The sequence below is a fragment of the Pseudomonas sp. 3B-A001-10F genome, assembly GCF_056313565.1.
This window is the reverse complement of record NZ_JBQYFW010000001.1, coordinates 393,252-450,922: the sequence shown is the minus strand read 5'-3', so window position 1 is coordinate 450,922 and position 57,671 is coordinate 393,252. Positions and strand designations below refer to the sequence as shown.

Genomic DNA, 57,671 nt, shown 5'->3' with positions numbered 1-57,671 from the left:
CACGTTGGCGGTGTAAATGGTCGCGGTCAGGCCGAACTCGCTGTCGTTGGCCAAGGCCACGGCATGCGCGCAATCGCGGGCGGTGATGATCGAGGCGACCGGGCCGAACAGTTCCTGTTTGAACGAAGTCATGCGGTCGGTGACATCGGCCAGCACGGTCGGCTCGTAGTAGTTGCCCGGGCCTTCAGACTTGCCGCCGCCGAGCAACAGCGTTGCGCCTTCTTCAAGGGTGTCGCGCACTTGCTGGTCGAGTTCATCACGCAGGTCGAAACGTGCCATCGGGCCGATGTAGGTCTCGGCAGACAGCGGATCACCGACCTTCAACTTGCGCGTGGCCTCGACGAACTTGCGGGTGAACTCTTCAACCACGCCTGCTTCGATGATCAATCGTTTGGCCGCTGCGCAGACCTGACCGGAGTTCTGATAGCGACCGATCACAGCGGCTTGCACGGCTTCATCCAGATCGGCGTCGTTGAGCACGATAAACGGATCGGAACCGCCGAGTTCCAGCACGCATTTCTTCAGCGCGGCACCGGCCTGAGCGCCGATGGCCATGCCGGCACGCACGCTGCCGGTCAGGGTCACGGCGGCGATACGCGAGTCGGCGATGGCAGTGGAAACGCCTTCCGGGGTGACGTTGATCACTTCAAACACGCCATCGGCGAAACCTGCGCGGGTGAAGGCGTCGCGCAGCAGATAGGCGCTGCCCATCACGTTCGGCGCATGTTTGAGCACGTAAGTGTTGCCGGCGATCAGCGCCGGCACGGCACCGCGCAGCACTTGCCAGATCGGGAAGTTCCACGGCATCACTGCGAGGATCGGGCCGAGCGGACGGTATTCGATGCGCGCCTTGCCGCCTTCAACCTGGGTCGGTTCAGCGTCAAGCATGGCCGGGCCATTCTCGGCGTACCACTCGCAGAGCTTGGCGCATTTCTCGATTTCACCACGGGCCTGAGCAATCGGCTTGCCCATTTCCTGGGTGATCATCGTGGCCATGGCTTCGCTGGTTTCACGCAACGCACCAGCCAGGGCGCTCAACAAGCGCGAGCGATCTTGCAGCGGCTTGCGCTTCCACTTGCCAAAGCCATAGGCGGCGCGGGTCAGCGCAGCGTCAAGGGCAGTGGCGGATTCAAATGCGTAGTGACCGATCTGCTCGCCGGTGGCGGGGTTGATCGAGATGGCGTGGGTCTGGCTGGAAATCTGGCTCATGGCATCGTCCTGCATGTTCGTCGGATGGGCCTAGAGTAGGGTGGTGTTTGTTTTCTGGAAACTGAATAATAAAGATCGTTTCTTTCACGATTGGAGAATGACTGTGGATCTGGTGCAGCTGGAAATCTTCAAAGCCGTTGCCGAGCACGGCAGCATCAGCGCCGCCGCCGCGCAGATTCATCGCGTGCCGTCGAACCTGACCACGCGGATCAAGCAGCTTGAGCAGGATCTGGGCGTTGATCTGTTTATCCGTGAGAAAAGCCGTTTGCGCCTGTCGCCGGCCGGGTGGAGTTTCCTTGAATACGCGCGGCGAATTCTCGACCTGGTGCAAGAGGCCCGGGCGACGGTGGCGGGGGAGGAACCGCAGGGCGCGTTTCCGCTAGGCTCACTGGAAAGCACGGCGGCGGTGCGCATTCCCGAACTGCTCGCGGCGTACAACCAATTGCACCCCAAGGTCGATCTCGACCTGTCCACCGGGCCGTCCGGCACGATGATCGACGGCGTGCTGTCCGGGCGTCTGGCTGCAGCTTTTGTCGACGGCCCGGTGCTGCATCCGACGCTGGAAGGTGTGCCGGCATTCGAGGAAGAAATGGTCATCATCGCGCCGCTCAACCACGCGCCCGTCAAGCGCGCGGCGGATGTCAACGGCGAGAATATTTATGCCTTCCGTTCCAACTGTTCCTACCGTCACCACTTTGAAAAATGGTTCAGCACCGACGCCGCCGTACCGGGCAAGATCTTCGAAATGGAGTCCTATCACGGCATGCTCGCCTGTGTCAGTGCAGGCGCCGGGCTGGCCTTGATGCCGCGCAAAATGCTGCAGAGCATGCCCGGCAGCGCGACCGTCAGCGTCTGGCCATTGGCGGCGGATTTTCGCTATCTGACCACGTGGCTGGTATGGCGGCGGGGCACGGTATCGCGCAGTCTGAGCATGTTTGTGCGCTTGCTGGAAGAGCGCGGGGTGGTGCGCGCAGATGCATGATCGCGTCTGCCGCGCACTGGGTTGCCGTTATTGCCCGTCGACGCTGCGCGGCAGATTCAGCGGATTACTCTCGCGCAACACCTCTGGCAACAACTCATCCGGAAACCCTTGATAAGCCACGGGCCGCAAGAAACGCTCGATCGAGGTCATGCCGACCGAAGTGAAGCGGCTGTCCGATGTGGCCGGAAAAGGGCCGCCGTGCACCGTGGCAAAGGTTACTTCCTGTGGATGCGCGAAGGCGTTGACCACGATGCGTCCAGTGCGGCGTTCAAGAATTGGCAGCAGGCGCCGCGCCAATCCCATATCGACACTTTCAAGGTGAATCGCCGCGCTGAGCTGACCTTTGAACGAACGGGCGACGGCCAGCAACTCGGCTTCATCGTTGACAGCAACCAGGAGCGCCGATGGACCAAACACCTCATGAGCCAATGCCGGTTCGCCGAGTAACCGGTGTCCCTCGACTTCCAGCAACGCAGCACGTCCGGCGAATGTGGCATCGGCCGGCGTGCCTGCCGCGATCACCTGCGCGCCGGCACCTTCCATCGCCATTAGACCCTCGACGTAGGCACCATGGATGCCCGGCGTCAGCATTGTCCGCGCCGATGCCTCGCTGACCCGATTGCGCATGGCGTTGCGCAGCTCTTCAAACCCCGCACCGCGGATGGCGATCAGGATCGACGGACACAAACAGGCCTGCCCGACGTTGACCAGCATGCGCTCGATAAAGCCGTCGCCGATTTCGGCGCCGCGTGCCGCCAGCGCCTCGGGCAGGATGAAGGTCGGGTTGACGCTGGTCATTTCGGTGAACACCGGGATCGGCTCGGGGCGCAATTGCGCACGGCGATAGAGCGCCATGCCACCCGGTTCGGAGCCGGTGAAGGTCACGGCTTTGATCAACGGATGATCGACCAGCGCTTCGCCGATGGCATTGCCGCCGCCACGCACCATCGAGAAAACACCTTCGGGCAAGCCATGCGCCTGCACGGCTTTACGAATGGCGAGGGCCTGGATTTCCGAGGCGCCGGGATGCGCGTTGTGTGCCTTGAGAATCACCGGTGCCCCGGACGCGAGTGCCGACGCGGTATCGCCACCTGCCACCGAATAGGAAATCGGGAAGTTGCTCGCGCCGAAAATCGCCACCGGGCCGATGGCGATTTTTTGCAAGCGATGATCCATCCGTGGACGTGGCTGACGCTGGGGTTGCGCCGGGTCGATGGCCAATTGCAGAAAGCGGCCTCGGCGCACCACATCGGCGAACTGGCGGAACTGGATTGCGGCTCTCAAAGCTTCGCCCTCAAGCTGAGCTTCGGGCAGCCCGGTTTCCAGTGCCGCGCGTGCCGCCAGTTCGCTGCGCACCTCATCGAGGTTGTCAGCGACGCTCTCGAGAAACGCGGCACGCTCGGCCAGCGAGGTGTGGCTGTAGTGGTCGAACGCGGCATCGGCGAGTGTTGCAGCCCGATCAACCTGGGCCGCACCGCCGAAAGCGAAGTCCGGTTCTATCCGTTGATCGGTGGCCGGGTTCAGCGCTTTCATCGTGCCTTCGGTGGCGGCAACATCCGCCGCGCCGATCAGCAAATGGCCGGTCAGACTCATTGCGCTTCACCCTGGGCTTTGAGGTTGGCAATCAGTTCGTCGGTGCTGGCAATCACGTGAGCGAATGTCGGGCCGTTGAGTTCGTGAGCGGCGTGCATCATTTCCGCTTTGAAGGCCGCTGTTGCATCGCGGACCAGGGTGACGTGGTAGCCCAGTTCCGAGGCATAGCGCGCGGTGGCTTCGATGCAGGTGTTGGCCAGCAGGCCGACGATGATTACGTGGGTGACGCCTTGCTGCTTCAGGCGAAAATCCAGGTCGGTGTTGGCGAATCCACTGGAACCCCAATGTTCCTGAACCACGATATCGCCATCTTTCGGGGCGAAATCCGGGTGCCATTCGCCGCCCCATTCGCCCCGGGCAAAATGATGCATGTGCATGATTTTGCATTGGGTCGGGGTCGGGTGGTCCCAGGTTTCGTAGTCGCCTTTTTCCCAGCGATGATGGGGTACGATGACCACCGGAATGTTCAGGTCGCGCACCGTGCGGTCGAGTTTGCGCAGGTTGTCGAGCAGGCCGTTCTGCTCGGCCATGGGTTTGATCAAAGGGAAAATCTTGCCACCCTCCGACAGAAAATCGTTGTACGGATCGACCAACAGGTAGGCGGTTCTGTCCAGCGGATAGGGGGTATTCGACATGGCTGCTTGCTCCGGCAATGGAATTATCGATGCACAGGGCTTGTCCCGGCATCGTGTAGATATGATAATCATAGTAACTGTAAAAGAGGCAAGCCCTGATGGCAGTAAACGATAGTCTTCCCGATACGCTGTGCCCGATTTCCCGGGCCGAGACGATCGTCGGCGACCGCTGGACCGTGCTGGTTTTGCGCGAGTTGTTCATGGCCAATCATCGCTATGACGAGATCCAGGCGCAGACCGGCGGTACGCCGCAGATGGTTGCCGCGCGTCTGAAATGCCTGGAAGCGGAGGGGCTGGTTGAGCGCCGGTTGTACAACGAACGGCCGAAACGCTACGAGTACCACCTCACCGCGAAAGGCGAGGCGTTCTACCCGGTAATCATCGCGTTGCGGGCGTGGGGAGAGACCTGGTGCAAATCACCGGAGGAGGGGCTGGCGGTGAACATGACCCACAAAAACTGCAACCACGACGCCGGCCTCGGGCCGCTGTGCGATCACTGTGGCGAACCGTTGCGTCGGCAAGATCTGATCAGCCAGCCACAAGCAGCCTACGCCGCCGAACGGCAGGCGCGGCGTGAGGCGTTCAAAGGCAAATAACCTCGATCACGGCGTGCCGTTGCGACCGTGCAGCACGTAGCCGGGGCGCAGGTTCAAGCGCTCGTAGTAGGCTTTCACCGCAGCAAAATCCGGGTGAGCCAGTGGCGTTTCGAACCAGCGATTCACCGACAGCCCGATGGGAATGTCCGCCAGGGAAAACTGTTCGCCGCTGACGTAGGCGCCGGTCTTCTCCAGTTGCCGGTCGAGGATTGCCATGTTCTTCGACCATTGCTCAATCCCGACCGCCAGTGCGGTGCTGTCCTGATGCTCAGGCGACTGTCGCACCAGCGACAGAAAGGCGTACGACCACGAGCGATTCAGCTCCGACGCTTGCCAGTCGATCCACTGATCAATCCGCGCCCGGGTTTGCGCGTCAGTCGGGTAGAGGTGCGAACCGTCGTAGCGCGACACCAGATAACGAATGATCGTGTTCGATTCCCACAACGTGAAGTCGCCGTCCTGAATCACCGGCACCATGGCACAGGGATTGAGCGCGAGAAACTGCGCATCGTGCGTCGATCTGAATCCCGAACCCCAGTCTTCACGCTCGAAAGGAATCTGCAATTCAGCGCAAGTCCACAGGACTTTGCGCACGTTGATCGATGAGGCTTTACCCAGTATTCGCAGCATTGGATTTCCCTTACCCAATAATCGTCAGGCCTGAAGTAATACCACACCGCAATAGACAAGGCCCGCACTGGGCGGGCCTTGGTTGTTCATCAGGTCAAAATCACAGACTGCTCGCCAGTTTCCCGCCCATCATCCGCCGACGATAGGAGGTGTCCCGATTGGCCAGCCAGAAGTACAGCGGCGAGGTCACCAGCAGCCCCACCAGCCAGGACAGGTCCGCGCCGTTGATGTGCGCCGACACCGGGCCTACGTACAGCGGCGTGTTCATGAACGGGATCTGCACGGCGATGCCGATCGCGTAAGCCAGCAAGGCTTGCGGGTTGTAGCGGCCGTAGATGCCGCCGTCGACCTGGAAGATCGACTGGATGTCGTACTGACCTTTGTGGATCGCGTAGAAGTCGATCAGGTTGATCGCCGTCCATGGCACCAGCACCACCAACAACACCAGCACCATGTCGACGAAGTGGCCGATGAAGTCCTTCGAGGCACCGACGGCGGCAAAGCAGCAGGCCAGCAACACAATGATCGAGATCACCGCGCGGCTCTTGGCGGTGGGGATCCAGCGGTAGGCGAAGGTTTGCACCAGAGTGATCAGCGACAGCACCGCGCCGTAGAGGTTGAGGGCGTTGTGGCTGATCACGCTGAGCAGAAACAGCACCAGCATCAGCGGGCCAATGGAACCGGTGGCGAGCTTCACCGCGTCCATGGTGTCCATGCCGACGGGCGTTGCCAGCACCGCGACGGCACCGAAGATGAACGCCAGGCTCGACCCCAGCGCTGAACCCAGATACGTGGTCCAGAACGTCGACGAGACTTTGACGTCGGCCGGCAAGTAACGCGAATAATCGGACACGTAGGGCGCAAACGCGATCTGCCACAACGCCGCCAACGACACAGTGGCCAGCCAGCCGGACAGGTTGAAGCTGCCGCGAGTGAGGAAATCATCGGTTTGAATGTGGGTAAAGATGTAGCCGAAACCGACAACGATGCCGATCCCCAACACCCACGTGCCGATGCGGTTGAGCACGTGGATAAAGCGGTAGCCGATGATGCCGATGACTCCCGAACCGACTGCGCCGATGACGATGCCGACCGGCACCGGAACGCTGTCGACCACGCCATGCAACGACTTGCCGGCCAGCACGATGTTGGAGGCGAAAAAGCCGATGTACATGACGCCGGCAATCAACACCACCAGCAGCGCGCCGAGCGAGCCGAACTGCGCGCGACTCTGGATCATCTGCGGGATGCCCATCTGCGGGCCTTGCGCCGAGTGCAGCGCCATCAACACGCCGCCGACCAGATGGCCGACGAGAATCGCGACGATGCCCCAGAGCAGATTCAAGTGAAACAACTGCACGCCCAGTGCACCGGTGACGATGGGCAACGGCGCGATATTGCCGCCGAACCAGAGCGTGAACAGATCCCTGACCTTTCCGTGGCGATCTTCGGGGGGCACGTATCCTATCGTGTGTTTTTCAATCAGCGGAGCGGAGGATGCTGTTGGGGTAGCCATGACGAACTCCAAGGCAAGGATGAGTACGTGGACGTACTTCGGCAAGCGCCGGCACGGGCGGCGCATTTCTTGTTGAAGTGATCATGTGCAAAGCGTCGGGATAGATAAATTAGTAAGTTTGTTGCTACAGACCTTAAAAAAAATATGCTTCGGCTGGCGCCTGCGTCCGGTATGTTCAAGCTTGATCGTGCGCCAGGGAAACAGGGCGAACACTCGCGCTCTTCGGGAGACTCACATGGCCGCCTACAACCTGCGCCAGCTCAAATACTTCGTCACCACCGCCGACTGCGGCAGCGTTGCCGAGGCCTCACGCAAGCTCTACATCGCGCAGCCGTCGGTCTCCACCGCGATCAAGCATCTGGAAGAGAGCTTCGGCGTGCAGTTGTTCATCCGCCATCACGCCCAAGGCGTCTCGCTGACGCCCAGTGGCTCGCGGTTCTATCGCAAGGCGCTGGAGTTGCTGCGGGTGGCTCACGAGTTCGAACAAAATGCGCTGGCTGACAATGACGTGGTCGCGGGGCAGATCGATATCGGCTGTTTCGAAACCGTCGCACCACTGTACTTGCCGCGTTTGATCGCCGGCTTCAAGTCGCGCTGGCCGGGGGTGGAAATCCGCATTCGTGATGGCGAACAACAAGAGTTGGTGCAGGCCCTGACCGCCGGCAGCATCGACGTGGCAATGATGTTCGAGCACGACCTGGACAGCACCATCGAAACCACGCCGCTGATGCCACCCCAGCAGCCTTATGCGTTGCTGCCGGCCAGCCACCGCTTTGCGCAACAGGCAAAGGTCTCGCTGGCTGATCTGGTGCTGGAACCGATGATCCTGCTCGACGTGGTGCCGAGCCGCACCTATTTCGTGAGCATCTTCGAAGAGCGCGGGCTGACGCCGAACATCGTCTTCAGCTCACCGTCGATTGAGATGGTGCGCGGTATGGTCGGCAACGGTTTCGGCTTTTCGATTCTGGTGACCAAACCGTTCAGCGACTACACCTACGACGGCCAGCAAGTGGTGTGCGTGCCGCTGGCGGAAAACGTCACCGGTTCGGGATTGTCGGCGGCCTGGCTGCGCCGGGTGCAACTGACCAAACCGGCGCAGTTGTTTGTCGATCATTGCCGCGAAGAACTGGCCCGAGTGCACCCGTGAGGGCGGTCGGGCCGGGGTTCAATCACTGATAAACGCAAGCATGCGCTGAAGCATCTGATCGCACGCCTGCAACTGATCGAGGCTGACAAACTCATCGGGCTTGTGACCCTGATCCATGCTGCCGGGGCCACACACCACGGTGGGAATGCCTACTGCATCAAACAACCCGCCTTCAGTGCCGAAGGCCACGGTGCCGAAATCCGTTGAACCGCAGAACGCAGAGATCAACTCAGCGGCCTGACTTTGCGCATCGGTGGCCAGCCCCGGATACGCGGATAAGGCGCTGAAGCGAATATCACTCTGCGCACTGACCGCGCGCATACGCGGCAGCACTTCGCGCTCGGCGTAGGCTTTCAGTGCTTCGGCGACGAGCGCTGGATCCTGCGAGGGCAGGGCGCGGATCTCGAAATCGAAACGGCAATCGGCGGGCACGATGTTCAAGGCCTTGCCGCCGCTGATCACACCGGTCTGCACCGTGCTGTAGGGCGGGTCGAAGCGCGCATCGTGATGCTCCGGCGCTTTCAGTTGCTGGCCGAGGCGACCCAGTTCGCCGATCAGTTCGGCGGCGTATTCAATCGCGTTGACCCCGAGCGGCGCATAGGCCGAATGGCAAGGATGGCCCTGCACATCGCAGCGCATTGCCAGTTTGCCCTTGTGGCCGAGCACCGGTTTCAATTCGGTCGGTTCGCCGATGATGCACAGCAACGGTTTGATCGGGCGTTGCTGCAAGACCTTGAGCAACGAACGCACGCCGAGGCAGCCGACTTCTTCGTCATAGGACAAGGCAATGTGCACCGGCAGGCGCAACGACGCCTGCACGAGCGCCCGCACCAACGCCAGCACACAGGCGATATAACCCTTCATGTCCGCGGTACCGCGCCCAAACACCTTGCCGTCGCGTTCCGTCAGTTCGAACGGCGGCAGCGTCCACGGCTGACCATCGACCGGCACCACATCGGTATGCCCGGACAGCACGATGCCCGGTTGATCCACCGGACCGATCGTGGCGAACAGGTTGGCTTTGCTGCGCTCATCGTTGTAGATCAGCGCGCAGGGCACGTCGAAACCTTCGAGGTAATCGCGAACGAATTCGATCAGTTGCAAGTTGGATTCACGGCTGGTGGTATCGAACGCCACCAGCGCCTTGAGCAACTCGACGCTGTTCATCGGTCATCACCGGCCACGCCATAGCCCGGCGCCTTGGCCGGATCGAGGGCGCGGTCGATGTAGTCCTGAAGCTGAGGCTCGTAAGCGTTCCAGAGTTTTTGCAACTGACCGATCGGGTCTTCATCAGCCCAGTCGACGCGCAGGTTGACGATCGGCCAGGTCTGCTCGCCGACCACCACAACAGCGGCGGAGTGCACCGGGCCGGCTTCGCCACCGAGCGCTTGTGCGGCGTGCAGGGCTTTGAGCAGACGATCAGCGAGTTGACCTTCGCCGTCCTCGAAGGCGCTGACCATGGCTTCGATCACCGAACGCCCGGCAAGCATGTTGCCGGCGGCGACGCACTGTTCGCCGCTGACGGCGTTGTGCACGCCGAGGGTTTGCGCACCGCTGAAATGTGCGGTCTGGCCGAGGTGGTTGATCGCGGTGATCTGCCGGTACTGACTGTAGCCGTTGCGCGTGAGGACTTTATCCAGCGCATCGTCCGGCGCCAGACCTTGTTCCATCAGCGCGAGGACTTCCGGGCCGAGAGACGGCAGGGTGATGTTCTGGCTCGACACCGCGCCAACACCAGGCAGCAGCCACGGGCAACGGGCGCCTACGGCGATGCTGGAGGAACTGATGGCGACACCGAACTGGCCGGTTTCGGCGCAGCGGGCTGCGATTGAAAAGGTCATCTATTGAACTCCTTGTGTGTCTGGACTGGCCTCTTCGCGAGCAGGCTCACTCCCACATTGAAATACATTCCCCTGTGGGAGCGAGCTTGCTCGCGAAGGCCGCGACTCGGTGTGATGCCTTACGCAGGAATCACCGCAATCACATCAATCTCCATCAACCACTGCGGCTGCCCCAGTGCCGACACCACCAGTCCGGTGGAAATCGGAAACACACCCTTGAGCCACTTGCCGACTTCGCCATACACCGCCTCGCGATAACGTGGGTCGATCAGGTATGTGGTGGTCTTGACGATATGACTCATGTCGCTGCCAGCCTCTTCGAGCAGTTGCTTGACGTTGCGCATGGCCTGTTCTGCCTGCGCGCGCGGATCACCCAGACCGATCAGATTGCCGTCGAAATCAGTGCCGACCTGACCGCGTACATACACGGTGTTGCCGGCGCGCACGGCCTGGCACAGGTCGTTGTCCAGCGTCTGGTTCGGGTAGGTGTCTTTGGTGTTGAACATGCGGATGCGGGTGTGAGTGGGCTGGCTCATGGAAAGCTCCTGAAGAAGGTATGCCCGGCGCAATCGGCGCCGGGGCGTAAAGGGCTGTCAAGCGTCGACGGTGTCGGCGGCTTTGCTGTGGCTGTTCTGGTGCAACTCGGCTTCACGCTGCTCGGCATCCCGATAGTCCAGATACTTGCGCTGGGTGGCGATGTGATCGGCGACATGCTTGGCGTCGTGCCACACGCCCCAGATAAACGACGAACCCCGGCGCGACTGCCACGGCAGACCGAGGAAATACACCCCCGGCTCACTCGACACGCCGCGCTGATGCACAGGCTTGCCCTTGTCATCGAACGCTGCGACCTGCAACCACGAGTAATCCACGGCAAACCCGGTGGCCCAGATGATCGAGGTGACGCCAGCCTCGGCCAGATCCAGATCGGCCAGCGGATTTTTCACGCACTCGGGGTCGGGATAGGTTTCGCGCGCCTCTGGTTCTTCCGGCAGATCGAGGCCGTTGCGCTCGATGTAGGCATCGGCGGCATCGAGCAGCGCCAGATAATTCTCGTCGCCGCGAGTGAGGTTGCCGACCAGGTCCTGCTTGAAAGTCACCACGCCGTTATTGAACGATTCGGTGACGCCGACCAGGGTCATGCCGCGATGGGCCAGACCACGGAAATCGATGGTGCGACCGCCATGGGCGCCGCTGACTGCGATGGTCACGTGCTCACGACCGGGTTTCATCGCCGCTTGATCCCACTCGCCGAGCACGCCGAGCCACCAGCAGAAATCCCGGTTGCGATAAGCGCGAGGCGGGCGGTCGTGAGCGCCGACCGACAGGTAAACCTGCTTGCCGCTACGTTGTAGCTCATCGGCAATTTGCACGCCGGAAGAACCGGCACCGACCACCAGCACTGCGCCTGCCGGCAGTTGCTGCGGGTTGCGATAATCTGCGGAATGGATCTGCAACAGACGTTCGTCTTGCGGGGCAATCGCCGGGATCACCGGTTTCTGAAATGGTCCGGTCGCGGCGACTACGCGGCTGGCTTCGATCACGCCTTCGGACGTCTCGACAGTGAAGCCCGGGCGGCCGACATTGCGCACCACGCTTTTCACCTCAACGCCGGTACGGACCGGTGCATTGAATTTCTTTGCGTAGGCTTCGAAGTAGTCAGCTACACGTTCTTTCGGGGCGAAACCGTCGGGATCGACGTCATCGAATTCCAGGCCGGGGAAGCGGTCGTGCCACGCCGGGCCGTTGGCCACCAGCGAGTCCCAGCGCCCGGTGCGCCAGCGTTCGGCAATGCGATTGCGCTCCAGCACGAGGTGCGGCACACCGAGTTTGCTCAGGTGCTCGCTCATCGCCACGCCCGCTTGGCCGGCACCCACGATCAGCGTGTCTGTTTTTATTATTTCAGGGGTCATCTCTACATCCTTCCTAGCAAGGCAGTGGGATTCGGGCCGCTGTTGGCTTGTCCGTTTGGCTTGAGGTCAGACTAGGGAGAGGGGGGATATCGGTAAAATATTATTAAGCTGGGATGTGAAGATAAAATTCTGATGCAGAGGGGCGAAAGTTTTTAAAAATGCGGGCTTCAGCGCTGGAGGCGGCAAGGGCGGGGGCAAACCTGGTCGCTAAATTTCACGCTTGCTTTCAGTCGCCGCCCCGTGACCGGTGAGGAGTTTTTTCGCCGTCTCGGGCTCATCCGGCAATTGGCCGCTGAGATCCCAGATTTCGAGCATTTTTGCGTATTCGAAAGCGTGGCGCGAGTCGCGCTGTATCCAGCGCTGGAAATCCTGGCGTACAGCCGGCGGACAATTGTCATCGTGCAGACGCATGCACCAATCGGCGGCTTGCACAGAGATGTCTTCGTCCATTGCGTTGAGGTCGGAAGGGGTCATGGAACGAGGGTAACAAAAAAGCCCGTCAAACCGATGCCGACGGACTTTTTAATTTCGAATTTTCAGCGTTTGAGAAACGCTAGCAAATCCTCATTCAATGCCTGTGCATGGGTCACCGCAAAGCCGTGCGGTGCCCCGGCGTAAACCTTCAACTCGGCGCCTTTGATTTGTGCGGCCGCTTGTTTGCCGGTGGTTTCGAACGGCACGATCTGGTCGCCGTCGCCATGAATCACCAGCGTCGGCACGTCGATCTTGGCCATGTCCGGGCGGAAGTCGGTTTCCGAGAACGCCGTGACGCAATCCACGGTGCCTTTGAGCGAGGCCATCAGAGCGATATTCAGCGTTTGCGTGAGCACGCCGTCGGAGACTTTCTGGCCTTGATTGGTGCCATAGAACGGCGCGGCGAAATCGGCGATGAACTGCGCACGATCCTGCAGCAGGCCGGCCTTGATGCCGTCAAACACTGAAGTATCGACGCCTTGCGGGAAGTCGGCTTTCTTGCCGAACAGCGGTGTCACTGCGCCCAACAACACCAGACCGGCAACGCGCTCGCTGCCATGCCGGGCGATGTAGCGGCTGACGTCGCCGCCGCCCATGGAAAAGCCCACCAGCGTCACGTCACGCAGGTCCAAATGGTTGATCAGCTGCGCGATGTCATCGGCGAAGGTGTCGTAGTCATATCCGGTCCACGGCTGATCGGAACGGCCGAAACCGCGACGATCAAAGGCAATGGTGCGATAGCCACGGCTGCTCAGGTATTCCATCTGGTATTCCCACATGTCGGCATCCAGCGGCCAGCCGTGGCTGAACAGCACAGGTTTACCGCTGCCCCAATCCTTGTAGTAAATCTCGGTACCGTCTTGCGTGGTGAAGGTGCTCATGGAAACTCCTGCGTCAGGGATCGCGAGTGATGCCGAAATGGCGACATTCACTATCAACGCAAAGCGATCCGGCTACTTGTATGCAGGTGCTGGTTTTAGGTCGGCTCGGTCGTGGATCCGCGCCAGAGTTGTATGATGCAACTCAAGGCCGCCCGGTCGCCCACTGAATCGAGGGAGTACGTTTACGTGAAACGCAAAAGTCTGCAGGGCAATGCCTGCCCGGTTGCCCGCACGCTGGATCTGATCGGTGACTGGTGGTCGTTGTTGATCATTCGTGATGCGCTGGATGGCATCCGGCGTTTCAATGATTTCCAGAAGAGTCTGGATATCGCCAAAAACATGCTCAGCGCGCGCCTCAAGGGGCTGGTGGAGCAGGGGATTTTGCAAGCGCTGCCAGCCGCCGACGGCGGCGCTTATAAGGAATACGTGCTGACTGAGCGCGGTAAAGCCTTGCAGACCGTGATCGTCGCGCTGTCGCAGTGGGGCGGTGAATTCATGTACGCGCCGGGTGAGCCGGGTTCGGTGATGGTCGATGCGAAGAATCGTCAGCCGATTCGCAAGCTGGCGTTGACCTCGGCCGATGGTCGCCTGCTTGCACCCGATGACGTCGCGACGCGACTGGGTGTTGAGCACTGACGAACAAAGGTTTGACGTCAAAATGATGGCCAACTAATATCGCGCCGCTATTCTGATGTCATCCTTGGCGCCAGTCCTTAATCGAGAAACTTCGTCCGTGAATAAACGCGCATTACTGCCTCTGGCTGTGATTTTCACGCTTGTAGGCTGCCATTCCACTGTTCGGGATTCCTCCCCGAGCCTGCTCAAAGACGGTGTTCAGTTGGGCCAGAACACCGTTGCCACGGATGACCAGCACGCCAAGGTCATCATGAAGGCCACGGGTGGTACCAATCCGGTGGAGTTTTCCATCCGGCGTGCGGATGACCCTGACCGTCGCATGGAGGTGCTTGGCACCGTCGTCGATTCAGGTCGGGGCCATGTTTTCGGCTGGATCGCCAAGCTCAATGAAGTGGCCAACAGCGCCACGGTCAAGCGCTTCCCACAAGTGGAGGCACAAGCGGATGCCGACAAGCCCTTTGAAATTTCGGGGTATTCGAACAGCCGGGTTACGGGAGGTATTTATACCTGTGGGCCGCTGACCACTGTTTTCACTCCCGAGCGTGGCAAGGTCTACCAGGTGGAGTTCCAGTTCAGCGGTGAGCATTGCGAACAGCATGTTTATGACGTTACTCAGCCCCGGCAGCGCACGCTCGTAAAGAGTTGAGTCGGCACGCACAGCGCACTGAATTTATCGAAAAAAAGGAAATACTCTGTGAAACGGAATCTCTCCCTGGCACTTATCATTCTGGCCGCCACATTGTCTGGCTGCGCCACTAATAAGCCGGTCGTTGACCCATCGCTGGTCGGTTCATGGAAAGGTCAGCGCGACGAAAACGGCAAATGCCAGTTCATGTCCTGGAAAAACCAGTTCAACGCCGACGGTACTTTCTCCATAACCTTTTTCCGCGACGCCAAGCAGACACAGAAGGTGCAAACCGAGCATGGCACCTGGACAGCTACCAATGGCAAGAGTGTGCTGAGAACCAATGGCGTCGCTGCGCCTGATGTTTACACCTACAAGCTTACTGATGCTGACACGGTGCATTACGTCAATGTGGAGAAAGGTCCTTCGGCGGATTGCCAGGAAGATTATGCCTTTGATGAGCACCGTATTCGCGGGTAAGCCAGTCAGAAGCATCGCGGGGCTGCAACGGCCCCGTTTGTTCAATTCTTGATACAAACCCGACAAAAGGTTTAAACGATAGTTTGACGTCAAAATGATGGCCATCTAATATCGCGCCACTATTTTGATGTCACTTTCGTATCGAGGGATCGAACATGTCCTCACCCGCCCTCGTGGCGAGGTTGTGCGTAGCGTTGCTGTGCCTGTCTCCACTCCAGATTGCCGTTGCCGCCCCTACACCCGGCGACACCGACCTCATCCGTGATCGCCAGAACCGCCTGCTCGAAGAGCAGCAGCGGCGCCTTGAAGAACTCAAGGATCTGCCCGGCAAAGATGCCAGACCTGCGCAACCGGCAGCTCCCACCGATACCCGCTGCTTCCCGATCAAAGACATCGAGCTCAAGGGCGCCGACAGCCTTTCCGAGCGCGACAAGACTCGCCTGCTCAAACCCTACATCGGCGAATGCTTGGGCGTACCTCAGCTCAACGAACTGCTAAAGGTCATCACCGATCACTACATCGAGAAAGGCCTGGTCACCAGCCGCGCCTACTTGCCGCAGCAGGATCTGTCCACCGGGCACCTGCAAGTGCTGGTGGTCGAAGGCAAGCTCGAAGGCATGAAGGGCGCGGATAACAGCCAGCTCTCTGAGCGCGAACTGGCCATGGCCTTTCCCGGCAAAACCGGTGACCTGGTCAACCTGCGCGAGATCGAGCAAATGGTCGATCAGCTCAACCGTCTGCCTTCGAACCAGGCAAAAATGGAGCTGGCGCCCGGCCAGAATGTCGGTGGCAGCGCAGTGCTGGTCACCAACACGCCGCAGAAACCATGGCGAGTCGGGCTGTCGCGCAACAACGACGGCCAGCGCAGCACCGGCGAACAGCAGTGGGGCACCACGTTTGACTGGGACAGCCCGCTCGGCTTGGCCGATCAGTTGAGCCTGCGTGGCGGTCACGATGCGATGACCGATCATCAGCACACCTCGCGTAACGCCATGCTCAATTACAGCCTGCCGTGGGGTTGGTGGACATTCAGCTACATCTACAGCCAGAGCGAATACCGCTCGCAGATTGCCGCCAACGGCTACAACTTCAAACAGACCGGCGACAGCGAAAACCATCAGTTGCGCGCCGAGCGGGTGATCCACCGCGACGCCGTCAGCAAGACCTCGCTCAGCGCTGGCCTGTCGTACCTGCGCACCAACAACTTCATCGAAGACAGCAAACTCAAACTGAGCAGCAACCGCATCAGCGAAGCGCAGTTCGGCTTCAACCACGGTCGCCGGGTCGGCAGTGCCTTCGTCAACTTTGACGCGGGTATGCAAGAAGGCATTGGCGCCTTCGACGCGCAGGGTAGTCACGATCCTGGCCCCGGTGAGCCTAATGCACGCTACCGCAAATACACCGCCACCCTGAGTTACCTGCAGCCGTTCAAGTTGTGGGGCGAGTCGTTCAGCTTCAGCAGCCTGATGACCGGCCAGCGCAGTGAAGATGTGTTGTTCAGCCCGCAACGCACCAGCCTTGGTGGCTCGTCGTCGATTCGTGGCTACAAGGATCAGTCGCTGTCGGGCGACAGCGGTGGTTACTGGCGCAATGACCTGCGCTGGACGCGTCCGGTGACCATCGAATGGCTGCAACCGGTGTTCTCCGAATACGGCACCAGCCTCGGTTACGACCAGGGTGTGATCCAGAACGGTCGCTACAACGGCGATCAGCACGGGCGCATGTCGAGCAACTCGCTGGACCTGTTCGCCCGTGGCAAATACCTGTCCGCCGGGGTGACGTTTGCTCATTCCCTGGAACGCCCGGATGCGCTGACCGAGCGTGAAGCACCGATCTACTTCCGTCTGGATTTTTTCCTCTAATACCGCCCGCCCCGAGATTCTGAAATGGACATTCGTCAACTGGCCCCTCTGGCCAGCCAGCCTGCTGCTGCCGTAAATAACCGCGAACTCTTCCTCGGCATGCCGAAACGCGGGCTGGCGTTTCTCTTGGCGAACGTCATGTTCTGGCAACCGATGTGGGCGCAGGCCGACGGTATTGTCGTCGCCAACCCGAATACCTCGCTGGATCGCGCCGGTAACGGCGTGCCGATCATCAACATTGCCACGCCCAACGCCAGTGGGCTGTCGCATAACCAGTTTCACGACTACAACGTCGGTGCGCAGGGCGTAATTCTCAACAACGTCACGGCACGCACAGAGCAGTCGCAACTGGGCGGGATCATTCTCGGTAACCCGAACCTGCGCGGTGCAGCTGCACAAACCATCCTCAACGAAGTCAACGGCGGCAGCCCGAGTCAGCTGCGCGGTTATACCGAAGTGGCGGGGCAATCGGCGCGAGTGATCGTCGCCAACCCTTACGGCATCACCTGCAACGGTTGCGGGTTCATCAATGCGCCACGAGTGACGTTGACCACTGGTAGACCGGTACTCGACGACGGTCGGCTCGATCACTTTCAGGTTGATCAGGGCAGCGTTTCCATCGATGGCCAAGGCCTGGATGCCAGCGCTGTCGACAGCTTCGAAATCATCACCCGCAGTGCGCAAATCAACGCGCAGATTCACGCCAAACGCCTGAACATCACCACCGGGCGCAACGACGTCAACGCCGATACCCTCAACGCCACCGCGCGCGCCGATGATGGCAGCGCCAAACCGCAGCTGGCCATCGACTCTTCGGCGCTCGGCGGGATGTATGCCGGGGCGATCAAACTGGTGGGGACCGAGCAGGGCGTCGGCGTGAAGCTGGCGGGTGATCTGGCGGCCAGCGCCGGTGACATCCAGATCGACGCCAATGGCCAGTTGAGCATTGCCAAGGTCACGGCCAGCAATGCCATCACCGTCAAAGCGAAAAGCCTCGATGCCCAGGGGCCGGTTTACGCCGGTACGCAGTTGGTCGTGCAAACCGCCGAACAACTGATCAACCGCCAAAGCCTGGCCGCCCGCGACAGCGTCAGCCTGAGCAGCGGCAGCAAGCTGACCAACCAAGGTGTGATTGAAGCCGGGGTCAACGCCGATAACAGCCGCAATGCCGCCGGTGATCTGTCGATCAACAGCGCCGCCGTGAGCAACACGGGTAGTGTCTTGGCCAGCCTCACCCTGAACGCCACCGCTGCGACCGTGTTCGACAATCAGAACGGCATCGTTCAGGCAAAAACCGTCACGCTCAACGCTGCGCGCCTGGTCAACCAAGGGCTGAATTCACGCATTTACGGTGAGACTCACCTGGCCTTGAGCGCTCCGGCCATCGTCAACCTCAACGGCCTGATCCGTTTTGCCGACGGGCAAGCGGCGAGCCTGATCGTCGACAGCCTGGACAACCGTCACGGGCGTATTGAAATCGCTGGTGGCAGTCTCAAGCTCAATGCCCGAGATGTGAAAAACACCGACGGCAAAATCATTGCCGGGCGGCTGGACATCGATGCCCGCCAACTCGACAACAGCAGCGGCCTGATCGGCGCCAGCCAGAGCGACGCCAAAGTGGTCGCCCGTGAGCGTCTGGACAACGGCAAAGGCAAGCTTCAGGCGAAAACCACACTGGCAGTGTCTGGCGGCGAATTGCTCAATCAGGGCGGTACGCTGGCGGCTGACCAGATCAAGGTCACCGCAGCGCGCCTCGATAACAGCGACAAAGGTGTCATCAGTGCCGAAAACGGTACAGCCGAACTGACGCTGACGCAGGATCTGAATAACCACGATGGCAAAGTGCAGGCGTCGGAACGCCTGACGGTGGCCGCGCAGAGCATCAACAACCGCAACGCCAGCCTGACCGGCAAGACCCTTGAGGTGACCAGCGTTGGCGCGCTCGACAACGCCCAAGGCACGATTTCCTCCGCTGACACTTTGATCACCAGCGCAGACCTGGACAACAGCCAGGGTCTGATTCAAGGTACTGATCGCCTCAATCTGACCGCGCAGGATCTGCAAAACGCCAGCGGCAAACTGCTCGGTGGCGTGGTCAATGCAAACCTGCGCAATCTCACAGGCAACAATGACGGCACGATCAGCGCCGAAACCGCCCAGCTTACGCTAGTCGTCCAGCAACACCTGAACAGCGCCTTGGGTCGCTTGCAATCCAGTCAGGCTGACATCGACATTCAGGCCGGCTCGGTCGATAACCGTGGCGGTATCGTTGCCGCAAAACAGCTGTGGATGGTGGCGAAAGACGGCCACATCGACAACCGTGGCGGGCGCATGATCGCCGACGGTCTGGAACTGCACGCCGCCAGCCTCGATAACAGTGACAGTGGCCTTTTGGCGGCGGGTGCCGATGGCGCGCGATTGCTCCTCAAGCAAACCGCGCCGGGCCAATCGCAACTGCTCAACCACAAGGGCCGGATCCAGAGCGACGCCGACCTGCACATCGAAAGCGACGTCGTCGATAACAGCGCCGGCGTCCTGCTCGGCAAAACCATCGACATCCACGCCACGCAACTGAGCAACAACGACAAGGGCGGTATCGTCGGCAACGGCGGTGATGTTGTCCTCAACATTGCCGGTGTATTCAGCAACCTGACAGGTGTGGTCGATGCCGGCGATCAGCGTCTGCTGCTCGATCAGCTCACTTCGCTGGACAACCGTGGCGGCACCCTGCAAGGCAAGCGTCTGGACATCACCAGCGCGGCGATCAATAACAGCGCGGTCGGACAAATCATCGCTGGCAGCGATGGCCTGAAAATCACCGGCAAGACCCTGCTCAATCAGCAAGGCATCATCCTCGCCAACGGCAGCCACGCCGAAATGGCGCTGGGTACCGGCAGTCTGCAGAACCAGGGCGGCACCCTGCAAGCCGACTCGCTGGACATCACCAGTGCCGACCTCGACAACAGCGCAGTCAACGGTAAGGCCGGGCTGATTTCCAGCCTGATCGATGACCTGACGCTGACCGTAACCCGTCTGACCAACCGCGCCGGCAAACTGTTCGGCAAGGATCAGCTGATCTTCACCGGCACCAGCCTGGACAACACCGGCGGCGAGATCAGTGGCAATCAACTGGGCCTCGAAGCGGTCGGGCAGATTCTCAATCAGGGCGGCCTGATCGAATCGGCCAACAGCCTCAAACTCACTGCCGGCGGCTTGGATAACAGCGCTGGCGGCCAGATCCGTGCGCTAGGTGGCGCCGCAAGTCAGATCAAACTTATCGGGAACCTGAACAATCAGAGCGGCGTGATCGAAATCGGCAGCCAGGACTTGGTGCTGTCCGGCGCGCAACTGAATAACCTCAGCGGCAACGTGCGCCACGCGGCGCAGGGTCTGTTCGATCTGGACCTGAGCCAACTGATCGGCAGCCAGGGCAGCCTCACCGGTCTGGGCAAGGGCGTGTGGGATGTCGGCGCGGTCAATGGTGTTGGCACTTGGCAGCTCAACGGCGGGCTGACTTACACCAGCACGCAGGACCTGATGCTCAACGCCGGCGACCGGATCGCCAGTGCTTCGACACTGAATCTGAATGTCGCCAACCTGAACAACGCCGGGCAATTGGCAAGCGATGGTGACCTGACGCTGAACCTGGGGGGTAACCTGCTCAACAGCGGCAAAGTCTCGACGCAGCAAAAGCTTACGATCAACGCCAACGACGTGATTCAACAGGACGGTCGACTGGTCAGCGGTGGCGATACCGTCATGACCCTGCGCGGCACGCTGGACAACCTCGGCCGCCTCATCGCCAACCAGAGCCTCATGGTGACGGCGGCGCAGATAAACAACAAAGGCACCCTCGGCGCCCAAGGTAACCTCGAATTAACTGCCGCCAACGGCATTTACAACGGCGCCGATACGCTGCTGTTCAGCGGCGGCACGATGAAGCTGCACGGCAACAGCCTGAACAACTTCTATGGCGACATCTACAGCCGCGGCAACCTGACATTCGATGCGGTCGGTGGTGGTCGTGCTGCAGTCTTCAGCAACCTGTCGGGCACCGTCGAAGGCGAGGGTGATATCGACATCAACGCGGTCTCGGTGGAAAACGCCAAGGCGGAATTCGAGATAACCTCAGGGCAGTCGTCCGGCAGCCTCAGCTGGGTCTGCGGTCAGCATTGCGGCGGCGGTGACGGCTGGAAACGCGGCTACATCACCATCACCACTGACTTCGACGACCGGGTCCTCAAAGACTCCCGTGCGGCGCGTTTCGTCGCCGGCAAGAACTTCACCATTCACGCCAATCAGGTGGAAAACCGTTACAGCCTGCTGGCAGCAAATGGTGATCTGAGCATTACGGCCGACAGCCTGCTGAACAAAGGCGCGGTGTCGCGTTCGGGCCATCGCGTGGTGCAGATCGGCACGCCGGGGCACATCGACAACAGCCTGTGGGATCAGATGGAGTTCATCGATATCCCGGCCTTCAACGCGGCGACTGCGGCGGGCAATTTCGATGAAGCTCGTTTCGAAGAACTGGTCAGCCGCTCCAGCGATTCGCGCTTTGCTCAAACCAGCGACGTCACCACCTGGAATGACAACGGCAACAACGTTTACGCGGCGGTGCTCCAGGCCGGGGGCAAGGTCAAGCTGGATGTGACCAACAGCATTCAGAACGGCACGTTGTACGAGAACACTTATGGCCAACTGACCGGCTCGTTGTCCAGCGACCAGACCGATGCGGTCGGTGGCATCAACATCAATCTGGGCAAGCGCAGCACCGATGCCAGTGTCCAGGCACCGACCGCCGTGACTCGCATCGAGCATGTCGATGCCGACGGCGTGAAGCAGATCAGCTTTGTTCCGGCCGACTTCAAAGGTGTGCCGTTTGCGGCGGTTGATCCGACGGCGTCTTCGACGTTCCGTTTGCCGAAAGGCCCATACGGCATGTTCGTGCAGAGCACCAATCCGCAGAGCCGTTACCTGATCGAAACCAACCCGGAGCTGACCCAGACCACGGCGTTCATGAGTTCCGACTACCTGCTCGGCAAACTCAATTTCAGCGCCGATGAAGCCGCACGCCGCCTCGGCGATGGTCGCTACGAATCGCGTCTGATCAGTGATGCGGTGATGGCCCAGACGGGCCAGCGTTTCCTCGCCAATGGCCTGGAGAACGACTACGAACAATTCCGTTACCTGATGGATAACGCGCTCGCCAGCAAGAACGAACTGAACCTGGCGGTCGGCGTCAGCCTGACCTCCGCGCAAGTTGCCGCACTGACCCACGACATCGTCTGGATGGAAGAGCGCGTCGTCGATGGTCAGAAAGTGCTGGTGCCTGTGCTCTACCTGGCCCAGGCCGAATCGCGCAACGTGCGTGGCGGCAGCCTGATTCAGGGCCGCGATCTGGAACTGCTGGCCGGTAACGATCTGGTTAACGTCGGTACCTTGAGCGCGAGCAAAGACGTTTCTGTCGATGTGAAGGGCAGCCTCTATCAGGGCGGCCTGGTCGAAGCCAATGAGCGCATCAAGCTGATGGCCACCGACAGCATTCGCAACGCACTGGCCGGCGAAATCCGTGGCAACCAGGTCGAACTGACCAGCCTCAAGGGCGACATCGTCAACGATCGTACCGCCATCGCGGTGCGTGATGGCAACGGCATGCGCACCCTCGTCGATGAGGGCGGCAACATCACTGCGCGCGATAGCCTGACCATTAAGTCCGGCAATGATCTGGTCAATTCGTCCTCAATCAGCAGCGGCGGCGACGCCAGCCTGAGCGCCACCCGCGACATCAACCTGCTGGCGACGCGCAACGAAAACGAACTGCACGAAGTGTTCAATGGCGGCCATCGCTCCGTCATCACCACCACCGTGGAAAACCTTGCGTCGACGGTGAAAAGCGGTGGCAACCTGACTATGGACGCTGGACGTGACATTAATGTCATCGCCAGTACCGCTGAGGCCAAAGGCAATCTTATAGCCGACGCAATACGTGACCTGAATCTGGTTTCGGCCGGCGATGAACACAACGTCGAAACCCGCAGCAAGGACGGCAGGGAACGCGTCCACCAAGAGGACAACCACACCGTCCAGAAAGCCGCTGAATTCATCGCTGGCGGCGACGTAAAAACCAACTCCGGCCGCGACACCACACTGGTCGCGAGCAAGATCAGCGCGGGCAACGAAGCCTACGTCTACGCGGGCAACGACCTGAACCTGCTGGCCGCGCAGAACAAGGATTACACCCTGTACGACATGAAGGAAAAGGGTGGATTCGGCGCCAAGAAAATGAAGCGTGACGAGGTTACCCAGATCACTCATGTGGGTAGCGAGATCAAGACCGGGGGCGATCTCACGCTGGTCAGCAAGGGTGATCAACGCTACCAGGGCGCCAAGCTCAACAGTGGTAAAGACCTGACTTTGGACAGCGGTGGCAGCATCACCTTTGAGGCAGTGAAGGATTCGCATCAGGAAAGCCACGACAAGAGCAGCAGTAGCGCGGCCTGGACCAGCATGGAAAGCAAAGGCCAGGTAGACGAAACACTGCGCCAAAACCAACTGACTGCCAAAGGTCAGACGCTCGTTAAAGCTGTTGATGGGCTTCACATAGACATCAAACAGATCAACCAGCAAACCGTCAGTCAGGCAATCGACGCCATGGTGCAAGCCGACCCGAGTATGGCCTGGTTGAAAGACGCCGAAGCGCGAACTGATGTGGATTGGCGTCAAGTCCAAGAGCTGCATGACCGCTGGGATGAAAGCCATTCGGGGTTGGGTGGCCCTGCGATGATCATCATCATAATCATCGTCACCTACTTCACCGCTGGTGCGGCGTCAGGCCTTGTGGGTGCAGGTGCGACTGCTGGTTCCGGCACAGCAATGTCGGCTGGCCTAGCCGCGACAGCCACCAGCGAAGCAGTGGCAGCAGGTTGGGCGAACGCGGCACTCACCGCCATGATCACTTCGGCAGCCAGCACGGCGGCCGTCAGCACCATTAACAACAAAGGCAATCTCGGAGCGGCGCTCAAAGAAACCTTCAGTGCTGACAACCTGAAAAATTACATTGTGGCCGGAGGCACCGCGGGTCTGACCACCGGTTTCTTCAATGACTGGACCTCGAGTACGACCGGTACATCCCCCGCGTTGACGGAATCCACCAAAGGCGCATTGGCCAACACCGGAAAAGTTATCGTCGCCGATTCCGGTGGTCTGAGCAGCCTGCAAGGTATCGCGCATTTTACCGAAAACCAGTTGTTGCAAAACTCCACCTCCGCGTTGCTCAACAAAGCCCTGGGCCGTGAAGGCAGCTTGGGTGATGCCGTGCAAAAAAGCCTGGTGAATGCGTTTACCGCCTATGGTTTCAACCTCGTGGGTGATATCGGGGTGAGCAAACACCTGGAGGACGGTGGTCTGGAGAAGATAGGCCTACATGCGCTAATGGGAGGCTTGAGCTCCATGGCAGCGGGGGGGGACTTCAAAACGGGCGCATTGGCAGCTGGAGTCAACGAAGCGTTCGTTGACGATTTGGCGTCGGCGTATTCCGGGATGTCGAAGGACGACAGAGATCGATTGTTGCTGATGAACTCGCAACTGATCGGGGTTTTGACGACCGCTGTGCAGGACCCGAACGCAGATGCCGCCAAGCTGCAGCTAGGGTCATCGATCGCACAGAGTGGTACTCAATACAACTATTTGAGCCACCAGGATGTAGAAGACCTGGAAAAGGCGCTCAAGGAATGTAAAGACAACTGTGATGCGGTTCGAGCTGAGTTTGCCAAGCGTGATGCGGATAACACGGCGCGGCTCAATAACTGTTGGGCGACCGGTGATTGCGAGAAGATCAAGGCTGAGATTGATGAAGGCTCTCGTGAATTAAACAAACTTTGGCAAAATGACAAAACGGGGATTACGGATCAATTCCTCCATAGCAATATCGCCGACTCCACCAATGCGAGGACGCGAGCTAGCCTAGACCACCTTCCGAAAGGGGATCCGGCTAATGCGGTGAAATTGTTGGCTGCAGCGGGGATCATTGCTCTTGCGCCGGAAGCGATTGGTTTGCTTGGACAGTATGCCACGAGAGGTGCAGCTACCTGCGCAGCCAACCCAGTGTTGTGCGTGAACGAAGCCGGGGTCGTTATCGCTGATTTGGGGTTGTCGGAAGCACTTCCTGTCGGGTTGGGGGCCGCAGCTGGAAGTTTAACGACCAAGGAGCTGAGTGATCTTCGCGCTTTGATGGAGATCGAAGCGAAAACTGGCGCTAAGCTAACGGCTGATGAGGTTTTGGCTGTCGTCAGGCCGGCAGCGACAGGTGCTATAGAGGCTGCCGCCGTCAATGAATTAGCAAGATTATCTGAACGGGCGGTACAAGTTCGCTCGCAGCTAAACATTGGTAGCGGTAGGAATATTGCTGTTGCTGAGTATTCAATTGATGGTCGAAGCGCTGAAATTGTAGGCGTGAGCGGTCTAGCGAAGCGCCCTGGAACGGTTGATGTCCCAGAAAAGCAAGTATTCGACACAATACAAACTGGTAACAATCCAAGGACAATGGACTCAGAGTATAAGATTTTGTCGAATCTGGCAGATAAGCTGACCCCCTCGTCGCAAGGGGTCGTGAACATTTACTCAGAGCTCCCAATCTGCGTTTCATGCAGTGGGGTTATAAGTCAGTTTCAACAAAGGTTCCCCGGTGTGATTGTTAACGTAGAAACAGGAAAGCCAAGATGAAAAAAATTCGAGATGTTTTTCATGAGTTGGTGCTGCGGGGAGTGATTTTAGAGTCTGCACTTGTTGGTTGCTCCGAAGGGGAGATTGCATCAGTCGAGCAACATTTTGGTTGTAAAATTCCGTTAGAGTATCGTGAGTTTTTGACAGTTGCTGGGCATTCGGCTGGTAAGATTTTCTGTGGCGTAGATATTTTTTATCCGAGATTACTTAGCCTGAAGTCGGAGGCGGAAGAGTTGCTTGATGAATTAGGTCTCTCTGATTTGTTGCCTGCGGATGCTAAGGTATTCTGCATGCATCAAGGATATGAAATTAATTATTTTCTACCGGTCTCTGACGATCCACCAGTATTTCAATTCTTTGAAGGTCAAAGTTCGAGCGTTAAAGCTTGGGATAGCTTTTCAGACTTTTTAATGGCATCAATAGAAAGCCATTTTGCACAATGGCCGGACTTGAATTGACTCGGCTAAAGGTGCGACTTCAAATGCAATAATAAAGTAAAGGGGGCAGATTTATTTGGTTTAATGATAAATGGGGACAGACCACGTTTAGAAAGCGCTCTGAAAATGTGGTCTGTCCCTGAGGGATCCCCACAAATCTACTCCAGGCTCTGCGCCTGATGATGCACCTCATCACGCAGAGCTTTCTCCAATGTTTCCCAGTCTCCGCTGCTTCCGAACTCTATGCATCTACGCCAATACTCCAGGCCCAGTCGCCACAATGAGAGCACGCGTCTTTCTCTGAGACTGTTGCTTTGATAGCGTCGCTCAAGGTTACTTTTTCGAGCCTGAAGTCCCGTAATGATAAATGGGGAAATGATAAATGGGGACAGACCACGTTTAGAAAGCGCTCTGAAAACGTGGTCTGTCCCCTTTTTATGTCCCCTTTTTACGCGAACAATACAATGCAGCCAAAGCCAGTTATCTTGCAGGAATTGACCCAAAAGAGCTTACGACTGTTTACCCTCCGTCGATGGACCCTGGATTTCTGGCCAGAGAAGCGGGGATTGGCGTTGGTAACAACGCTGTTGCTCTGCCAGGTGAGGCCGTTAGGGCAGCGGAATCGATCTGGAAGGCAGTGTCATCACCTTTAGACACGATTGGTGCAATCGCTGGGGGCATAGGTGGGTTAGCGGTGGGGTTCAAAGACTGGATTACCAGTCCGATCCCGTCGCATACGCTGGAAAAACAGTTTGATAAAGTAGCGACCGCGTCCGCCCAAGAGTTGGGCGGTATGGCTTTCGATGCGGCCACCGGGCTTATCACCGCCTATATTGGGGGCAGAGCCGTTGAATGGGCTGGTGAGAAGTGGGTTAGTGCAAAAGGCACCGCGGGAACCCAAGTAACGAAGGGGCCTTGCTGCTTTGCTGCGGGTACGAAAGTTTCTACACCGCAAGACGACCGCGTTATTGAGTCGCTCAAGGTGGGAGATGTTGTCTGGTAGAGATAAATGGGGACAGACCACGTTTAGAAAGCGCTCTGAAAATGTGGTCTGTCCCCGTTTTACTCCAGCGCTCAGGGGTTCGCTTCGGCCGGCATTAAAACGGTCATAGGCGGTGGTAGCTATAGCCAGAATCTGAAAGAGGGCCTGATCTTTCAGGCAGGAAATGTCGTTGCCGCTACCGCGTTCAACTTTGTAGGCGGTTACGCTCAGAAAAACTGGCAAATAGCGAAAAATGCCGGTGACTCGGTCGGCATGTCCATATGGGCCGAAGGTGGTGCCGCTCGCACCGCTCTGCACGCGTTGATGGGGGGCGCCGTCTCCAGCATTACCGGTGGTGACTTCAAAAGCGGAGCAATTGCCGCCGGCGCAAGCCAAGCCATGGCAGGCGCGCTTAACTCGACATTTAACGATCAGCCGAATTTACGCCAGGCGTTCTCCCAGATAGTTGGTTTGACCGCCGCTGGTTTGGCCGGCGCAGACATCAACAAGGCATCGTGGGTTGCTTTGATGGCTGACGAGTACAACCGCCAGCTTCATCAAAAAGAAGTCTTGGCGTTGGAAAAGCTGCAAGAAGAGAATCCCGAAAAAGCGTACCAACTCAAGGCGGCAGCTTGCGCGATAGTTCATTGCAGTGCCTCGGTTCACCCTGATGACCAAAAAAATTATGATGCGCTCACAAAGCTGGAAGCCGATGGCAGTGGCTTCAAGGATGCTCAAAGCGCGCTGTTCGCTACCGGAGCTTTTGACGAGTATTCGAAATGGGATCAGGTCAACGACGGCCTGCTGCGCAATAAAGAAAGTGCTCAACGCACAGGCAACGCCGGCCGAGCGATATTAGGAGCCGCGGGCGCTGTTGCAGGTTACAGCGGCGCGATAATCACAAGCCCGGCCTGCGTGACTCTTGTTGGTTGCGCCCTGCCTGGTATGTCCGCGGCAGCGGGTGCAGCCTCCTTTCTGGAGAGCTGGGAAGCTACTGGAAAACTGTTTGCACCATATGAATACACCCAGGGCGACAGGGTGCTCGCGTCCTTCAGCAGTGAAACCTATCCGGGCGATGTGAACCCGCTTCGTGATTACGGTACGGAAGCTGCGAAAGCTGCAGTGGAGATGGTGCTACTGAAAGGTGCAGGGAAGTACTTGGAGGGAACCGGGTCTTCGATTTTGGTATCTGGTGTGAAGAAGGAGGGGGTAGTAGCCGACGGCGTCATTGGAGCGTCGAATACTGATAAGCCGGTCCTTCCCGCTTGGTACCGCGAAGACAGCTCAGCAGGCGCCTCCTTCAATAAAACTGACGGCCTGCCAGATGGATACCGACGTGTATTGAATACCAGAACGGGCAATGCTGAGGTTCTTGCACCAGATGGACAGCTCTATTTCGACACTGGCAATGGACTGAAGCCGAAGGTGGGCGGTAATCTTGCTGAGTTGGCGGAGGCTGAGCGACGGATAGCTGCTGCAAAAGGCGCGAGCGGTGCAAAAGGAGTCGGTACGTCGTTATCACCTGTATATAAAGATACAGATACAGGTCTGAATGCCATCAATCCGATCACCTCGCGTAATCGAGGAAGAATTCAAGAGTTGGGCTTTGATCCTGATAAGGGGAAGTTAGCGTTGCATGAGGGACAAGCAGCTGTTCAATTAGAGAATACGTTTGGTAGTACGTTGAAACGGGTAGAGCCGACGCTTGGATCTAAAAATCCAGACTTTGTATTTGTCGATGGTTCATATTCTGGGAAAACGGTTGATTTTATGTGAACGGATTCAAGTAGATTAGCTCAAATTAATAAGTTTTTTTCAAACAATGCATCGCAAAATCAAAGGCAACTTATAGACCATTTGGATAAGGCGGATATCGTTCCAATTGATTATAGGAATCTTACACCCGGAAATCAGGGTATGGTTAACGGCTGGATAAAATTGCTAACCCCGGAACAGCAAGATAAAATATTAATTCTGCGGTGAAAATTATGGGTATGTATATATCGATAAATGACAAGTCGGGTTGGGGAACGTCAGGTGGTGTTTTTGATTGTATTGTTGAAGGCACAAGAAATTTTTTCACTAAAAACCAAGAAAGCTGTATGAGAGCAATATACGAAGCGCTAGATGGGCAGGCACAGAGCTTTATTATTTTAGATAAGGTCTCAGGTGAGTGTTTCAATCTGTTCTATCGCCATTGCAAAACAGCAATGGATGGTTTTCCTGAGAGTGAGCGAGGGAAGTTAGTTCCAGAGAGTCACATTCCAGGGGTGTTGTGGAACTGGTCTGAGGTTTTACGGCTTATGCGAGAAGACTCTCGCTATGAAGAGTAAGCAGGCTTTGGTGCAAAAGGAATGATAAATGGGGACAGACCACGTTTAGAAAGCGCTCTGAAAATGTGGTCTGTCCCCTTTTCTTTCATTTTTTCCCCGTTTTTTCCGAAAAATAACAGTCGCTTGCCTGGTGGCGGCCATCAAGTGAATTTCATGGATAAAGCGCCCCGAACTAATCCAGAGCTTTATGAAGTTAATATGAAGTCGGTGAGGACATTGCAGTGAATCAGTTGATCAGCGAAATTAGAACGAGGTGGGAGTGCGATGATGGAGCGCTCTTCGAGTCGTTTGTCAGCTGGAACGGAACCTCTACCAGCTTCGAAGACACAAAAAAAAATATGCTATATGCGCAAGAGCACCCAGTCGTACATTTAGAACAATATCTGGTTCTTGAAAATGGCGTTGAAATACGCCTTCAAATCGGTGAGACGCCCTATATCCTTGAAGACAGAAGAGGGGTTTTGGTGGTTTTTAATGAGAAACCTTCAAAATTTAGTACGCCTGGATTTCCTTGGTTTTTTGACTGTCCTAATAATGCGGCGATTTACAATGCTGATGGCTCTTTGCGTTTTCAATTGCAAAGTTCCTACGGTATAGGAAGCTATATTGGAATAGTGCACTACGCGGATACACCAGCGAACCCAGATGCGTTAGGTGTTTTGGTAGGTACATTAGGGCATGATCCGGAATGGCTCTATTTGGTTGATCCTAATAGCCCGGAATTGATACCTACAGGGAAATGGATTCGCTATTAGTGTATAAAAAAGTCGGATCTGAACGGTGTTTACTTAACAGCTGCCCAATTGAGCTCAAAAAGAGCGGGATAAATGGGGACAGACCACGTTTAGAAAACATTCCGAAAAGGTGGTCTGTCCCCTTTTTACCCCTCCGAAAACGTGATCTGTCCCCTTTTTATTCCCTGGAATGGTAGTGCTGGTGACGCCGGCAACCCATGTTGGCTAGTTATATACCGGCGGCAGTGCAAAAGGCGCTAGGAGTAAGATTGAAATGATTTACGGCGATCCGTTTATATTCTCAATTCAGTTTGATGTAGTGAGAGATTGGACTGATTCAAGTTGTTTCTGGGTAAACGGCTTGTTTTCGTTGTTTGTTGGTGGGGAAAGGCTCCTTGATGTCGTGGATGTCGCCGAGCTTAAAACTGCCGTGAACTTCTACGCAAAAATGGAATTTGAAAATATAGAGGAGGGCGATTCAGCGATTTCTGCAAAAGAATTATTCGCTTCCGCGCATCGTTATTTTTTCAAAGGGGAGTCCGCCATTCTAGACGGCGTGCAAGATATGACGTGCACCTTCTTGGGGGACGCCGGTCTGTTTATTTATTTTCAAAAAACAGAGCATGCGGACAGGCTGGTCTGGAGTAAGGACTTTGGCAACATTGTCCATGAGGCGTTGCTGCCTCGGGGGGCAGTGGGTGGCGTAATTGAAGGTATTGAAAAGTTGTAGAGTTGGCAGCGGCATGGCTGGTCACAAGATAAATGGGGTCAGATAAATGGGGTCAGACCACTTTAATGTAGTTGGCTGCAACAATACGTAAAAATTTGCCGTCATTTGTGCCTTGCGGCCCGCTAAGCTTTCAGTTCGACCAATTGAAAGGATTCATCGATGCCGCGTAGACCACGAGTTTTGATACCAGGCGTTCCGTTGCACTTGATTCAGCGAGGGAACAATAGGTCTGTGTGTTTTTTTACCGACGAAGACTATCTTTTTTATCTGGAGCTTTTAGACGAACAGGCCTCTAAAAATGAATGTGATATTCATGCGTGGTGCCTAATGACCAATCATGTTCACTTGTTAGTCAGTCCTCATAATGCCAACAGCGCAAGCCTGCTGATGAAAGGTGTCGGGCAGCGATACGTCCAATATATAAATCGTACGTATAGTCGCAGCGGAAGTTTGTGGGAAGGCCGGTTTCGTTCATGCCTTGTTGAGAGTGAACGATATTTGTTGTGTTGTTATCGATACATCGAAATGAATCCCGTCAGAGCGAAAATGGTAAATCATCCGGCAGAATATCGCTGGTCAAGTTACCGTGTTAACGCACAATCAGAGCGATCACACACTGTTACTCCTCATGCTCAGTATTTGGCGCTTGGAGGGCAGGGCGGGCAGCCGGCAGATGCTTACCGCGAACTGTTCAAAAATGACTTAGAATCAGAATTGGTTGACCAGATTCGTGACGCGACCAATGGAAATAATGTTTTTGGCGGTTCAAAGTTTGCTGTTGATGTCGAGGCAATGATCGGTCGTCGCGTGCAGCGAGGGAGCCCGGGGCGGCCAAAAAATTGACCATCTAGTGAAAACGTGGTCTGTCCCCTTTTCTTGTCCTTTTCTTTGTCCCCTTTTCTTTCTGTCGCTGTTCCTGCAGGTAAGAATTCGGTGCAATGGCTTCAAAAAAATCACGCGATAAAGTATGGTTGATTTCATGGCGTAAAAGTAAGTATAGGTTCGGTGAGGCAAATGAGTCAGTTGAATAATAAAGCTTGGGCTTACGTTAAGTTTAATAAGGATTTTATTTTCATTGAGACCTACTCCGGCTATTTTAATTGTCTGCCGGATCCTGAGGGGAAGAGGTCTTTGCTGTTGCACACCTGTGAAGATAGCGAGCTGGGAGAATGTGTTTTGGCGGCCTTGGCCGTTAGCCGAATGATTGACCCGAAGGAAAATCCAGAGTTTTTTGATTTTAGAGGTCGCGTGGTCACTCAATATAATGAGTGGATAGCTAATCTAATGAAGGAATTTGGCTACAAAACCAAACGTGCACTGTTTAAGGATATGAAAATCTGCTCACTGGACGCCGTTAATGGACTTGTAACAATTCGTCCCAGTCATCATGAGAAACTGGAGGCCTGGAGTGGCAAGGGGATAACTGACAAAGACTATGTCGTTATTTCCGCTACTAGTGCCTGTAACGAGGTTGGCGCGGCACTTCGTTTGGCATTTAGTCGTTGTTCATAAACTTGGATTCAGTTCGACAGGCTCTGTTCACGATTGAGTTGAAAATCTTAAAGGGTGTAAATGGGGACATGTGAATGGGGACAGACCACGTTTAGATAGTATTCCGAAAATGTGGTCTGTCCCCAGTTCACCCCTCTGAAAACGTGGTCTGTACCCTTTTTACCCCCCATAAATATGGTCCAGGCTATGGCTCCAATGGGAAAGAGACGAGGGTCAACAGTGATTAGTCTTCAAGATAAATGGGGACAGACCGCATTAGAAAACATTCCGAAAACGTGGTATGTCCCCGTTTTACCCCCGTTTTACCCGAAGAAAAATGGGGACAGACCACGTTTAAAAAGTACTCCGGAGAATAAATGGGGACAGACCACGTTTGAAAAGCACTTTGAAAACGTGGTCTGTCCCCGTTTTACACCACGAGATCCGACAGCGCCAAAAATTGTAGATCCAAGTAAGCCAGGTACTGCTCTGGAACTCCCCCAAATATGGGAGTCACTGCTTGAAAAAAACTCGAGCAATGCACGTGTCTACTCTCAAGAGGCCTTTTTAAAGGAGTTTGGGCATTGATTTTTAACAAAGCAATATTTGAAGACTTGTGGGGCGGGGAAAAAAGTATTTGCTTTTTTGTCCATAAAGCAAAGTGCTATTGGGTTTTGGACCATAAATATAATTTTTCTCTAGATGCGGAGAAGGACTATCTTGGATACTTGAATAAAGGTCATATAACACAGGACCAATATGCGCAAGCGTGCAAGGAATTTAGAGGCGGGCTTTTAAAGCTGAAGTCGGAAAATTTTCTTCAATATTTAAGTTGCGTAGGTGAGGGGGTACTTGTTAGAGAGGATTTTGAAGGGGTCTTTGACATGGATGGTGATTGTAATGCTGGAAAACTGTTGAGTAGAATTGAGAATTATTATTTGTCAGGAGTAGAGCTGAATGTAGATGAGTTCAGTTTTGCTGGGCGATTGGCATCTCGATTACCGATGTTTTATGTGAATTTTGATAGAAAAATATACCTGCACATGGACTTTGGCCGATCCCATGAAGATCTTGCATATCCTGATTGGTTTTCCAAGTGCTCAGATTTCAATTTCTTGATACCAGATGTAGAGCGATATTGGGTTAGGTGTGGTGACTATTGGAAGTTCAGGTTTGTTCAGGGTTTTTATTAGAAGCTAATTTTGAAAATCGAACACCCAATTAGCCGACAGAACAAGGGGGTTAATGGGCGGGGCAGCAGAGAAAAGGTGGTAGATTTATTTAAATCTATGAGGGCTTTTTTTCTACGATTAAATAAATATGTCCAATTTTTATTCCCTTTTTATTCGATGATCGAGAAAGCTTAAAAAAAGACGAAGTTATCTATGTCGCTTTCGGAAAATAGATATTTGTTAGCGCAAATACTGAGCGGGAATTCACCAAGCGCCGTATTGAGCATGATGCTTCAGGTCGCTCATGATTTGGATAAATACGCTTTGGCAGATATTTTTTTGGAGAGGTTTGATCGTTTGGAAGAAAAATGGGGACAGACCACGTTTAGAAAACGCTCTGAAAACGTGGTCTGTCCCCTTTTTACCCTTAAGGAGAGGAATTAGATGGTAATCGGAGGGTATACGCTTAGTCCTGAGTACGGTAGATTGCAAATCCCTCTTGTTCATCAGCCGACTATGGATGATATTAAATCCATTATATTTGAGTATAGTAATTTCGATGGCGTAACTTCATTGTCTATGACGCCTGCACCTGAAACAGGGCCTTACGAAATTAAGCTTTATGCTGATTCTGGAAATTATCTTCTGATGTTGAATCAATACCTGGATGATGGCGGGCACGTTGTGCGCACCCTTAATAATACGTTAGCTGGAACAAAGCTGGTTGACATTCTGGGTGATTGGTATCAGGCAAGTTTAATTACAAGAGATATAGGGGTCGTAGTCTCTTGTTTCCAAGGATTTTTATGTTCTGGCGATGTAAGTTCATTAGTGTTAAGCGTTTAGAGTGGCGGCAAAAGTACAGAAGATCCCTGCCCAGGCATTTGCTAAACCTGCTAAGGCGTCCAAGGGGATAAATGGGGACAGACCACGTTTAGAACGCACTCCAAAAACGTGGTCTGTCCCCGTTTGCCTGCCGTTTGCCTGCCATCAAAGAGCTTGTGACAGGTAAAATGCTCTATTGGCGCCCTGGAATGAAATCAGTAAAAGAGGTGAAATAATATGAAGCGCTCTCTCTCTTGGACGGTCGGTTTTGGCAGAACCTGTGACGGTGGCACGCAAAGAGATCCATCTTGGAACGATATCGTTGCGCACCTTGAAGAGTCCTGCCGAAATTTGGGGAGTGTAACCCTGGATATTGAAGAATTAGCAGGCTTCGAACTCTTGACATTGCAGGTTGTTGCAGAGACAGGCAAGTACGCACTGACGCTCGGCGTTGATGATGGCGATGACTACGATGTCAAAGTATTTTGCGGCGATAAAAATCGTGGCGGAATCATGCATATCCAAGGCGACGCCGTTGCTGGTTCAGCCATCTGCTCAAATTTTGAGATTGTCGTGGAGATATTCAAGCAGCTCTTCGACAGTGGCGGAGTGTCGCCAGCGCTCATGAACTGACGTTTAATTCGAGCGACTCCGGCTAAAACAAAAAACGCCCCAATCACCCGGGGCGTTTTTCATTTATCGAACACTAAATTCCGGATGCTCACCGAAAATCCGGCACCACATGCTTGATAAACAGCTCCAACGATTTCTTCTTCTCGTCATGCGGCAAGCTGTTGTCACACCAGAAACTGAACTCATCCACCCCGAGTTCCTGGTAGTACTTGATCCGCGGAATGATCTCTTCCGGCGTACCAATCATCGCCGTCTTGTGCAAACTCTCCAGCTCAAACTCCGGACGCCCGGCAAACTTCTCTTCCGGGCTCGGCGCGAGGAAACCGTTGACCGGCGTCTCCTTGTTACCAAACCACGCATCGAAAGTGCGGTAGAAGCGTGAAATAGCTTTCGCGCCGACTTTCCAACCGTCCGGGTCATCAGCGGTGTGCACGTGGGTATGGCGCAGCACCATCAATTGCGGGCGTGGCACGTCGGGGTTGTTGTCCAGCGCAGTCTGGAATTTGTTCTTCAGGTCTAGGACTTCTTCGTCGCCTTTCATCAGCGGCGTGACCATCACGTTGCAGCCGTTGGCCACGGCGAAGTTGTGCGAGTCCGGGTCGCGGGCGGCGATCCACATTGGCGGGTTGGGCTTTTGAATTGGTTTTGGCACGCTGGTGGAGGTGGGGAATTTCCAGATATCGCCGTCGTGAGCGTAGTCGCCTTGCCACAGGGCGCGGACCACCGGGACCATTTCGCGCAATGCCTGGCCACCGCTGGAGGCAGGCATGCCGCCGGCCATGCGATCGAATTCAACCTGATAGGCGCCACGGGCCAGGCCGACTTCCATGCGACCGTTGCTGATGACGTCGAGCAACGCGCATTCACCGGCAACGCGCAACGGGTGCCAGAACGGCGCGATGATGGTGCCGGCGCCGAGGTGGATGGTGGTGGTTTTGGCGGCGAGGTAGGCGAGCAATGGCATCGGGCTTGGCGAGATGGTGTATTCCATGGCGTGGTGTTCGCCAATCCACACGGTGCTGAAACCGCCGGCCTCGGCCATCAGGGTCAGTTCGGTGAGGTCTTCGAACAGTTGGCGGTGGCTGACGCTTTCGTCCCAGCGTTCCATGTGGATGAACAGGGAAAATTTCATGACGCTTCCTCGGGTCTTTTATTGTTGAGGCTACAAAACTTGTAGGATGAGCCTGCTCGCGATGGCGGTGTGTCAGAAAAGACATCGACATCGGATAAATCGCTATCGCGAGCAGGCTCACTCCTACAGTTGAATTGTGCGGGGCTGACGATCAGGCCAGGACGGGCAGGGCGCCCATCTTGCCGTGGCAATACACCAGCGGCCCGGCGATTTGCTCGGGGACGATCAGGTTCTTCACCGCGCCGACCATGATGGCGTGGTCGCCGCCTTCGTATTCGCGCCACAGTTCACACTCGATGATAGCTGTAGCGTTGGCGAGGATCGGGTTACCCAGTTCGCTCAAGTTCCATTCGATGCCTTGCGCCTTGTCCTTGCCTTTGCGGGCGAAGGCGTAGGCTTCGCTTTGCTGGCCGCCGGACAGAACGTGGATGGCAAAGCGTTTGTTTTTGATCAGCACCGGGTAGGAATCAGAACTGTAGTTGGGGCAGAACAGCACCAGCGCCGGATCCATCGACAGCGAGCTGAATGCACTGGCCGTCAGGCCGACGATCTGACCGTCATCGTCCAGCGTGGTGATAACGGTTACGCCGGACGGGAACGAGCCCATGACTTGTTTGTAGATGGCGGCATCGATCATTGGTCGGTCCTCGGGTGATGTGTTGCTGTTTTTATGTGTTTGTTGGTCTGATGGTATACCAGTATTCGATCTTTGCAAGGGCTTTTAAGCTGAACCGATAAACGTGCCGCGTTCGTCGGAAACTCAGCATTTACGGGGCTTTCGGCTGGTCTGCAGGCCACGGTTTCAGCGAGGATGGCGTATCAGCTGGCGTCGTAAACTACGGATCAGTCTTGTGAATTGTTTGGAATACCATAATATGGTCTGCATCTGAGGGGCGGCCAGAGAGTCCCCCCGGTTTGGCTTCATACAACGATAAGAACAGACAAACTCGAGTTCATGCATATGTCCCAGATGTCCCGGCAAGATCCGTTGATCGAGAACCATACGGTCGACTACGTCCCACTCGCGGAACGCCACGGGAAGGCCCGCGACCTGTTCACCCTTTGGTTCAGCACCAACATTGCGCCACTGCCCATCGTCACCGGCGCCATGGTGGTTCAGGTGTTCCATCTCGATTTGCTCTGGGGGCTGCTGGCGATTGCGCTGGGGCACCTGATCGGCGGCGTGGTGATCGCGCTGGCCTCGGCGCAAGGCCCGCGCATGGGCATTCCGCAAATGGTTCAGAGTCGCGGCCAGTTCGGCCGTTACGGCGCGCTGCTGATCGTGTTCTTTGCCGCGCTGATCTACATCGGTTTCTTTATTTCCAACATCGTCCTGGCGGGTAAATCCATCGTCGGCATCGCGCCATCGGTGCCGGCGCCGCTGAGCATTCTGATCGGTGCACTGGCGGCCACGGCGATTGGCGTGATCGGCTACAACTTCATCCACACGCTGAACCGCATTGGCACCTGGGTGATGGGCGGCGCGTTGCTCGCCGGGTTCATCTATATCTTTGCCCATGACTTGCCGGCGGACTTCCTCACTCGCGGCAGTTTCAACCTGTCCGGCTGGCTGGCGACGGTGTCGCTGGGGATCATCTGGCAGATCAGTTTCTCGCCGTACGTGTCCGATTACTCGCGCTACCTGCCTGCGGATATCGGCATTGCCAAGCCGTTCTGGGCGACTTATCTGGGCGCGACGCTGGGGACGATTCTGTCGTTCAGCTTCGGTGCGGTTGCCGTACTGGCGACCCCGGAAGGTACCGAAGCGATGGTCGCGGTCAAGCAATCGACCGGGTGGCTCGGGCCGATTCTGATGGTGTTGTTTCTGCTGAATATCATCAGCCATAACGCGCTGAATCTGTATGGCGCGGTGCTGTCGATCATTACCTCGATTCAGACGTTTGCCAGCCAATGGACGCCCAGCATCAAGGTGCGCGTGGTGTTGTCGAGCGTGGTGCTGGCCGGTTGCTGCGTGGTTGCGTTGGGTGCGTCGGCGGACTTCATTTCCGAGTTCATCGGTTTGATTCTGGCGCTGCTGCTGGTGCTGGTACCGTGGGCGTCGATCAACCTGATCGACTTCTACCTGATCAAGCGCGGCTGCTACGACATCACCTCGATCTTCAGCGCTGATGGCGGGGTTTACGGGCGATTTAATCTGCACGCGATCATTGCCTACTTCATTGGCATCCTCGTGCAACTGCCATTCGCCAACACGTCGCTGTATGTCGGACCGTACGCCAATCTGGTTGAGGGTGCGGACTTGTCCTGGCTGGTGGGCCTGGTTGTCACCGTGCCGTTGTATTACTGCTTGGCAACACGCAGCCAGACTCAGCAGAGCAGGGCGGCGAGATTGGGTTACACCGACTGAGCTGATCCGCTTCACCACAATGCCCGGCCAAGTGCCGGGCATTGTTGTTTCCGCATCCCGGCGGTCAATCAAATTGGCCACATCGATCCCCTTTTGGCCCATCCCCCACTGTGCTCCAGCTACGCTGTCAGCAAGAATCAAAACCACAACAAGACGCTCGACCCTTTTTACCCTTGGCTACCTTTACAGCCGCTGCCGTGTACAGAACATAAAAACCATCGAACTCACGCTGCCTTTTGGGGAACAACCATGGTCACGATGAAACGCATTCTGGGTGCCACTGTGTGTGGGCTGACGCTGCTGGCCGGCGCTGTCCAGGCTGAGCAACGCGAACTGCGCGTGTACAACTGGGCGGATTACATCCTGCCGTCCGTGCCCAAGGATTTCGCCGCAAAAAGCGGCATCAAAGTGACTTGGGACACCTTCGACACCAACGAATCCCTGGAAGCCAAGCTGCTGACCGGCAACTCCGGTTACGACCTGGTGGTGCCGTCGAACCAGTTCCTCGAAACGCAGATCAAGGCTGGCGTATTTCAGAAACTGGATAAATCGAAACTGCCGAACTGGAGCCATCAGGATCCGGAACTGTTGAAACTGCTGGGCAAGAACGATCCGGGCAACCAGTACGGCGTGCCTTACATGGTCGGCACTGTGCTGATCGGCTTCAACCCGGCCAAAGTCAAAGCGGCACTGGGCGACAACGCGCCGGTGGACAGCTGGGATCTGGTGTTCAAACCGGAGAACATGGAAAAACTCAAATCCTGCGGTGTGGCGATGCTTGATTCGCCGACGGAAATCCTGCCGTTGGCCCTGCATTACCTGGGCCTCGACCCGAACAGCCAGAACCCCGCCGACTATGAAAAAGCCAAGGAGCTGATGCTCAAGGTTCGCCCGTACGTGACCTACTTCAACTCGGCCAAGTACATGACCGACATCGCCAACGGCGACATCTGCGTGGCGATCGGTTACTCCGGCAGCTTCTATCAGTTCGGCAACCGCGCCAAAGAGGCCGGCAACGGCGTGGTGGTCGACTGGCGTTTGCCGAAGGAAGGTGCGCCGATCTGGTTCGACACCTTCGCGATTCCGAAGAGCGCGAAGAACGTCGCCGAAGCGCATGAATTCCTCAACAACCTGCTCGATCCGAAAGTGATCGCACCGATCAGCGACTTCCTCGGCTACCCGAATGCGAACAAGGATTCGATGCCGCTGATCAACAAGGAAATCACCGGCAACCCGAACCTTACACCGACCCCGGAAGCACTGAAAAACCTCTACGTCGTGCAACCGTTGCCGCAGAAGCTCGAGCGCGTGCGTACGCGGGTGTGGACCAACATCAAGTCCGACAAGTAACACCGCTCCCCCTGTAGGAGTGAGCCTGCTCGCGATAGCGGTCTGTCGGACAACGCGGTGTTGACTGGCAGACCGCTATCGCGATTGCGCGAGCTGGCTCACTCCTACAAGGTTTTGTGGTGTGTCATTCAGTGCGGCGTTCGGCATCTTTGGTCATCACCAGGCTCAGCAAAACCGAACTCAGGATGACCCCACCCACTACCGCGAGCGACCACTCCACCGGCATGTGCAACCACGGCATCAACACCATCTTGCCGCCGATAAACACCAGCACAATCGCCAACCCATACTTGAGCAAGTGAAAGCGGTCCGCCATATCTGCCAGCAGAAAATACAGCGCGCGCAGGCCCATGATCGCGAAGATATTCGAGGTGAAGACAATGAACGGATCAGTCGTCACGGCGAAGATTGCCGGGATGCTGTCGACCGCAAACATCAAGTCACTGGCCTCGATCAGCACCAGTACCAGAAACATCGGCGTGGCCCAGCGCACGCCGTTCTGCAGGACGAAAAAGCGTTCGCCATGAAAGCTGCTGGTGATGCGCATATGCCCGCGCACCCAACGCAGCAACGGATTCTTGTCCAAGTCTGGCTGGTGGTCGGCAAACACCAGCATCTTGATCCCGGTGATGATCAGGAACACGCCGAACGCGTACAGCAGCCACTCGAACTGCGACACCAGCCACACGCCGGCAAAAATCATCACCGCGCGCATCACTATTGCCCCGAGCACGCCGTACAGCAGCACCCGCCGCTGTAACTCCGGCGGTACGGCGAAGTAGCTGAAGATCATCACGAAGACGAACATGTTGTCGATCGACAGCGATTGCTCGATCAGATAACCGGTAAGGAATTCGAGGGTTTTCTGCCGGGCGATCTCGGCGCCGAACGCACCGTGCAAATACCACCAGAGCAGCGCCGCGAAACTCAGTGCCAGCAGGCACCAGGCGATGACCCAGGACAAGGCTTCGCGAACCGACACCCGGTGCGCCTTGCGCCCACCGAAGACAAACAGGTCCAATGCCAGCATGGCAAGCACGAAGACGATGAAGGCGGCCCACATCCACGGTTCGCCGATATTGATGTTGGTGGCTGGCATGTCACGCTCCCTGTCTATTCTTGGATTGGGGTCAGACGAGGCCATGCTAGCGACGAGTTTGCGGCAAAGAAAAATCGTTTATTTCTACGCAACAGTTCGATAAAAACGAACTATCTGCCCTCGTTATCAGATCGGGCATTTTTTACGGAGCAATGTTTTCAGCGATGAATACCGACATTCTCGAACCTCAAGCGGTGTGCAGTCCGATCACCAGCAGTGCGATTTTCATCGTCGCGACGCTGAATGCCGGGCCTGAAGCCGCGCAAACCGTCAAAGACTGGTGCGGCGATGTTGCCGGGCTGGTGCGTTCGGTTGGCAAGCGCGTACCGACCGGCAATCTGACCTGCATCTGCGGCTTTTCCTCGAACGCCTGGGATCGCCTGTTTGGCAATCCGCGCCCGGCGTCGCTGCACGATTTTCGCGAGTTTGGCGAGGAAGGGCGGCACGCTCCGGCAACCCCGGGCGATCTGCTGCTGCACATTCGCGCCGATCAAATGGACCTGTGTTTTGAACTGGCCACGCAAATCATGGCGGTTCTCGGTAATGCGGTGACGGTGGTCGACGAAGTGCAAGGTTTTCGCTATTTCGACATGCGCAGCATCATCGGTTTTGTCGACGGCACGGAAAACCCGGTCGGGCGCAAAGCCGTCAACTTCACCATCGTCGGTGACGAAGATCCCGATTTCAGCGGCGGCAGTTACGTGCTGGTGCAGAAGTACCTGCACAACATGACCGCGTGGAACGGCCTGAGCGTTGAAGCGCAGGAGCGCGTTATCGGTCGCACCAAGCTCTCCGACATCGAACTGGATGACGCGGTCAAACCGAGCAACTCGCACAGCGCGCTGACCACCATCACCAACGCTGACGGCGAGGAAGTGAAAATCCTCCGTGACAACATGCCGTTCGGCCGGCCGGGAGCCGGGGAGTTCGGCACGTTCTTCATCGGTTACGCGCGCTCGCCCGAGCCGATCGAGCAGATGCTGGAAAACATGTTCGTCGGCAAGCCACCGGGTAATTACGACAAGTTGCTGGATTTCAGTACCGCCGTCACTGGCAGCCTGTATTTCGTGCCATCAGCGGACTTGCTGGAAGCACTGGCGGATCGCTGATCAGCGAAAAAACTCCCCCGGCGTTTCGCCAAACTGTTGGCGAAACGCGGCGATAAACGCCGAGGTCGAGTCGTAACCACAGGCCAGCGCAACGTCGGTGACGCGTTCGCCTTTTTCCAGCGGTGTCAGTGCACCGAGCAGGCGCAAACGCTGGCGCCAGGCGCGGAAGGTCAGGCCGGTGTCACGTTGAAACAGGCGGGTAAGGGTCTTTTCGGTGACGCCGAACTTCTCGCTCCAGTGGCTCAGCGTGGTCTGCTGTTCCGGGTGTTGCTCAAGGCTCTGGTAGATCTGCTTCAAGCGGGCGTCTTGTGGCAACGGCAGCATCAGATCGATCTGCGGCGCCTCGGCCAATTGATCAAGGATGACCTGGGCCAGACGTCCGTGCGGGCCGCTTTGCTCGTATTCCACCGGAACCTCACTGAACGCGCGAATCAGTTCCCGGAGCAGGTCGCTGACGCCCAGCACATGGCAGCGCTCAAGCGCCCACCCGGCGACGCTGCAATCGATGTAGAGACTGCGCATTTCCGTGTGCGGCGAGCTGAACACCCGATGCGGCACGCCCGCCGGGATCCACACGGCGCGCTCCGGCGGCGCGACGAAGCGGCCGGCGCTGGTCTGGATTTCCAGCACGCCCTGAATCGCGTAGGACAACTGTACCCACGGGTGGCTGTGGCGTCGGGTCAGGGCGCGATTGGGCAGCGATTCGGTGCGTCCGTAGAGTGGGCGCGGCAGGCTGGGCAGCCCGGGAATGCTGCGACGGACGCTTTTGTCATGTCCTTTAGGCGGCATCTTGTGGCCCTTCGGCGTTAGTCGGTAATTGGCAGTCACGTTAGAGTCGTCGGCACGCACTGGCAACCCCCGGATGGACCGACCATGACTCGCCCACGTTTTTTGCCCGACAACTTCACCCTGACGCTGATCGGCGTCGTGCTGCTGGCCAGTTTCCTGCCGGCCAGCGGCCAAGTCGCCGTCGGCTTTGGCTGGTTGACCAACATCGCCATCGCCCTGCTGTTTTTCCTGCATGGCGCCAAACTGTCCCGTGAATCGATCATTGCCGGGGCCGGCCACTGGCGCCTGCATTTGCTGGTGTTTGGCCTGACGTTTGTCCTTTTCCCGCTACTGGGCCTGGCGCTGAAACCGCTGCTGTCACCGCTGATCGGCGACAAGCTGTACATGGGCATGCTTTACCTGTGCGCATTGCCGGCCACGGTGCAGTCGGCGATCGCCTTCACCTCGCTGGCGCGGGGGAATATTCCGGCGGCGATTTGCAGCGCGGCGGCGTCGAGCCTGTTCGGGATCTTCCTCACGCCGCTGTTGGTGACGCTGCTGCTCGACGTACACGGTGATGGCGGTTCGACGCTGGATGCGATCCTGAAAATCAGCGTGCAATTGCTCCTGCCATTCATTGCCGGGCAGATCGCCCGTCGCTGGATCGGTGCGTGGGTCGGACGCAACAAGAACTGGCTGAAGTTTGTTGATCAGGGTTCGATTTTGCTGGTCGTCTACGGCGCATTCAGCGAGGCGGTCAACGAAGGCATCTGGCATCAGATTCCGCTCATCGAGCTGCTGGGGCTGGTGGTGGTCTGCTGCATTCTGCTGGCGCTGGTGCTGTTGGCGTCGACGCTGTTGGGCAAGGCGTTTGGCTTCAGCCAGGAAGACCGCATCACCATTCTGTTCTGCGGTTCGAAAAAGAGCCTGGCCACCGGCGTGCCGATGGCGCAGGTGTTGTTTGCCGGCAGCACGATTGGCGTGTTGATCCTGCCGTTGATGCTGTTCCATCAGATCCAGTTGATGGTCTGTGCGGTGCTCGCTCAGCGCTACGCCAAGCGCCCGGAATCGGTGCCAGAGCTGATGGCACAAGTCGATCCATAACACACCCCACCGTGTAGGAGCTGCCGCAGGCTGCGATCTTTTGATCTTGTCTTTTAAAAAACAAAGATCGCAGCCTTCGGCAGCTCCTACAGGGGCGGGGAGATCAGACGATGTCGTCGATCAGGATATGCGATAGCCCTTTGCTGCACTGCTCGATGCGTGCTTCGACCTTGTAGACCTCGCGCAGCATCTGTTCGGTGATCACCTCATTGCTCGGGCCGCTGCCCTGACTGGTGCCATCGGCAATCACCAGCACCTGATCGGCGAAGCGCAACGCCTGATTCAGATCATGGATGGCAATGAACACAATCACCTCGCGTTTGCGCGCGAGGTTGCGCATGAAATTCAGCACTTGCACTTGTCGATGCATGTCGAGGGCGCTGGTCGGTTCGTCCATCAGCAGGATTTCCGGTTCGCGCACCAGCGTCTGGGCGATGGAGACCAACTGCTGCTGACCGCCGCTGAGTTCACCAAGGTTACGGAACGACAGCCCGGTGATGCCCAGCGCGGCGAGAATCTCGTCGACCAGTTTCAGCTCATCATCGTGGACCACCCAGCCCGGGGTCAGTTGCTTGCGCGCCAGCAGCACGGATTCGTACACCGTCAAACGCGCACTGGCATTCAGGCCCTGCGGCATATAGCTGATACCCGTCGGGCCTTTTTTCGATTCTTTCAGGATGACCTGACCCGGCCCGTCGATCAGCCCGGCCATGCGTTTGAACAACGTCGATTTGCCGGCCGCGTTGGGCCCGACCACAGCCACCACCTGACCGCCAAAAAACGTTGCCGTCGAGACGCCACGAATGATCTCGCGCTGGCCGTAGCGGGCGCCCAGATTTTCCAGTTGCAGCGTCACCATGAGTTTTTCTTCCCGCCGAGAATCAGTGAAATGAAGAACGGCACGCCGATCAGCGAGGTGACCACGCCGATGGGGAAAATCGCACCGGGGATCAGAGTCTTGCTGACCACCGAACTGGCCGAGAGAATCAACGAACCGGTGAGCAAGGAGGCCGGCAAAAAGAAGCGCTGATCTTCACCGATCAGCATGCGCGCGATGTGCGGCCCGACCAGACCGATGAAGCCGATGGTGCCAACGAACGCCACGGGAAACGAGGCGAGCAGGCTGACCATGATCAGCGTCTGAAAGCGCAGGCTGCGCACATTGATGCCGAAACTGGCAGCCTTGTCGTCACCCAAACGCAGGGCGGTCAGGGCCCAGGCGCGTTTGGCGAAGATCGGCAGGGTGATCAGGATCACCAGGCAGATCACCCCGAGTTTCGGCCAAGTAGCTTTGGTCAGGCTGCCCATGGTCCAGAACACCACGGCGGCAACGGCTTGCTCGGTGGCGAAGAACTGCACCAGCGCCAGCAGCGCATTGAAAGTGAACACCAATGCGATGCCGAGCAGCACGATGGTTTCGGCAGTGACGCCACGGCGCATGCTCAAGAAGTGAATCAACAGCGCCGAGAGCATGGCCATGATGAAGGCGTTGAGCGGCACCATGAATTGCGCGGCCAGCGGGAACAACGCCACACCGAAGGCCAGGCCCAGCGCCGCGCCGAAACTGGCGGCAGCGGAAATGCCCAAGGTGAACGGACTGGCCAACGGGTTATTGAGGATGGTCTGCATCTGCGCGCCGGCCAGCGATAACGCCGCGCCAACGGCCACTGCCATCAACGCCACTGGCAGACGAATGTCCCACATCACCACGCGCACTTGTGGCGAGGCGCTGTCCGGCGAAAACAGGGCGCCGAGCACTTCGCTGAAACTGTAACTCGCCGGGCCCAGTGCCAGATCGAGCAGCACACTGCACAGCAACAGAACGACCAGCCCGGCGAGGATCAGGCGTTTACGCAGCACCAGTCGCCGGTAGGTTTCGCGCTGCACCTCGACGGTGTCGGTCAAAGAACTCATGGTTTGACCTCAGGATTGCGCAGGCTGACGAAGTAGCCCGACTCATACGGCACGGGCAGAAAACGCTCGTGCAGTTCGCGGAAGGAGGCGTCCGGGTCGAGATCGGCAAACAGCTCCGGGTGAAACCATTTGGCCAACTGCTGAATAGCCACGAACTGGTAAGGGCTGTTGTAGAACTGATGCCAGATGGCGTGGAAGGCTTGTGTCTCCTGAGCCTTGATCCCGGCGTAGGCCGGACGCTGCGTATACCACGCGAGTTTTTTCCGCGCCTGGTTCATGTCGGCGCCGGGCCCGACACCGACCCAATGGCCACCGGGTGCAAAGGCTTCCCAGTTGGCCGTGGTGACCACCACGTGCGCCGGATTGGCGACGATGACCTGCTCGGGATTCAACTGGCCAAACGTGGTCGGGATAATCCCCCGGGCGATATTGTTGCCGCCGGCCATGTCGACAAACAGACCAAAGTTCTCGTTGCCGAAACTCAGGCAGCAATCGTCGGTGTAGCCGCCGATGCGCTCGATGAACACGCTTGGACGCGGTGGGTGCTGTTTCTCGATGACGTCGGTGACGCGGTGAATCTGCTGGTTGCGAAAATCAATGAAGGCTTCGGCGCGTTGCTCTTTACCGAACAGTTTGCCGAACAGGCGCATGGTCGGTTCGGTGTTCTGCATCGGGTTGTTGCGAAAATCGACGTACACCACCGGGATGCCCAAAGCGTCGAGCTTCTCGATATAGCGCGCATCTTCGGTGGCGTGCTGCGCTTCGATATTGAGGATGATCACGTCCGGGCGCTGCGAGATCGCTTGTTCGATATCAAAGGTGCCTTCTTCAAAGCCGCCGAAGGTGGGGATTTTGGCAATGCCGGGGAATTGTCGCAGGTAGGCATTGTAGGTGTCCGGGTCCGACTGGATCAGATCCTTGCGCCAGCCGACGATGCGTTCGATCGGGTTTTGTGTGTCCAGTGCAGCGACCAGATACAACTGCCGGCCTTCACCGAGGATGACCCGTCTGACCGGCAGATGCACCTTGACCTTGCGCCCGAGCAGATCGGTCACTTCGGTGCGCGCCGTATCCGCTTCGCTGGCGTTTGCATTGCGCGGCGCCAGCGCAGACAGGCTCAGCAGTCCTGCCAGTAACAGCGCAGCCATCGCGAGGCTGCGTCGATCGAAAATCACCATGGTCAAAGCCTTTGCAAAGGTCAGTTCGGCCAACGGCTCACACCGCTGTCCGGCTGAACGTTTCAGAAATCGACAGTCGCCGACAGTAATAAGGTGCGTGGTGAGCCTTGGGAGAACGCGCCGTAGGAAGCGACGCCCGACCAGTACTCGTGATCGAACACGTTCTGCACGGTGGCGCGAAACGTGGTCGGTCGATCATCGATGCGCGTGCTGTAGCGGGCGCCGACATCGAAGCGGGTCCAGTCATCGAGTTTTTGTGTGTTGGCCTGGTTCACGTACTGGCTGCCGGTGTGGATCGCGCCTCCGGTCAGTGTCAGCCCCTCGACCCAAGAGGTGTCCCATTCGGCCCAGAGGTTGGCCTGAACCTCGGGCACGCCGACCGGTTTGTTGCCGCGGTTGGCGGCCACGCCGGTTTTCGTCAGTTCGGCATTGAGCAGGGTCACGCCGCCGAGCAGGCGAGTGCCCGGCGTGACTTCGCCGAACACGTTCAGCTCCAGCCCGCGATTGCGTTGTTCGCCCTGCACCGAGAACACCCCGGAGGCCAGTTCGCCGCTGGGTTTGGTGATTTGAAACAGGCTGATGGTGGAGGTGAACGTGCCGTAATCGGCTTTGACCCCGAGTTCGTGCTGGCGGGAAACATAAGGGGCAAAGATCTCGCCAGCGTTGGACGCGGTGGAAGGCGCGATGTCGCCCTTGCTCAGCCCTTCGAGGTAGTTGTAGTAGAACGAAACGTGATCCCAAGGCTTGATCACCGCGCCGAACAACGGGGTCGTCCGGCCGTCGTCGTAGGACGTGGTCACCACGCCGGCGGCGTTGTAGTTGTCGGATTTGATGTTCTGTTTGCGCAAGCCCAGGGTTACCTGCGCGCGGTCATCGAGAATCGACAGCGTGTCGGCGAGCGCCACTCCAGTCAGCTCGCTCTGCGAGACTTTCGGCGTATCCGGCTTGGGGATGTAAGGTTGCGGGCGATCCACCGGGTGATAGATGTTCGACAGAATCGGTGCGCCGGAAATGATCCCGCGCGACAATACATCGCGATAGCGACTGACTTGCACGGTGGTGCGGTGACTGATCGGCCCGGTATCGAAGCGCAGCCGCGCACCGGCATCAACGGTGTAACGCTCGACTTCGAACTTGTAGTAGCCGGGGATCGACGAGGTGTCGCCAGCGGCATTGATAATGGTCGGCGTCTGGTCGGACATTCGCGCCACATCCGATTTGCCGCCGCCGGCATGGGCGAACACCGTCAATGCGTCGCTGAGGTCATATTCGCCGCTGAGCAGCGCCGATTTGTCACGGGTTTTCGACCAGCCCCAATCCTGACTGACGTTGCTGCGACCGTTGGCGGCGGAAGGAATGTCCACGCCCGAAGCAATGAGAAATGGCCGCGAGGCAGCGTCGAAGCTTTCTTTTTGGCTAAGCCAGTCGAAGGTCGTGCGCAGGCGCTCACCCTGATAATCGAGAGAGATCGCACCAATATCGACATGCCGCGATTGATCGTCGATCGCCGTGTTGCCCAGTTGCGTACTGCCGTTGAAGCGCACGCCAAAACGACGCTCTTCACCGAAACGTCGACTGACATCGAGATGGCCACCGGCCTGAGCATCCATGGCGTAACTGGCGGTGAAACGGGTCAGGTCTTCATCGAGGGAGCGTTTCGGCACCACGTTGATCACGCCGCCCACCGCGTTGTTGGGTGACATGCCGTAGAGCAGGGCGCCGGGGCCTTTGACCAGTTCGATGCGCTCGGCGTATTCGGTGAAAACCCGATAGTTGGGCGCCACACCGTAAACGCCGTCGAAGGCCAGTTCACCGAGGTTGCCTTCGCCGACGGGAAAGCCACGGATGAAGAACGAGTCGACAATCCCTCCGGTCTGGCCAGTGGAACGCACCGAAGAATCACGTTCCAGCACATCGCCGACGGTGACGGCCTGTTGATCCTTGATCAGCGCCGAGGTGTAGGTGCTGACGCTGAATGGCGCGTCCATCACATCCGTATTGCCAAGAATGCCCAGGCGCCCGCCGTTGGCCACTTGTCCACCTGCATACACTTCTGGCAGGGAATCGGCGCGCTTTTCGGTGCCGATGATCGATGTTTCATCCAGCGTCACCCGGCGCTGCACCAATGTGTAGCTGCCGTCGCTGCGCAAGACCATGTCCAGGCCACTGCCGGCCAGCAAGCGATTGACCGCCTCCTGCGTCGAGTAATTGCCGATCAGCGCAGCGCTCGTCAGGCCTTCGGCCAGCGAGGGCTCGAAAGACAGGGCAATGTTGGCGTCCACGGCGAAGTTCGACAGGGTCGCACCCAGCGGCCCGGCGGGAATGTTGTAGGCACGAACCGCGACAGCGTCCAGTTGCACCGGCACGGCGGCCAAGGCAAACGGGCAAACGGCACCGATCAGGACAAGGCTTAGCAACGCACTGCGAACAACGGGTTTGAGCTGACGTTCCGGGCGCAGATGGCGTGCGGCAAGCATGGATGAATGAGCCTATAAACAGGACGAAAAGGTGTTTCTCCCCAATAGCCAGTCGAGATCGAAAAAAGTATCACCGCAGCGGCAATTATTTTTTCACTCAGGCCGGGGAGAGCATGACCCAGTAGCCATTCAAATGGCCGCTGACGAGGATCGGGTAGGTTTGCGCCAGCATGTTCAAGGTGCGTTGACTGTCGCTGATCGGGTAGGCGCCGGAAATGCGCAGATCGGCAATCACCGGATCGAGGCGCACGAAGCCGCGGCGATAGCGCGTGAGTTCGTCGACAAAATCGGCCAGACGCATCTTGTCAGCCATCAACATGCCTTGGCTCCAGGCGCCGACGTAGCGGTCGGCAACGCTGAGCTGGCCGAAGGTGTAGGAAGAGAAATCAGTGCGTTGACCGGCGTTGACGATCAGCGGCGTGGTCTGGCGATTGTCCGCGAGCTCGACTTTGACCGCGCCTTCCAGCACGGCGAGGTGGGTGCGCGGTTGCAGTTCGCGCACGGTGAAACGCGTGCCCAGCGCCTGCATCCGACCTTGACGGGTACTGACCAGAAACGGTCGCGCCAACGGTGAAATGTCCGGCGCGGTCTGCACCAGTATTTCGCCTTCGCGCAGGTGGATGAGGCGTTGATCGGCGTCGAACAGCACGTCGATGGCGGTGTCGGTGTTCAGGGTGATTTTCGAGCCGTCGGCCAGGGTCAGCTCGCGTTGCTGGCCAACGGCAGTGCGATAGTCGGCTGACCATTGTTGGGTTTCGGCCAGCTTCCAGCTGCCCCAGCCGGCCGGCAGGATCGCCAGAATCATCGCCAGTTTGCCCAGCGCCACACGGCGCTCCGGGCTGCTCGGGCGATCGAGCGCCGACATCGCCAGTGACGGTGGCAGGCCGCCGAGTTTGCTCTGCAACAACTGCGCCCGCGCCCAGGCACGACCGCGCTCGGGCGTGCTGGCTTTCCAGTATTCCCATTCGCCGCGTTCGCTGTCGCTGAGTTCGCCTTCACTCATGCGGATCAACCAGTCGGCGGCTTCTTCCAAGGCCTGGTGATCGAGATGCGGCTCATGGCGGCGGCTGAGCATTCACTCCACCAGCAACAGGCACTGCACGAAGGCTTGCTTCATGTAGCGTTTGACGGTGATCAGCGATACGCCCAGCTGCTCGGCGATGTCGTCGTATTTCAGCCCGCTGATCTGCGACAACAGAAAGGCGCGTTTGACCAGCGGCGGCAGGGCGTCGAGCATCGCGTCGATTTCGTGCAGGGTTTCCAGCACCATGAAACGCAATTCTGGCGAAGGCACTTCCGGCGCCGGCACATGGGCGAGGGCTTCCAGATAGGCACGTTCCAGCGCCTTGCGTTGATACCAGTTGACCAGAATGCCCTTGGCCACGCAGCTCAGATACGCGCGTGGCTGCTCAATGACGGTGACTTGCGAGGCGAGGATGCGGGTGAAGGTGTCCTGCGCCAGATCCGCCGCATCCATGGCGTTTCCCAGTTTTTTTCTCAGCGTCGCGTACAGCCAGCCGTGATGGCCGCTGTACAGGGCTTCGATCGCGCGCAGGTGATTGGCATTATTCGCGGGAAGGGTTTCGCTCATGGCTGCAGATTTTCATGCAATTGAGAAGTATTCCCAATGCTAGTTTACAACCCCTCTTTGACGCAAGCGCCGATTGGCGTCCTGTTCAGGCGCCCTATAAACCGCGCAGTGCAGCAACCATTGTGTCGATTTCCGCCTCAGTGTTGTACGCATGCACCGACGCACGGCTGACCTCCAGCAAGTCCCTGTGCTGCATGTCGAGCAGGGTCGAGCGGAACGTCGAGGTGCTGACGTTGATGCGCTTTTCCTGGCCGGTCAGCCACTGCTGAACGTGCGTGGCGCTGCTGTCGCGATGAGTAAACGTGACGATGCCGGACTTCTGCACCCCGAGGTCTCGCGGCGTGATACCGGGGATATCTGTCAGTTGTCGGCGCAGGTAATCAGCCAGTTGCTGAATCCGCAGCCACATCGGTTCGATGCCTTGCGCCAGCGCGTATTCCACTGCCGCACCGAGGCCGAGTTTGGCGGTGACGTTGCATTCCCAGTTCTCGAAGCGTCGGGCATCGGCGCGGATCTTGAAAGTCTGGGCGTCCTGCAATGAGGCGGCATGCAAGTCGAGAAACGCCGGCTCAAGGTTCTGGCACAGGGACTTTTCGACATACAAGAAGCCCATCCCGCGCGGTCCGCGCAGGTATTTGCGACTGGTGGCCGCGAGCATGTGGCAGCCGATTTTCTGCACGTCGATCGGCATCTGCCCGACACCCTGACAGGCATCGAGCAGAAACAGCACGCCAGCCGAACGGGCGAGGGCGCCGATCTGCTCGATGGGTTGCACCGGGCCGCCATTGGTGGCGATCACCGGCAGCGAGATCAGCGCGACCCGATCATCGTCGAGCATTGCCGTTAGCGCCGACAGGGAAACCTGGCCGTGTTCATCGTTGGGGATGACCCGAATCTCGATGCCACGCCGCTGCTTCATTTGCAGATAGGGAATGTAGTTGCCGGCGTATTCGGTGGTCGACGTCAGCACCACATCGCCGGGTTGCAGCGGCAACGAATAGAACGCCATATCCCATGCGCGGGTCGCGTTCTCGATCACCGCAATTTCGTTAGGCTGAGCGTTGATCAATTGCCCGATGGCGGCGTAGACATTTTCCACTTCGGCCGATTGTTGCCCGGCGGCTTCGTAGCCGCCCAGATTCGCTTCAAGCTGAATATGACGGGTCATGGTTTCGATCACCGGCGCGGGCATCAGCGCCGCGCCGGCATTGTTGAAGTGGATCAGTTGCGCGACGGCGGGGGTGTCGGCGCGCAGTTGTTCAATGTTCAAAAGCAGACTCCTTGATCATTCCCCGTCTGGGGCTGGGCTCGGTTGCATCACCGCCGGCCAGTAGCGCAACGCGACGATCGGGATCAGTGCGACGACGTAAGCCAGGCAAACAAACAGATAGGTGTACTGCAAACCGTAGACCTGACTGAGCAGGCCGCCGGCGGAAATCCCCGCAATCGAAGCGAATTGCGCAGTGCCCTGAGCGATGCCCAGTACATGACCCTGTCGCGAGCTGTCGGCGGTCTTCGAGATCAGCGCCATCAACACCGGTGTAGTCGCACCCAGCAACACACCCCAAATGAAGTAGGCAATGACGAACACCAGCGGGTTGTGAGTGATTCCCGCCACGGCAGTGAGGACGATGCAGCCGATGACCACGTAAGTCATGCGCTGCAAGGTGTCCTGCTGACCACGGTGTTCGAAATAACGCGACCACGCCGTGGCCGACAGAATGAAGCCCAGCGCCAGCAAGCCGTAGCAGAGGCCGACCACCGAATTGCTGACCTCGAACACCGAGCTGACATACAGCGAAAACGAGGTCTGCGGCAGCATCCGCGCCAGCAACAGAATGCCCATCACACCGAGCAGCGACAGCAATGGTGAGCCTTGCCAGAGGCTGCCGGAACGCGCCGGTGCAGTTTTGTCGACGGCCACGGCTTTCTTTACCGGCGGCACGTCCGGCAAGGTCACGGCGGCGATCACGGTACACACCGCACACAGCGCCGAAGCAATGATGTTGATCCAGAAGAACGTCGCGTAATCGAGGATCAAACCGCCGACCACCGCACCCAGCAGCGAGCCGACGTTGGTCGAGATTTGCAGAATGGCGAACAGCCGTGCGCGCCGCGACGGCGCTTCAATGCTGACACCGTAGGCCTGTGCCGGCGCGATATAGCCGGCAAACGCGCCTTGCAGAAAGCGCAGGATCAGAATCACCCAGATATCACTGAACAGGGCCAGCCCAAGCTGGGTCAACGACAAACCGGCGAGGGCGCGGATCATCATCAACTTGTGGCCGTAGCGATCACCGATCCGGCCCCAGAATGCACTGGTGAGAATAATGCCCAGCATCGGCCCGACGTACACGGCGATGCTGGCGAAGCTGAAAAGCGACTCTGACGTCGTCAGCCCACGCAGGTGGACAGGCCAGAACGGCCCGCTCATTTCCATCGCGCCCATCGATACCAACTGGATCGCAAATAGAAGATAAATCAGGATTCTTACTCTCGAACCCTGGATGGCACCTGCTTGTGACATGAGTCAGCCTCGGTTAAACGCTAGCGAGCGGGTTGGTCAGGGTGTGTTGCAAACGATAGTTGCTGTACTGCATCAAGTGCATGCGCAACAGCGAACGGGTTGGCCATGGCTCTTCGACGAACGCCTTGTGCTCGGTTTCCCACACGTCTGCCGCGACCCGGTCACGCACCGCTTCGAAGGCAAGGTCGGTTTCTTCGCGCAAGATTTGCCATAGCCGCGTGTTGTTGAAAGCGTATTCCTTGTTCAGCCACAGGGCCATTTCATGCAGGTGCGTGAGGAACGCCGCGTCGAGCACAAACATGCGCACCGGCTCGATATCACCGGAGAATACTGTCGGCAGAATACCCGGCTGCACGTGCGGTTGCAGGCTGTAACCACGGCCCTCGAGCAACGGCGCGTAAGTGCGGCCATCGCCGAAATCGCGAATCAGCAGACTACGTGCTTTGCCATCCGGGGAGAACAGCACCATGGTGTTTTGCTGGTGCGCCTCAAGGCCGATGCCGTACATCAAGTAGATCGCCACCACCGGGTGAGTCACCACCTTCGCGTACTCGCGGAACCAGCTCTCGACCTGCGCAGCATTGGCGCGCACACCGTCACGTTCAATCAGATCGGTGAACAGCGGACGACCACTGCCGGGCAAACGGGTGAACAGTGAAGCCACTGTTATCGGCAGGCATTCATCGTTGCGTTCAAACGCTGGCGCACTGGCGCGATAAACCACGGACAGATGACGGCCCGGGTGATCGTCCTGCGTCACCGCGTTTTTGTAACGCACACCGATTTCTTCCGGAAAGATTTCCAGGCGCTGATCGAAGCCGTTTTCCGTCTCGAGAATCTTGCTAATCACCGTGCTGATGCGCGGACCCATGTGAATCGACTTGGCTTGCAGGCTGCGCAGTTCGCTGGTCATCCATACCGCGATGGGCAGTTTGATCAGCGGCGCGGATTCGTCCAGTAGCGGCATCATCGTGCGATACGACATGGTCGGCAGGGTTGGCAGGTCCGGGCCATCGGTGATCAGAATGCCGTCGGCGATTTCCTGCGCGAAGGTTTCCAGCACGTAGGCTTGTAAATGCCAGCTGTGGATCGGCAAGGGCAGCCATTGGTTTTCGTCCAGCCCCTTGCTGTTGAGCGAGGCTTTCCATTGCGCCCATTGCGTCGGGAAATGCTCGGCGAACCAGGCGCGGTAATCGATCACGTGCGGCATGCTTTCGCTTTTCGCGTTGTCGGCGCGCAGTGCGGCGATGCGCAGCGGCACCTGTGCGTTGAACTCGGGCGACAGTTGCTCGACCTCTTCATCGGTCAGGCCCGGGCGGGCTTTCCAGGTCGGGTAATACGGGTGGCCTTCCAGCGAACCCCACTGGTCGAGCAGGATCGCGGCGTCCTTGGTTTTGGCGTGTTGGCGCAAGTAATCAGTAAAGCTGTGCAGTCCTTGATCCTTGGCGGCTTGTGCCAGTCGGGCGTTCCAGTGCTGGCGATGCTGACGGGCGTGGGCGTCGTTGGTCAGGCTGTTTTCCATGTCGGACTTGAGCCCGGCCACGCCTTCGTCGGTCGGGGCGAAGTCGAAACTGTCGCGCAGCACATCGAGCATGTCCTGGTGGCTGGTGATCACCTGGCGCACGCCTTCATCGGTGACCAACACCACGTCGCCGTCGTTGACCACGGTATCGGCCGGGCCTTTGGCGATGTCGGAAAAAGCCAGGTGGGCGCGGCCGCCCTTGAGCGGATACGTGGCCTGGTGGCCCTCGACGGAAAAGCTCAGGGCCGCTCGGTCGAGGATGTTTTCCGCAAACAGGCAACGCACCAGACGGCGCATGGCGTTTTTGCGGGAGTAGGCGATCAGTGTCTTGAAGTCATCCATATCAGCGGTCTGCTCGTCGAAAATTGAATAAGAAGATCAAGCGGCGGCGCTTGTCGTGTGCGGCCATTGGCGCGGGAAATAGTCGAGTGCCGAGTCGCGCAGGCCTTCCATGTAGGCCACGCTCCACTGCAGGACTTCCTCGATGTAAGGCACCTTGAGGTCGAAACGCTTGGCCATTTCCACCAGCAGCACCAGGCCGTAGGCGACGTCTTCGTTGAAGGCACGGCTCTCGCGCTCGATCACGTAACCGGCGCGGTTGTCCGCGGCCGGTACCATCGGCGCAAGGATGTCGTTGTAGGCCTGATTGGTGCGCAGGATCGACAGCATGCTGCTCGGGTCGCGGATCTGCTCACCGTAAGCCTCGACAATTTCCTGTTTCAGCGATTTCACCGAAGACAGGTCGATGCCCAGTCGCTGGCTGATCACCGCACACAGTTCCTGGCTTTCCTGATCCATGCGTTCAAGGAAGTACGCGCCGAGTTCCGGGCATTCGGTCCACCAGCACATGCGCTGCGGGAAGATCTTGCGGTGCCACTGGCCGTAGGGGCCGATGAGGCCGTAGATCACCGAGCTGTGCATGATCGGGTTGCCCGGCGTCAGGGTGATTTCCAGAAAGTGCTCGAGCATCGTCACGCACGGGCCGTACAGCCGCGTGAGTATTTTTTCCAATTGGCGGCGCGCGGTTTGTGGCTCCCGGGCGTGGGTAGCGACGTACAACTGGCTTTTGCCGCCGCCCATTTTGATCGAGCGTCCCGGGGTCAATTCGAACGCCGTGTGCGGCACATCTTTCATGCCCCAGATCACCACGTTCGGTCGGTCGGGCAGGGTCGCTTCGGCCAGCCAGTCGAAACCGCAGAAGCCTGGAATAGCGCCGATGAACACTGGTTTGCTGGTGGTCAGATGCGGCGCGATATCTTTCAATGTTTGCGGGCGCGCATGGGCCGGCACAGTGATGATGACGATGTCGGCATCTTCCACCGCGGCTTTCGCGTCGCTGGTCACCCGATCCAACCGGGCGCTCAGGGTCGAGCCGTCGGGCAGCAGCGCCTGCATCGGCGTCTGGCGAGCGTGTTGTTCGATGACCTCCTGATTATGGGTGTGCATCGAAACCTGAACATTGGGTAGCTGCTTGAACAGGATGGCGTTGAGATGGCCGGTCCTGCCGCCACCACAGATGGCGACTTTCAACAGATTCATCGAGAGGCGTTCCTGTGTGAGGGGTGGGTCATGCGACGCTCAGTTGCAGCGGCGCGGAAACGCTGTCCAGCCAGTGGGTCTTGCCCAGCCAGGCGTCCAGTTGCGGGGCGATGCTCGGGTCGATCAGATCGCGCTCCTGCAGCCACTTGTCGTCGAACACGGTGTGCAGGTATTTCTCCCCACCGTCGGCAATCGGCACCACGACGTTGCCGCTCAGCACGCCTTTGTGGATCAACTCCAGTGCCTTGAAAATCGCACCTCCAGTGGAGCCGCCGACTAGCAGGGCGAAGTTACGCGCGATGTAGCGGGCGGTTTCGAACGCCTGCGAGTCGCTGACTTGCACGCCCAGATCGATGCAGCTGTAGTCGAGCACCAGACCCACGGTGTCGCCGGCCGGCGTACCGGTGCCGGATTGGTAGTACGGGTAGCCGGGGTGGCCGAAGACAATCGAACCGGCCGGTTCCACCGCGACGGTGACGGTGTCCGGGTTGTGCACTTTCAAGCCGCGTGCGATGCCGGTCATCGAACCGCCGGTGCCGACGCAGCCGACGTAAGCGCCGACCGCGCCTTCAGCCTGCACAATGGTTTCGCGGACGAAATCGCTGTAGCCGCCGGCATTGGCCGCATTGTCGGACTGGTTCATGAACACCGCGCCGGGAATCTCGCTGGCCAGTTCGGCAGCCATCTGTTGGCGCTCGACCACCGCGACTTCGTCTTCGCGATAGGTGCCTTTGACGAAACGAATGTCGGCACCGAGGGCCTTCATCACGGCGATCTTGTCTTGCGCGGCGTGGTGATCGACCACGGCAATGAAATGCAGGCCGAACTCGACTGCGGCCATGGCCAAGCCAATCCCGGTATTGCCCGACGACGATTCGACAACCACACCGCCGGGTTTCAGGCGACCGGACTTGA

The 57,671-nt window shown here is 57.7% G+C and carries 49 protein-coding genes and 1 pseudogene (2 of these 50 cut by a window edge); 24 read left to right on the top strand and 26 right to left on the bottom strand.

Annotated features, from left to right (window positions below):
* Positions 1-1,209 carry the 5' portion of an aldehyde dehydrogenase family protein gene (locus tag AC0ZWN_RS02170; protein ID WP_476333894.1) on the bottom strand. The gene continues 183 nt to the left of window position 1, outside the view, so only the first 1,209 of its 1,392 coding nucleotides appear in the window; it begins with the start codon at positions 1,207-1,209; its stop codon lies off the left edge, out of view.
* 103 nt (positions 1,210-1,312) lie between these two features.
* On the opposite strand from AC0ZWN_RS02170, the gene ptrR reads away from it, so the two are divergent.
* Positions 1,313-2,191 (top strand): putrescine utilization regulator PtrR, encoded by an 879-nt coding sequence (gene ptrR, locus AC0ZWN_RS02165; RefSeq protein WP_186614361.1) that lies wholly within the window; start codon positions 1,313-1,315, stop codon positions 2,189-2,191.
* Between the two features lie 27 nt (positions 2,192-2,218).
* Here the strand turns inward: ptrR and AC0ZWN_RS02160 are convergent, their stop codons facing one another.
* Both AC0ZWN_RS02160 and AC0ZWN_RS02155 read right to left on the bottom strand, forming a co-directional pair.
* The gene (locus tag AC0ZWN_RS02160) at positions 2,219-3,784 is read right to left on the bottom strand and encodes an aldehyde dehydrogenase (NADP(+)) (protein ID WP_476333892.1); all 1,566 of its coding nucleotides are present in this window, start codon (positions 3,782-3,784) and stop codon (positions 2,219-2,221) included.
* On the bottom strand, positions 3,781-4,419 hold the full coding sequence (locus AC0ZWN_RS02155; RefSeq protein ID WP_320414273.1) for a cysteine hydrolase family protein: 639 nt from the start codon (positions 4,417-4,419) through the stop codon (positions 3,781-3,783). The genes AC0ZWN_RS02160 and AC0ZWN_RS02155 overlap by 4 nt, the downstream gene beginning before the upstream one ends.
* A gap of 98 nt (positions 4,420-4,517) precedes the next feature.
* Here AC0ZWN_RS02155 and AC0ZWN_RS02150 point away from each other — a divergent pair, with 98 nt between their 5' ends.
* A complete protein-coding gene (locus AC0ZWN_RS02150; protein WP_476333891.1) occupies positions 4,518-5,015 on the top strand; it encodes a winged helix-turn-helix transcriptional regulator in 498 nt (165 codons plus the stop codon).
* A gap of 6 nt (positions 5,016-5,021) precedes the next feature.
* Here AC0ZWN_RS02150 and AC0ZWN_RS02145 read toward each other — a convergent pair whose 3' ends face one another.
* Together AC0ZWN_RS02145 and AC0ZWN_RS02140 are read right to left on the bottom strand one after the other, a co-directional pair.
* Entirely contained in the window at positions 5,022-5,645 is a 624-nt protein-coding gene (locus tag AC0ZWN_RS02145) for a glutathione S-transferase family protein (protein WP_476333890.1), read from the bottom strand.
* Between the two features lie 100 nt (positions 5,646-5,745).
* Positions 5,746-7,161 carry a purine-cytosine permease family protein gene (locus AC0ZWN_RS02140; protein WP_093437518.1) on the bottom strand — a complete coding sequence of 472 codons (1,416 nt, stop codon included), beginning with the start codon at positions 7,159-7,161 and terminating at the stop codon, positions 5,746-5,748.
* A 235-nt stretch (positions 7,162-7,396) separates the two neighbouring features.
* On the opposite strand from AC0ZWN_RS02140, the gene AC0ZWN_RS02135 reads away from it, so the two are divergent.
* A complete protein-coding gene (locus tag AC0ZWN_RS02135; RefSeq protein WP_476333889.1) occupies positions 7,397-8,308 on the top strand; it encodes a LysR family transcriptional regulator in 912 nt (303 codons plus the stop codon).
* An 18-nt stretch (positions 8,309-8,326) separates the two neighbouring features.
* Here AC0ZWN_RS02135 and argE read toward each other — a convergent pair whose 3' ends face one another.
* From argE to AC0ZWN_RS02105, 6 genes are all read right to left on the bottom strand, one after another.
* A complete protein-coding gene (gene argE / locus AC0ZWN_RS02130) occupies positions 8,327-9,475 on the bottom strand; it encodes an acetylornithine deacetylase (RefSeq protein ID WP_476333887.1) in 1,149 nt (382 codons plus the stop codon).
* The gene (locus AC0ZWN_RS02125) at positions 9,472-10,149 is read right to left on the bottom strand and encodes a DUF1028 domain-containing protein (RefSeq protein WP_099758741.1); all 678 of its coding nucleotides are present in this window, start codon (positions 10,147-10,149) and stop codon (positions 9,472-9,474) included. The genes argE and AC0ZWN_RS02125 overlap by 4 nt, the downstream gene beginning before the upstream one ends.
* 119 nt (positions 10,150-10,268) lie before the next feature.
* Positions 10,269-10,685 carry a RidA family protein gene (locus tag AC0ZWN_RS02120; protein WP_476333886.1) on the bottom strand — a complete coding sequence of 139 codons (417 nt, stop codon included), beginning with the start codon at positions 10,683-10,685 and terminating at the stop codon, positions 10,269-10,271.
* 57 nt (positions 10,686-10,742) lie between these two features.
* Positions 10,743-12,062, bottom strand: a complete 1,320-nt coding sequence (locus AC0ZWN_RS02115) for a flavin-containing monooxygenase (protein ID WP_093437537.1) — start codon at positions 12,060-12,062, stop codon at positions 10,743-10,745.
* A 207-nt stretch (positions 12,063-12,269) separates the two neighbouring features.
* Positions 12,270-12,536, bottom strand: a complete 267-nt coding sequence (locus tag AC0ZWN_RS02110; protein WP_476333884.1) for a FecR/PupR family sigma factor regulator — start codon at positions 12,534-12,536, stop codon at positions 12,270-12,272.
* Between the two features lie 62 nt (positions 12,537-12,598).
* Entirely contained in the window at positions 12,599-13,417 is an 819-nt protein-coding gene (locus AC0ZWN_RS02105; protein WP_476333883.1) for an alpha/beta fold hydrolase, read from the bottom strand.
* A 186-nt stretch (positions 13,418-13,603) separates the two neighbouring features.
* Here AC0ZWN_RS02105 and AC0ZWN_RS02100 point away from each other — a divergent pair, with 186 nt between their 5' ends.
* The 17 genes and pseudogenes from AC0ZWN_RS02100 to AC0ZWN_RS02020 all read left to right on the top strand — a co-directional run bounded on the left by AC0ZWN_RS02100 (position 13,604) and on the right by AC0ZWN_RS02020 (position 35,078).
* Positions 13,604-14,053 (top strand): winged helix-turn-helix transcriptional regulator, encoded by a 450-nt coding sequence (locus tag AC0ZWN_RS02100; protein ID WP_476333881.1) that lies wholly within the window; start codon positions 13,604-13,606, stop codon positions 14,051-14,053.
* A gap of 97 nt (positions 14,054-14,150) precedes the next feature.
* Entirely contained in the window at positions 14,151-14,699 is a 549-nt protein-coding gene (locus AC0ZWN_RS02095; RefSeq protein ID WP_095050131.1) for a hypothetical protein, read from the top strand.
* A 48-nt stretch (positions 14,700-14,747) separates the two neighbouring features.
* Entirely contained in the window at positions 14,748-15,158 is a 411-nt protein-coding gene (locus AC0ZWN_RS02090) for a lipocalin-like domain-containing protein (protein ID WP_095050056.1), read from the top strand.
* Between the two features lie 155 nt (positions 15,159-15,313).
* A complete protein-coding gene (locus tag AC0ZWN_RS02085; protein ID WP_476333879.1) occupies positions 15,314-17,020 on the top strand; it encodes a ShlB/FhaC/HecB family hemolysin secretion/activation protein in 1,707 nt (568 codons plus the stop codon).
* Positions 17,021-17,044: 24 nt separating this feature from the next.
* A complete protein-coding gene (locus tag AC0ZWN_RS02080; RefSeq protein WP_476333878.1) occupies positions 17,045-25,741 on the top strand; it encodes a two-partner secretion domain-containing protein in 8,697 nt (2,898 codons plus the stop codon).
* Positions 25,738-26,199, top strand: a complete 462-nt coding sequence (locus AC0ZWN_RS02075; protein ID WP_476333877.1) for an SMI1/KNR4 family protein — start codon at positions 25,738-25,740, stop codon at positions 26,197-26,199. Before AC0ZWN_RS02080 ends, AC0ZWN_RS02075 begins: the two co-directional genes overlap by 4 nt.
* Before the next feature lie 673 nt (positions 26,200-26,872).
* A complete protein-coding gene (locus AC0ZWN_RS02070; RefSeq protein WP_476333876.1) occupies positions 26,873-27,181 on the top strand; it encodes a hypothetical protein in 309 nt (102 codons plus the stop codon).
* Positions 27,182-27,229: 48 nt separating this feature from the next.
* Positions 27,230-29,143 (top strand): annotated as a pseudogene (locus AC0ZWN_RS02065) (DUF637 domain-containing protein).
* Positions 29,144-29,148: 5 nt separating this feature from the next.
* Positions 29,149-29,493: a hypothetical protein gene (locus AC0ZWN_RS02060; protein WP_220558635.1), complete on the top strand. Its 345-nt coding sequence runs from the start codon at positions 29,149-29,151 to the stop codon at positions 29,491-29,493.
* A 221-nt stretch (positions 29,494-29,714) separates the two neighbouring features.
* Complete coding sequence (locus tag AC0ZWN_RS02055) at positions 29,715-30,248, top strand: hypothetical protein (RefSeq protein ID WP_220558636.1); 534 nt, start codon at positions 29,715-29,717, stop codon at positions 30,246-30,248.
* A gap of 253 nt (positions 30,249-30,501) precedes the next feature.
* On the top strand, positions 30,502-30,957 hold the full coding sequence (locus tag AC0ZWN_RS02050; protein ID WP_476333875.1) for an Imm42 family immunity protein: 456 nt from the start codon (positions 30,502-30,504) through the stop codon (positions 30,955-30,957).
* A 159-nt stretch (positions 30,958-31,116) separates the two neighbouring features.
* Positions 31,117-31,800, top strand: a complete 684-nt coding sequence (locus tag AC0ZWN_RS02045) for a transposase (protein ID WP_476333874.1) — start codon at positions 31,117-31,119, stop codon at positions 31,798-31,800.
* A gap of 171 nt (positions 31,801-31,971) precedes the next feature.
* Positions 31,972-32,469 (top strand): contact-dependent growth inhibition system immunity protein, encoded by a 498-nt coding sequence (locus tag AC0ZWN_RS02040; protein WP_258709676.1) that lies wholly within the window; start codon positions 31,972-31,974, stop codon positions 32,467-32,469.
* A gap of 219 nt (positions 32,470-32,688) precedes the next feature.
* Positions 32,689-33,036 (top strand): hypothetical protein, encoded by a 348-nt coding sequence (locus AC0ZWN_RS02035; RefSeq protein ID WP_320337035.1) that lies wholly within the window; start codon positions 32,689-32,691, stop codon positions 33,034-33,036.
* On the top strand, positions 33,033-33,641 hold the full coding sequence (locus AC0ZWN_RS02030; RefSeq protein ID WP_257358267.1) for a hypothetical protein: 609 nt from the start codon (positions 33,033-33,035) through the stop codon (positions 33,639-33,641). Before AC0ZWN_RS02035 ends, AC0ZWN_RS02030 begins: the two co-directional genes overlap by 4 nt.
* 423 nt (positions 33,642-34,064) lie before the next feature.
* A complete protein-coding gene (locus AC0ZWN_RS02025; RefSeq protein WP_476333873.1) occupies positions 34,065-34,466 on the top strand; it encodes a DUF6911 family protein in 402 nt (133 codons plus the stop codon).
* A gap of 216 nt (positions 34,467-34,682) precedes the next feature.
* Positions 34,683-35,078, top strand: coding sequence for a DUF6911 family protein (locus tag AC0ZWN_RS02020; protein ID WP_476333872.1), 396 nt, complete (start codon positions 34,683-34,685; stop codon positions 35,076-35,078).
* A gap of 88 nt (positions 35,079-35,166) precedes the next feature.
* Here the strand turns inward: AC0ZWN_RS02020 and AC0ZWN_RS02015 are convergent, their stop codons facing one another.
* On the bottom strand, positions 35,167-36,210 hold the full coding sequence (locus AC0ZWN_RS02015) for an LLM class flavin-dependent oxidoreductase (RefSeq protein ID WP_476333871.1): 1,044 nt from the start codon (positions 36,208-36,210) through the stop codon (positions 35,167-35,169).
* A gap of 151 nt (positions 36,211-36,361) precedes the next feature.
* Positions 36,362-36,847: a flavin reductase family protein gene (locus AC0ZWN_RS02010; RefSeq protein ID WP_476333870.1), complete on the bottom strand. Its 486-nt coding sequence runs from the start codon at positions 36,845-36,847 to the stop codon at positions 36,362-36,364.
* A 324-nt stretch (positions 36,848-37,171) separates the two neighbouring features.
* On the opposite strand from AC0ZWN_RS02010, the gene AC0ZWN_RS02005 reads away from it, so the two are divergent.
* Positions 37,172-38,578: a purine-cytosine permease family protein gene (locus AC0ZWN_RS02005; protein ID WP_476333869.1), complete on the top strand. Its 1,407-nt coding sequence runs from the start codon at positions 37,172-37,174 to the stop codon at positions 38,576-38,578.
* 249 nt (positions 38,579-38,827) lie between these two features.
* Positions 38,828-39,928, top strand: coding sequence for a polyamine ABC transporter substrate-binding protein (locus tag AC0ZWN_RS02000; protein ID WP_116256650.1), 1,101 nt, complete (start codon positions 38,828-38,830; stop codon positions 39,926-39,928).
* 124 nt (positions 39,929-40,052) lie between these two features.
* On the opposite strand, the gene AC0ZWN_RS01995 is transcribed toward AC0ZWN_RS02000, so the two are convergent.
* Entirely contained in the window at positions 40,053-41,027 is a 975-nt protein-coding gene (locus AC0ZWN_RS01995; RefSeq protein WP_476333867.1) for a TerC family protein, read from the bottom strand.
* 164 nt (positions 41,028-41,191) lie between these two features.
* Here AC0ZWN_RS01995 and AC0ZWN_RS01990 point away from each other — a divergent pair, with 164 nt between their 5' ends.
* Positions 41,192-42,136, top strand: a complete 945-nt coding sequence (locus AC0ZWN_RS01990; RefSeq protein WP_476333865.1) for a Dyp-type peroxidase — start codon at positions 41,192-41,194, stop codon at positions 42,134-42,136.
* On the opposite strand, the gene AC0ZWN_RS01985 is transcribed toward AC0ZWN_RS01990, so the two are convergent.
* Positions 42,137-42,925: an AraC family transcriptional regulator gene (locus AC0ZWN_RS01985; protein WP_427119414.1), complete on the bottom strand. Its 789-nt coding sequence runs from the start codon at positions 42,923-42,925 to the stop codon at positions 42,137-42,139.
* 84 nt (positions 42,926-43,009) lie between these two features.
* On the opposite strand from AC0ZWN_RS01985, the gene AC0ZWN_RS01980 reads away from it, so the two are divergent.
* Positions 43,010-44,008: a bile acid:sodium symporter family protein gene (locus tag AC0ZWN_RS01980; protein ID WP_095120378.1), complete on the top strand. Its 999-nt coding sequence runs from the start codon at positions 43,010-43,012 to the stop codon at positions 44,006-44,008.
* A gap of 103 nt (positions 44,009-44,111) precedes the next feature.
* Here AC0ZWN_RS01980 and AC0ZWN_RS01975 read toward each other — a convergent pair whose 3' ends face one another.
* From AC0ZWN_RS01975 to AC0ZWN_RS01925, 11 genes are all read right to left on the bottom strand, one after another.
* Entirely contained in the window at positions 44,112-44,867 is a 756-nt protein-coding gene (locus AC0ZWN_RS01975) for an ABC transporter ATP-binding protein (RefSeq protein ID WP_476333864.1), read from the bottom strand.
* Positions 44,861-45,922, bottom strand: a complete 1,062-nt coding sequence (locus AC0ZWN_RS01970; RefSeq protein WP_077573294.1) for a FecCD family ABC transporter permease — start codon at positions 45,920-45,922, stop codon at positions 44,861-44,863. The genes AC0ZWN_RS01975 and AC0ZWN_RS01970 overlap by 7 nt, the downstream gene beginning before the upstream one ends.
* On the bottom strand, positions 45,919-47,100 hold the full coding sequence (locus tag AC0ZWN_RS01965) for an ABC transporter substrate-binding protein (RefSeq protein ID WP_476333862.1): 1,182 nt from the start codon (positions 47,098-47,100) through the stop codon (positions 45,919-45,921). Before AC0ZWN_RS01965 ends, AC0ZWN_RS01970 begins: the two co-directional genes overlap by 4 nt.
* A 62-nt stretch (positions 47,101-47,162) precedes the next feature.
* Positions 47,163-49,577, bottom strand: a complete 2,415-nt coding sequence (locus AC0ZWN_RS01960) for a TonB-dependent siderophore receptor (protein ID WP_476333861.1) — start codon at positions 49,575-49,577, stop codon at positions 47,163-47,165.
* Between the two features lie 97 nt (positions 49,578-49,674).
* Positions 49,675-50,652 carry a FecR domain-containing protein gene (locus AC0ZWN_RS01955; RefSeq protein WP_476333859.1) on the bottom strand — a complete coding sequence of 326 codons (978 nt, stop codon included), beginning with the start codon at positions 50,650-50,652 and terminating at the stop codon, positions 49,675-49,677.
* A complete protein-coding gene (locus tag AC0ZWN_RS01950; protein ID WP_093437645.1) occupies positions 50,653-51,168 on the bottom strand; it encodes a sigma-70 family RNA polymerase sigma factor in 516 nt (171 codons plus the stop codon). It abuts the gene before it with no gap.
* Positions 51,169-51,262: 94 nt separating this feature from the next.
* Positions 51,263-52,438: an aminotransferase class V-fold PLP-dependent enzyme gene (locus AC0ZWN_RS01945; protein ID WP_476333857.1), complete on the bottom strand. Its 1,176-nt coding sequence runs from the start codon at positions 52,436-52,438 to the stop codon at positions 51,263-51,265.
* A 15-nt stretch (positions 52,439-52,453) separates the two neighbouring features.
* Positions 52,454-53,695 (bottom strand): MFS transporter, encoded by a 1,242-nt coding sequence (locus AC0ZWN_RS01940; RefSeq protein ID WP_476333856.1) that lies wholly within the window; start codon positions 53,693-53,695, stop codon positions 52,454-52,456.
* A gap of 13 nt (positions 53,696-53,708) precedes the next feature.
* Positions 53,709-55,559, bottom strand: a complete 1,851-nt coding sequence (locus AC0ZWN_RS01935; protein ID WP_093437659.1) for an IucA/IucC family protein — start codon at positions 55,557-55,559, stop codon at positions 53,709-53,711.
* A 36-nt stretch (positions 55,560-55,595) separates the two neighbouring features.
* The gene (locus tag AC0ZWN_RS01930) at positions 55,596-56,756 is read right to left on the bottom strand and encodes an NAD/NADP-dependent octopine/nopaline dehydrogenase family protein (protein WP_093437664.1); all 1,161 of its coding nucleotides are present in this window, start codon (positions 56,754-56,756) and stop codon (positions 55,596-55,598) included.
* A gap of 28 nt (positions 56,757-56,784) precedes the next feature.
* Positions 56,785-57,671: the 3' portion of a PLP-dependent cysteine synthase family protein gene (locus AC0ZWN_RS01925; RefSeq protein ID WP_093437669.1), read on the bottom strand. It continues 157 nt past the right edge of the window; the window shows 887 of its 1,044 coding nt (coding positions 158-1,044); the start codon falls outside the window, past its right edge — the gene reads right to left on this strand; its stop codon occupies positions 56,785-56,787.

Excerpts from the sequence above, each read along its gene's own strand:
- AC0ZWN_RS02015 (WP_476333871.1), bottom strand. The coding sequence starts at position 36,210 with ATGAAATTTTCCCTGTTCATCCACATGGAACGCTGGGACGAAAGCGTC.
- AC0ZWN_RS01960 (WP_476333861.1), bottom strand. The coding sequence starts at position 49,577 with ATGCTTGCCGCACGCCATCTGCGCCCGGAACGTCAGCTCAAACCCGTT.
- AC0ZWN_RS02080 (WP_476333878.1), top strand. The coding sequence starts at position 17,045 with ATGGACATTCGTCAACTGGCCCCTCTGGCCAGCCAGCCTGCTGCTGCC.
- AC0ZWN_RS01985 (WP_427119414.1), bottom strand. The coding sequence starts at position 42,925 with ATGCCGCCTAAAGGACATGACAAAAGCGTCCGTCGCAGCATTCCCGGG.
- AC0ZWN_RS02125 (WP_099758741.1), bottom strand. The coding sequence starts at position 10,149 with ATGACCTTTTCAATCGCAGCCCGCTGCGCCGAAACCGGCCAGTTCGGT.
- AC0ZWN_RS01975 (WP_476333864.1), bottom strand. The coding sequence starts at position 44,867 with ATGGTGACGCTGCAACTGGAAAATCTGGGCGCCCGCTACGGCCAGCGC.
- AC0ZWN_RS01930 (WP_093437664.1), bottom strand. The coding sequence starts at position 56,756 with ATGAATCTGTTGAAAGTCGCCATCTGTGGTGGCGGCAGGACCGGCCAT.
- AC0ZWN_RS02040 (WP_258709676.1), top strand. The coding sequence starts at position 31,972 with ATGAGTCAGTTGAATAATAAAGCTTGGGCTTACGTTAAGTTTAATAAG.
- AC0ZWN_RS01950 (WP_093437645.1), bottom strand. The coding sequence starts at position 51,168 with ATGAGCGAAACCCTTCCCGCGAATAATGCCAATCACCTGCGCGCGATC.
- AC0ZWN_RS02025 (WP_476333873.1), top strand. The coding sequence starts at position 34,065 with ATGGTAATCGGAGGGTATACGCTTAGTCCTGAGTACGGTAGATTGCAA.
- AC0ZWN_RS02115 (WP_093437537.1), bottom strand. The coding sequence starts at position 12,062 with ATGACCCCTGAAATAATAAAAACAGACACGCTGATCGTGGGTGCCGGC.
- AC0ZWN_RS02010 (WP_476333870.1), bottom strand. The coding sequence starts at position 36,847 with ATGATCGATGCCGCCATCTACAAACAAGTCATGGGCTCGTTCCCGTCC.
- AC0ZWN_RS02045 (WP_476333874.1), top strand. The coding sequence starts at position 31,117 with ATGCCGCGTAGACCACGAGTTTTGATACCAGGCGTTCCGTTGCACTTG.
- AC0ZWN_RS01965 (WP_476333862.1), bottom strand. The coding sequence starts at position 47,100 with ATGGTGATTTTCGATCGACGCAGCCTCGCGATGGCTGCGCTGTTACTG.
- AC0ZWN_RS01995 (WP_476333867.1), bottom strand. The coding sequence starts at position 41,027 with ATGCCAGCCACCAACATCAATATCGGCGAACCGTGGATGTGGGCCGCC.
- AC0ZWN_RS02155 (WP_320414273.1), bottom strand. The coding sequence starts at position 4,419 with ATGTCGAATACCCCCTATCCGCTGGACAGAACCGCCTACCTGTTGGTC.
- AC0ZWN_RS02160 (WP_476333892.1), bottom strand. The coding sequence starts at position 3,784 with ATGAGTCTGACCGGCCATTTGCTGATCGGCGCGGCGGATGTTGCCGCC.
- argE (WP_476333887.1), bottom strand. The coding sequence starts at position 9,475 with ATGAACAGCGTCGAGTTGCTCAAGGCGCTGGTGGCGTTCGATACCACC.
- AC0ZWN_RS02005 (WP_476333869.1), top strand. The coding sequence starts at position 37,172 with ATGTCCCAGATGTCCCGGCAAGATCCGTTGATCGAGAACCATACGGTC.
- AC0ZWN_RS02050 (WP_476333875.1), top strand. The coding sequence starts at position 30,502 with ATGATTTACGGCGATCCGTTTATATTCTCAATTCAGTTTGATGTAGTG.
- AC0ZWN_RS01980 (WP_095120378.1), top strand. The coding sequence starts at position 43,010 with ATGACTCGCCCACGTTTTTTGCCCGACAACTTCACCCTGACGCTGATC.
- AC0ZWN_RS02120 (WP_476333886.1), bottom strand. The coding sequence starts at position 10,685 with ATGAGCCAGCCCACTCACACCCGCATCCGCATGTTCAACACCAAAGAC.
- AC0ZWN_RS02105 (WP_476333883.1), bottom strand. The coding sequence starts at position 13,417 with ATGAGCACCTTCACCACGCAAGACGGTACCGAGATTTACTACAAGGAT.
- AC0ZWN_RS02140 (WP_093437518.1), bottom strand. The coding sequence starts at position 7,161 with ATGGCTACCCCAACAGCATCCTCCGCTCCGCTGATTGAAAAACACACG.
- AC0ZWN_RS01935 (WP_093437659.1), bottom strand. The coding sequence starts at position 55,559 with ATGGATGACTTCAAGACACTGATCGCCTACTCCCGCAAAAACGCCATG.
- AC0ZWN_RS02085 (WP_476333879.1), top strand. The coding sequence starts at position 15,314 with ATGTCCTCACCCGCCCTCGTGGCGAGGTTGTGCGTAGCGTTGCTGTGC.
- AC0ZWN_RS02135 (WP_476333889.1), top strand. The coding sequence starts at position 7,397 with ATGGCCGCCTACAACCTGCGCCAGCTCAAATACTTCGTCACCACCGCC.
- AC0ZWN_RS02150 (WP_476333891.1), top strand. The coding sequence starts at position 4,518 with ATGGCAGTAAACGATAGTCTTCCCGATACGCTGTGCCCGATTTCCCGG.
- AC0ZWN_RS01990 (WP_476333865.1), top strand. The coding sequence starts at position 41,192 with ATGAATACCGACATTCTCGAACCTCAAGCGGTGTGCAGTCCGATCACC.
- AC0ZWN_RS02110 (WP_476333884.1), bottom strand. The coding sequence starts at position 12,536 with ATGACCCCTTCCGACCTCAACGCAATGGACGAAGACATCTCTGTGCAA.
- AC0ZWN_RS02060 (WP_220558635.1), top strand. The coding sequence starts at position 29,149 with ATGGGTATGTATATATCGATAAATGACAAGTCGGGTTGGGGAACGTCA.
- AC0ZWN_RS01955 (WP_476333859.1), bottom strand. The coding sequence starts at position 50,652 with ATGCTCAGCCGCCGCCATGAGCCGCATCTCGATCACCAGGCCTTGGAA.
- AC0ZWN_RS02075 (WP_476333877.1), top strand. The coding sequence starts at position 25,738 with ATGAAAAAAATTCGAGATGTTTTTCATGAGTTGGTGCTGCGGGGAGTG.
- AC0ZWN_RS02000 (WP_116256650.1), top strand. The coding sequence starts at position 38,828 with ATGGTCACGATGAAACGCATTCTGGGTGCCACTGTGTGTGGGCTGACG.
- AC0ZWN_RS02145 (WP_476333890.1), bottom strand. The coding sequence starts at position 5,645 with ATGCTGCGAATACTGGGTAAAGCCTCATCGATCAACGTGCGCAAAGTC.
- AC0ZWN_RS01940 (WP_476333856.1), bottom strand. The coding sequence starts at position 53,695 with ATGTCACAAGCAGGTGCCATCCAGGGTTCGAGAGTAAGAATCCTGATT.
- AC0ZWN_RS01970 (WP_077573294.1), bottom strand. The coding sequence starts at position 45,922 with ATGAGTTCTTTGACCGACACCGTCGAGGTGCAGCGCGAAACCTACCGG.
- AC0ZWN_RS02020 (WP_476333872.1), top strand. The coding sequence starts at position 34,683 with ATGAAGCGCTCTCTCTCTTGGACGGTCGGTTTTGGCAGAACCTGTGAC.